At 64.0% G+C, this 55726-nt stretch carries 57 protein-coding genes and 1 pseudogene (1 of these 58 cut by a window edge); 34 read left to right on the top strand and 24 right to left on the bottom strand.

All coding sequences use genetic code 11. The features are described from left to right. The 4 genes and pseudogenes from ACODSR_RS16070 to ACODSR_RS16055 form a co-directional block, all read left to right on the top strand. Positions 1-220, top strand: the 3' portion of a protein-coding gene (locus ACODSR_RS16070; protein WP_489077645.1) for a regulatory protein RecX. The gene continues 305 nt to the left of window position 1, outside the view; 220 of the gene's 525 nt are visible here — the last part of the coding sequence; its start codon lies off the left edge, out of view; it ends in the stop codon at positions 218-220. A gap of 47 nt (positions 221-267) precedes the next feature. Beyond that, positions 268-804 carry a DUF192 domain-containing protein gene (locus tag ACODSR_RS16065; RefSeq protein WP_489077644.1) on the top strand — a complete coding sequence of 179 codons (537 nt, stop codon included), beginning with the start codon at positions 268-270 and terminating at the stop codon, positions 802-804. 197 nt (positions 805-1001) lie between these two features. Continuing rightward, complete coding sequence (locus ACODSR_RS16060; protein WP_489077643.1) at positions 1002-1400, top strand: NADH:ubiquinone oxidoreductase subunit NDUFA12; 399 nt, start codon at positions 1002-1004, stop codon at positions 1398-1400. Continuing rightward, positions 1379-1804: pseudogene (locus ACODSR_RS16055) on the top strand (DUF2155 domain-containing protein); the annotation flags it as partial. The gene ACODSR_RS16060 and the pseudogene ACODSR_RS16055, both read left to right, overlap by 22 nt. 35 nt (positions 1805-1839) lie before the next feature. Here the strand turns inward: ACODSR_RS16055 and aat are convergent. Further along, positions 1840-2589 carry a leucyl/phenylalanyl-tRNA--protein transferase gene (gene aat, locus ACODSR_RS16050; protein WP_489077680.1) on the bottom strand — a complete coding sequence of 250 codons (750 nt, stop codon included), beginning with the start codon at positions 2587-2589 and terminating at the stop codon, positions 1840-1842. Between the two features lie 103 nt (positions 2590-2692). Between aat and ACODSR_RS16045 the strand changes: the two genes are divergently transcribed. Next, entirely contained in the window at positions 2693-3790 is a 1098-nt protein-coding gene (locus tag ACODSR_RS16045) for a potassium channel family protein (RefSeq protein WP_489077642.1), read from the top strand. A gap of 47 nt (positions 3791-3837) precedes the next feature. Then, positions 3838-5067 (top strand): dipeptidase, encoded by a 1230-nt coding sequence (locus tag ACODSR_RS16040; protein WP_489077641.1) that lies wholly within the window; start codon positions 3838-3840, stop codon positions 5065-5067. Positions 5068-5234: 167 nt separating this feature from the next. On the opposite strand, the gene ACODSR_RS16035 is transcribed toward ACODSR_RS16040, so the two are convergent. The 3 genes from ACODSR_RS16035 to cysD are packed head-to-tail and all read right to left on the bottom strand — an operon-like array spanning position 5235 to position 8814. Continuing rightward, positions 5235-5990: a 3'(2'),5'-bisphosphate nucleotidase CysQ gene (locus tag ACODSR_RS16035; protein WP_489077640.1), complete on the bottom strand. Its 756-nt coding sequence runs from the start codon at positions 5988-5990 to the stop codon at positions 5235-5237. Next, complete coding sequence (cysN, locus tag ACODSR_RS16030) at positions 5987-7903, bottom strand: sulfate adenylyltransferase subunit CysN (RefSeq protein ID WP_489077639.1); 1917 nt, start codon at positions 7901-7903, stop codon at positions 5987-5989. The genes ACODSR_RS16035 and cysN overlap by 4 nt, the downstream gene beginning before the upstream one ends. Beyond that, entirely contained in the window at positions 7903-8814 is a 912-nt protein-coding gene (gene cysD / locus ACODSR_RS16025; protein ID WP_489077638.1) for a sulfate adenylyltransferase subunit CysD, read from the bottom strand. Before cysD ends, cysN begins: the two co-directional genes overlap by 1 nt. Positions 8815-8901: 87 nt before the next feature. On the opposite strand from cysD, the gene ACODSR_RS16020 reads away from it, so the two are divergent. Continuing rightward, the gene (locus tag ACODSR_RS16020) at positions 8902-9990 is read left to right on the top strand and encodes a helix-turn-helix transcriptional regulator (RefSeq protein ID WP_489077637.1); all 1089 of its coding nucleotides are present in this window, start codon (positions 8902-8904) and stop codon (positions 9988-9990) included. A 130-nt stretch (positions 9991-10120) separates the two neighbouring features. Here ACODSR_RS16020 and ACODSR_RS16015 read toward each other — a convergent pair whose 3' ends face one another. Then, complete coding sequence (locus ACODSR_RS16015) at positions 10121-11128, bottom strand: S66 peptidase family protein (protein ID WP_489077679.1); 1008 nt, start codon at positions 11126-11128, stop codon at positions 10121-10123. Between the two features lie 26 nt (positions 11129-11154). Further along, complete coding sequence (locus tag ACODSR_RS16010; RefSeq protein ID WP_489077636.1) at positions 11155-11598, bottom strand: cupin domain-containing protein; 444 nt, start codon at positions 11596-11598, stop codon at positions 11155-11157. 53 nt (positions 11599-11651) lie between these two features. Here ACODSR_RS16010 and dapE point away from each other — a divergent pair, with 53 nt between their 5' ends. After that, on the top strand, positions 11652-12791 hold the full coding sequence (gene dapE, locus ACODSR_RS16005) for a succinyl-diaminopimelate desuccinylase (RefSeq protein WP_489077635.1): 1140 nt from the start codon (positions 11652-11654) through the stop codon (positions 12789-12791). Positions 12792-12798: 7 nt separating this feature from the next. Here the strand turns inward: dapE and ACODSR_RS16000 are convergent, their stop codons facing one another. The 4 genes from ACODSR_RS16000 to ACODSR_RS15985 all read right to left on the bottom strand — a co-directional run bounded on the left by ACODSR_RS16000 (position 12799) and on the right by ACODSR_RS15985 (position 17044). Then, positions 12799-14484: a putative bifunctional diguanylate cyclase/phosphodiesterase gene (locus ACODSR_RS16000; RefSeq protein WP_489077634.1), complete on the bottom strand. Its 1686-nt coding sequence runs from the start codon at positions 14482-14484 to the stop codon at positions 12799-12801. A 100-nt stretch (positions 14485-14584) separates the two neighbouring features. After that, positions 14585-15118, bottom strand: coding sequence for a Smr/MutS family protein (locus ACODSR_RS15995; RefSeq protein WP_489077633.1), 534 nt, complete (start codon positions 15116-15118; stop codon positions 14585-14587). A gap of 11 nt (positions 15119-15129) precedes the next feature. After that, entirely contained in the window at positions 15130-16383 is a 1254-nt protein-coding gene (mltA, locus tag ACODSR_RS15990; protein ID WP_489077632.1) for a murein transglycosylase A, read from the bottom strand. A 7-nt stretch (positions 16384-16390) separates the two neighbouring features. Continuing rightward, positions 16391-17044 carry a Tim44/TimA family putative adaptor protein gene (locus tag ACODSR_RS15985; RefSeq protein ID WP_489077631.1) on the bottom strand — a complete coding sequence of 218 codons (654 nt, stop codon included), beginning with the start codon at positions 17042-17044 and terminating at the stop codon, positions 16391-16393. Between the two features lie 182 nt (positions 17045-17226). On the opposite strand from ACODSR_RS15985, the gene secB reads away from it, so the two are divergent. The 5 genes from secB (at position 17227) to ACODSR_RS15960 (ending at position 22878) form a co-directional block, all read left to right on the top strand. Continuing rightward, positions 17227-17733, top strand: a complete 507-nt coding sequence (gene secB, locus ACODSR_RS15980) for a protein-export chaperone SecB (RefSeq protein ID WP_489077630.1) — start codon at positions 17227-17229, stop codon at positions 17731-17733. 130 nt (positions 17734-17863) lie between these two features. Next, positions 17864-19450, top strand: a complete 1587-nt coding sequence (gene murJ, locus ACODSR_RS15975) for a murein biosynthesis integral membrane protein MurJ (RefSeq protein WP_489077629.1) — start codon at positions 17864-17866, stop codon at positions 19448-19450. A gap of 7 nt (positions 19451-19457) precedes the next feature. After that, positions 19458-20462: a tryptophan--tRNA ligase gene (gene trpS / locus ACODSR_RS15970; RefSeq protein ID WP_489077628.1), complete on the top strand. Its 1005-nt coding sequence runs from the start codon at positions 19458-19460 to the stop codon at positions 20460-20462. A 154-nt stretch (positions 20463-20616) separates the two neighbouring features. Beyond that, the gene (locus ACODSR_RS15965) at positions 20617-21276 is read left to right on the top strand and encodes a DUF4136 domain-containing protein (RefSeq protein ID WP_489077627.1); all 660 of its coding nucleotides are present in this window, start codon (positions 20617-20619) and stop codon (positions 21274-21276) included. Between the two features lie 369 nt (positions 21277-21645). Beyond that, complete coding sequence (locus ACODSR_RS15960) at positions 21646-22878, top strand: dicarboxylate/amino acid:cation symporter (protein WP_489077626.1); 1233 nt, start codon at positions 21646-21648, stop codon at positions 22876-22878. An 85-nt stretch (positions 22879-22963) separates the two neighbouring features. On the opposite strand, the gene ACODSR_RS15955 is transcribed toward ACODSR_RS15960, so the two are convergent. The 4 genes from ACODSR_RS15955 to mutM form a co-directional block, all read right to left on the bottom strand. Beyond that, entirely contained in the window at positions 22964-23545 is a 582-nt protein-coding gene (locus tag ACODSR_RS15955; RefSeq protein WP_489077625.1) for a peptidylprolyl isomerase, read from the bottom strand. Positions 23546-23589: 44 nt separating this feature from the next. Further along, positions 23590-24972 carry a chromosomal replication initiator protein DnaA gene (dnaA, locus tag ACODSR_RS15950; RefSeq protein WP_489077624.1) on the bottom strand — a complete coding sequence of 461 codons (1383 nt, stop codon included), beginning with the start codon at positions 24970-24972 and terminating at the stop codon, positions 23590-23592. A 449-nt stretch (positions 24973-25421) separates the two neighbouring features. Further along, positions 25422-25685, bottom strand: coding sequence for a 30S ribosomal protein S20 (gene rpsT / locus ACODSR_RS15945; RefSeq protein WP_006955720.1), 264 nt, complete (start codon positions 25683-25685; stop codon positions 25422-25424). A 118-nt stretch (positions 25686-25803) separates the two neighbouring features. Further along, on the bottom strand, positions 25804-26616 hold the full coding sequence (mutM, locus tag ACODSR_RS15940; protein ID WP_489077623.1) for a bifunctional DNA-formamidopyrimidine glycosylase/DNA-(apurinic or apyrimidinic site) lyase: 813 nt from the start codon (positions 26614-26616) through the stop codon (positions 25804-25806). A gap of 82 nt (positions 26617-26698) precedes the next feature. Here mutM and ACODSR_RS15935 point away from each other — a divergent pair, with 82 nt between their 5' ends. From ACODSR_RS15935 to ACODSR_RS15870, 14 genes are all read left to right on the top strand, one after another. Continuing rightward, the gene (locus ACODSR_RS15935) at positions 26699-27430 is read left to right on the top strand and encodes a class I SAM-dependent methyltransferase (RefSeq protein WP_489077622.1); all 732 of its coding nucleotides are present in this window, start codon (positions 26699-26701) and stop codon (positions 27428-27430) included. A gap of 132 nt (positions 27431-27562) precedes the next feature. Beyond that, the gene (gene ubiB, locus ACODSR_RS15930; protein WP_489077621.1) at positions 27563-29104 is read left to right on the top strand and encodes a 2-polyprenylphenol 6-hydroxylase; all 1542 of its coding nucleotides are present in this window, start codon (positions 27563-27565) and stop codon (positions 29102-29104) included. Next, complete coding sequence (locus ACODSR_RS15925) at positions 29101-29397, top strand: nucleotidyltransferase family protein (RefSeq protein WP_489077620.1); 297 nt, start codon at positions 29101-29103, stop codon at positions 29395-29397. The genes ubiB and ACODSR_RS15925 overlap by 4 nt, the downstream gene beginning before the upstream one ends. A 5-nt stretch (positions 29398-29402) precedes the next feature. Beyond that, the gene (locus ACODSR_RS15920; RefSeq protein WP_489077619.1) at positions 29403-29744 is read left to right on the top strand and encodes a HepT-like ribonuclease domain-containing protein; all 342 of its coding nucleotides are present in this window, start codon (positions 29403-29405) and stop codon (positions 29742-29744) included. Then, positions 29741-31018, top strand: a complete 1278-nt coding sequence (locus tag ACODSR_RS15915) for a bifunctional phosphopantothenoylcysteine decarboxylase/phosphopantothenate synthase (RefSeq protein WP_489077618.1) — start codon at positions 29741-29743, stop codon at positions 31016-31018. Before ACODSR_RS15920 ends, ACODSR_RS15915 begins: the two co-directional genes overlap by 4 nt. After that, positions 30993-31448: a dUTP diphosphatase gene (gene dut, locus ACODSR_RS15910; protein ID WP_489077617.1), complete on the top strand. Its 456-nt coding sequence runs from the start codon at positions 30993-30995 to the stop codon at positions 31446-31448. Before ACODSR_RS15915 ends, dut begins: the two co-directional genes overlap by 26 nt. Before the next feature lie 5 nt (positions 31449-31453). Continuing rightward, positions 31454-31858 carry a hypothetical protein gene (locus ACODSR_RS15905; protein WP_489077616.1) on the top strand — a complete coding sequence of 135 codons (405 nt, stop codon included), beginning with the start codon at positions 31454-31456 and terminating at the stop codon, positions 31856-31858. After that, positions 31855-32622 (top strand): HesA/MoeB/ThiF family protein, encoded by a 768-nt coding sequence (locus ACODSR_RS15900; protein ID WP_489077615.1) that lies wholly within the window; start codon positions 31855-31857, stop codon positions 32620-32622. Before ACODSR_RS15905 ends, ACODSR_RS15900 begins: the two co-directional genes overlap by 4 nt. Then, positions 32610-32975 carry a peroxiredoxin gene (locus ACODSR_RS15895; RefSeq protein WP_489077614.1) on the top strand — a complete coding sequence of 122 codons (366 nt, stop codon included), beginning with the start codon at positions 32610-32612 and terminating at the stop codon, positions 32973-32975. The genes ACODSR_RS15900 and ACODSR_RS15895 overlap by 13 nt, the downstream gene beginning before the upstream one ends. Before the next feature lie 113 nt (positions 32976-33088). Beyond that, complete coding sequence (gene thrS, locus ACODSR_RS15890; protein ID WP_489077678.1) at positions 33089-35077, top strand: threonine--tRNA ligase; 1989 nt, start codon at positions 33089-33091, stop codon at positions 35075-35077. A 129-nt stretch (positions 35078-35206) separates the two neighbouring features. Then, positions 35207-35740: a translation initiation factor IF-3 gene (gene infC / locus ACODSR_RS15885; RefSeq protein ID WP_006955743.1), complete on the top strand. Its 534-nt coding sequence runs from the start codon at positions 35207-35209 to the stop codon at positions 35738-35740. A gap of 478 nt (positions 35741-36218) precedes the next feature. Next, complete coding sequence (locus ACODSR_RS15880; RefSeq protein ID WP_489077613.1) at positions 36219-37019, top strand: TIGR04255 family protein; 801 nt, start codon at positions 36219-36221, stop codon at positions 37017-37019. Continuing rightward, positions 37020-37622, top strand: a complete 603-nt coding sequence (locus ACODSR_RS15875) for a hypothetical protein (RefSeq protein ID WP_489077612.1) — start codon at positions 37020-37022, stop codon at positions 37620-37622. An 88-nt stretch (positions 37623-37710) separates the two neighbouring features. After that, positions 37711-38070 carry a hypothetical protein gene (locus ACODSR_RS15870; RefSeq protein ID WP_489077611.1) on the top strand — a complete coding sequence of 120 codons (360 nt, stop codon included), beginning with the start codon at positions 37711-37713 and terminating at the stop codon, positions 38068-38070. A 70-nt stretch (positions 38071-38140) separates the two neighbouring features. Here ACODSR_RS15870 and msrA read toward each other — a convergent pair whose 3' ends face one another. The 5 genes from msrA to pabB form a co-directional block, all read right to left on the bottom strand. Further along, positions 38141-38812 carry a peptide-methionine (S)-S-oxide reductase MsrA gene (gene msrA, locus ACODSR_RS15865; protein WP_489077610.1) on the bottom strand — a complete coding sequence of 224 codons (672 nt, stop codon included), beginning with the start codon at positions 38810-38812 and terminating at the stop codon, positions 38141-38143. Further along, a complete protein-coding gene (locus ACODSR_RS15860; protein WP_489077609.1) occupies positions 38799-38951 on the bottom strand; it encodes a hypothetical protein in 153 nt (50 codons plus the stop codon). Before ACODSR_RS15860 ends, msrA begins: the two co-directional genes overlap by 14 nt. Before the next feature lie 320 nt (positions 38952-39271). Further along, positions 39272-40474: a pyridoxal phosphate-dependent aminotransferase gene (locus ACODSR_RS15855; RefSeq protein ID WP_489077608.1), complete on the bottom strand. Its 1203-nt coding sequence runs from the start codon at positions 40472-40474 to the stop codon at positions 39272-39274. A 185-nt stretch (positions 40475-40659) separates the two neighbouring features. Next, on the bottom strand, positions 40660-41283 hold the full coding sequence (locus ACODSR_RS15850) for an aminotransferase class IV (RefSeq protein ID WP_489077607.1): 624 nt from the start codon (positions 41281-41283) through the stop codon (positions 40660-40662). 33 nt (positions 41284-41316) lie between these two features. Next, a complete protein-coding gene (gene pabB / locus ACODSR_RS15845; protein WP_489077606.1) occupies positions 41317-42492 on the bottom strand; it encodes an aminodeoxychorismate synthase component I in 1176 nt (391 codons plus the stop codon). Positions 42493-42751: 259 nt separating this feature from the next. On the opposite strand from pabB, the gene ACODSR_RS15840 reads away from it, so the two are divergent. Continuing rightward, entirely contained in the window at positions 42752-43135 is a 384-nt protein-coding gene (locus ACODSR_RS15840; protein WP_489077677.1) for a DUF983 domain-containing protein, read from the top strand. Positions 43136-43360: 225 nt separating this feature from the next. Here ACODSR_RS15840 and ACODSR_RS15835 read toward each other — a convergent pair whose 3' ends face one another. Next, entirely contained in the window at positions 43361-43798 is a 438-nt protein-coding gene (locus tag ACODSR_RS15835; protein ID WP_489077605.1) for an acyl-CoA thioesterase, read from the bottom strand. A gap of 242 nt (positions 43799-44040) precedes the next feature. Here ACODSR_RS15835 and ACODSR_RS15830 point away from each other — a divergent pair, with 242 nt between their 5' ends. From ACODSR_RS15830 to ACODSR_RS15810, 5 genes are all read left to right on the top strand, one after another. Next, a complete protein-coding gene (locus ACODSR_RS15830) occupies positions 44041-46347 on the top strand; it encodes a TonB-dependent receptor (RefSeq protein WP_489077604.1) in 2307 nt (768 codons plus the stop codon). 134 nt (positions 46348-46481) lie between these two features. Then, positions 46482-47828, top strand: coding sequence for an alkaline phosphatase family protein (locus ACODSR_RS15825; RefSeq protein WP_489077603.1), 1347 nt, complete (start codon positions 46482-46484; stop codon positions 47826-47828). 86 nt (positions 47829-47914) lie between these two features. Then, positions 47915-49141: a YceI family protein gene (locus tag ACODSR_RS15820; RefSeq protein WP_489077602.1), complete on the top strand. Its 1227-nt coding sequence runs from the start codon at positions 47915-47917 to the stop codon at positions 49139-49141. Positions 49142-49204: 63 nt separating this feature from the next. Then, positions 49205-49558 carry a Rap1a/Tai family immunity protein gene (locus ACODSR_RS15815; protein WP_489077601.1) on the top strand — a complete coding sequence of 118 codons (354 nt, stop codon included), beginning with the start codon at positions 49205-49207 and terminating at the stop codon, positions 49556-49558. Positions 49559-49686: 128 nt separating this feature from the next. Then, positions 49687-51057 carry a class II 3-deoxy-7-phosphoheptulonate synthase gene (locus ACODSR_RS15810; RefSeq protein ID WP_489077600.1) on the top strand — a complete coding sequence of 457 codons (1371 nt, stop codon included), beginning with the start codon at positions 49687-49689 and terminating at the stop codon, positions 51055-51057. 763 nt (positions 51058-51820) lie between these two features. On the opposite strand, the gene ACODSR_RS15805 is transcribed toward ACODSR_RS15810, so the two are convergent. From ACODSR_RS15805 to ACODSR_RS15790, 4 genes are all read right to left on the bottom strand, one after another. Continuing rightward, positions 51821-52363: an rRNA large subunit pseudouridine synthase E gene (locus ACODSR_RS15805; RefSeq protein WP_489077599.1), complete on the bottom strand. Its 543-nt coding sequence runs from the start codon at positions 52361-52363 to the stop codon at positions 51821-51823. A gap of 3 nt (positions 52364-52366) precedes the next feature. Continuing rightward, positions 52367-53503 carry a JmjC domain-containing protein gene (locus tag ACODSR_RS15800; RefSeq protein ID WP_489077598.1) on the bottom strand — a complete coding sequence of 379 codons (1137 nt, stop codon included), beginning with the start codon at positions 53501-53503 and terminating at the stop codon, positions 52367-52369. Positions 53504-53697: 194 nt separating this feature from the next. Further along, a complete protein-coding gene (locus ACODSR_RS15795) occupies positions 53698-54381 on the bottom strand; it encodes a hypothetical protein (protein WP_489077676.1) in 684 nt (227 codons plus the stop codon). 163 nt (positions 54382-54544) lie between these two features. After that, positions 54545-54931 (bottom strand): PH domain-containing protein, encoded by a 387-nt coding sequence (locus tag ACODSR_RS15790; protein WP_119745064.1) that lies wholly within the window; start codon positions 54929-54931, stop codon positions 54545-54547. A 145-nt stretch (positions 54932-55076) separates the two neighbouring features. On the opposite strand from ACODSR_RS15790, the gene ACODSR_RS15785 reads away from it, so the two are divergent. Beyond that, positions 55077-55631: a nuclease gene (locus ACODSR_RS15785; RefSeq protein ID WP_489077597.1), complete on the top strand. Its 555-nt coding sequence runs from the start codon at positions 55077-55079 to the stop codon at positions 55629-55631. Positions 55632-55726 lie beyond the last annotated feature (95 nt).

The following is a 55726-nucleotide window of genomic DNA, read 5'->3' as shown; positions in this document are numbered from 1 at the left end:
CGACCGGACGGATGCGGACGCGCAGGTGGACGCCGAAACCTGGATCGCGGCGGAACGCTATGCCCGGCGCAAACGGGTCGGCCCCTATGCCAGCACGGTGCCGGACCCAAAGCAGCGGGAAAAAGCCATCGCCGCCTTCCTGCGCGCAGGCCATAGCTATGCGATCGCGCGGCGCTGGGTCGATGCCGCGCCCGGCGAAGTACCGGAGGCAGAGGAATGAGGGTTAATCCACTCCCCATGAGCCTCGAATCGCATTAGGCAGGCGGGATGACGCGCTTTCCTGCCCTGATCGCCCTCGCCCTTCTGGTCGCCTGTTCCACCCAGCCCCAGCCGGTCGAAAACAATGCCGCCAGCGCAGCGGCCCCCACTGCGCCGCTGCCTTTGGTGATCCAGACCGAAAAGGGCGCGCAGCGCTTCACTGTGGAGGTTGCCGCGACCCCGCAGCAGCAGGAAGCGGGCCTCATGTTCCGCAAGTCACTGGCCGACAATGGCGGGATGCTCTTCCCGATGGACCCGCCGCGCACGGCGAGTTTCTGGATGAAGAATACGCTGATCCCGCTCGACATGCTCTTCATCCGCACCGACGGGACCATCGCCTTTATCGGTGCCAACACCGTCCCTTATTCGCGCGAACCGGTGTCGGCAGGGGTGCCGGTCGCCGCCGTGCTGGAGCTGCGCGGTGGGCGCGCGGCGGAACTGGGGATCAGGGAGGGCGACCGTGTGCAGTGGGGTCCATGCACGCAGGCCGCACCGCGCAAGCAGGGCACGGTAGGCGGCTCCGATTTCTGCCCGCCAGTCCTTTAGGAGAGCATCCAATAACATCCGTTCGGGCTGAGCCTGTCGAAGCCTTGTCCTTCTTCTCATGAAGTGCGGCCCTTCGACAGGCTCAGGGCGAACGGAGATGTGGTGAATTGGTCCGGTTCGTTGCATCCCAATCCGACGTGCAATTCTCGCATATCCGCCTTGCCAATCCCCCGTTGCAGCGGCTAAGCGCGTGGGTCATGGGAATTCTCGGCAAGATCTTCACCTGGTGGGATGGCGCGACCATCGGCACCTCGCTGTTCACCGCTCGCAAGGGCCAGAAGATCGGCGAGGATATCCAGGGCAATGTCTATTATGAAGGCGGCAGCGACGTCCATGGCGTGCCGCGCCGCTGGGTGATCTATAACGGCGCGAATGACGCGAGCCGGGTGCCGGCCGAATGGCATGGCTGGCTGCATCACACGATCGAGGGGACGCCCGAAAGCTTCCTGCCGCCGCCGCGCATCTGGGAACGGGAATTCACCCCCAACGCCACCGGCACCGCGCTAGCCTATCGCCCGTCCGGCGCGATGGAAAAGGGCGGCCTGCGCCAGAAGGCGACTGGCGATTATGAGGCATGGAGCCCCGACGCATCATGATCCGCCGTCCGGCGGGGGCTTGGCTGTCGATCCTGCTTGGCGCGCCGCTACTGGCTCTGACCGCCTGTGGCGACAATGACGTGCCTGCCGCCAACCAGACTGGCCCAGTCCGGGTGCAGGGCACGCCGATCCGGTCAGGCGATGCCGCCACCCTGCCCGGCACGCCGATGGCCGAGCGCACGGCAGTGATCGGCCTGCTCAACAAGCGCAACGGCCTGACCCGCGACCTGACGATGAAGCCGGGCGAAGCGATGCGCGTGGGCGACGCGATCGTGCGCTTGCAAGCCTGCGAAACCAGCGCGCCATGGGAAAATGTGCAGGAAACCGGCGCCTTCGTGCAACTCGACGTACGCAGCAGCGCCGACGGCAAATGGCGGCGCAATTTTTCCGGCTGGCTATTCCGCGAACGGCCCGACCGCAATGTCGTGCAGCATCCGGTCTATGACGTGTGGGTCAGAAGCTGCGCGATGGCATGGCCCGAAAGCGGCCCCGATTCAGTGAAGATCGGCGGCAAGGGCGAACCGGTCGCCGCCTCCCCTGCCAGTGGCGCGAACGCCAGTTCCGCTGCGACGCCAGCGCCTGCCGACAGCACGCCCGCCCCTGCCCCCAGCGACACACCCTCGACCGCTGCGCCCAGCAACTGAAGATAGTCGCGCTGGGCGATCTCCACTGCGCCGAGCGAGTGGAGGTGGTCGGTCATGAACTGGCAGTCGAGCAAGGTGAAGCCGCCAAAGCGCAGCCGCGCCACCAGCCAGGCCAGCGCGACTTTCGACGCATCGGTGCGCCGTGACACCATCGATTCGCCAAAGAAGGCGCGGCCAAGCGACACGCCATAGAGGCCGCCGACCAGTTCCTCCCCTTCCCAGACTTCCATCGAATGGGCAAAGCCATGGGCGTGGAGTTGGCGGTAGGATTGTTCGATCGGGCCGTTGATCCAGGTCGATGGCCGATCCGGTGCGGCCTCTGCACAGAGCGCCACGATCCCGGCGAAATCGCGGTTGGCGGTCACCCGAAAACGGTCGCGACGCAGCGTTCTCGACAGTGAGTGCGACATATGGAAGCCGTTGAGCGGCAGGATCGCCCGGCGCTTGGGTTCGACCCAATAGACCTCCTCCGCCTCCCGATCGTCGGACATGGGGAACACGCCGATGGCATAGGCTTGCAGCAGGAGCAGCGGGTCGATCGTCATCACGCTACGCTCTAGCGCGAAGCATCCCGCCGGTCATCACCGGACTCGACAGGATCGCGCAAAAGCGCCACCACTATGCGGGCTTCGGGGGGAAGCAGGGACCATGGCACAGGACCGGACGGGCAGCGACGCCGCCAGCCTCTTTGCCTCGCCAGCACGGCTGCTGGTGGGGACGCTGATCTTTGTCGGCATCGTCTTTGTCGCGGCGGTATCGGCCTATGTCGCGGCGGGCTGGCCGGTCGCGGACGCCGCCTATATGGTAACTTTAACAATATTTTCAGTGGGTTATGGCGAAGTCCGGCCGATCACCACGCCCTATTTGCGCGCCGTCACAATCGCCACGATGGTGCTGGGCTGCACCGGGATGATCGTGCTGACCGGCGCGCTGGTGCAGATGTTCGCGGCCATTCAACTACGCCGATTGCTGGGACTGGATCGTATGCAGACTTTGATCGAACGGCTGAACGGCCATGTGGTGATTTGCGGCTTTGGCCGGATCGGCGTGCAACTGGCCAAGGAACTGCACGCGGCGGGCACACCCTTTGTCATATTGGAGCGTGACGGCGGCAAGATCGCCGAGGCGCAGGCGCTGGGCTATCTGTGCCATCGCGGCGAGGCGACCGAGGAAAGCGCGTTGCGCACCGCCCGCATCGACCGGGCGAAAATATTGGCGACAGTCCTGCCCGACGATGCTGCCAATGTGTTCATCACCCTGTCGGCCCGCAGCATGAATCCGGGCCTGGAGATTATCGCGCGCGGCGAGGCACCGACCACCGAAAGCAAGCTGCTGCACGCAGGCGCGGACAAGGTGGTGCTGCCCACCCATATCGGCGCGGAGCGGATTGCCGAAATGATCCTCTATCCCTCGACCGCCGGGTTCGTCGCCAATTCCGCCGAGATGGGCCAGATGAAGCGCGGCCTGCACGAATTCGGGCTGGAACTGGAAATGGTGGTCGTGCCGGACAAGGGCGCGATGACCGGCGTGACCGTGGGAGAGGCCGAACGGCGCGGTCGGGGCGCCTTCTTCGTCGTTCAAATCGACCATGCCAATGGCAAGAGCATCCAGCATCCCGGCGAGGAAGTGCGGCTGGAGGCGCAGGATCAGGTGCTGCTGGTGATGCGCGGCAGCCGCGTGTCGGCAGGCGCGATCTTCACCGCCCCGGCGCAGCGTCAGCGCACCGGGAGGACCTTCTTCGGTTGACGCGCCGGCGATTGACTTGGGGGATCGCGCGCCTACCCTCTCGCCCCATGAAAAGCCTTCGTCTCGCGGCGCTGCCGCTGCTGCTCGCTGCCCTGCCCGTACAGGCCGCGCCCGACCCCTATGCGGCGCGGATCGCCAAGGTGCTGAACGCCACGCCACTGATCGACGGGCATAATGACTGGCCCGAAGCGCTGGCGGAGAAGGCGAAGGATACGCGCTGGACGATGGACCTGACGCAGCTGGACCCGGCACAATATCATACCGACATCAAGCGGTTGAAGGCGGGCGGCGTCGGCGGGCAATTCTGGTCGGTCTGGGTGTCGGCGGACCTGCCGCAGGTGCAACAGGTGAAGGACACGCTGGACCAGATCGGCATGGTCCATGCGCTGGCTGAGCGCTATCCCCGCGATTTTACGCTGGTGACGACGGCGGCGCAGTTGCGCGCAGCGCACAAAGCAGGGCGAATCGGGTCGCTGATCGGGGTCGAGGGGGGCGGACAGATTGACGGCAGCCTGGCGGTGCTGCGCGCCTATCGCGGGCTGGGCGCGGCCTATCTGACCCTGACCCACAGCCGCACGATCGACTGGGCCGACAGCGCGACCGACAACCCGAAGCATGACGGGCTGACGCCCTTTGGCGAGGATGTGGTGCGCGAACTTAATCGCCTCGGAATGCTGGTGGATCTGAGCCATGTCAGCGAGGCGACGATGCTGGACGCGCTGCGGACGACGAAGGCGCCGGCGATCTTCTCCCACTCCAACGCCCGCGCGCTGTGCGACACGCCGCGCAATGTGTCGGACGCGGTGCTGAAGCAGGTGGCGGGCAATGGCGGCGTGGTGATGGTCAATTTCGCGGCGCAATATGTGTCCGAAGCCCGCCGCGTCTGGGGCGCGGATCGCAGCGCGGAGATCGCCCGCTATAATGCGCCGCCCTTTGGTGGGTTGTATATCGGCAATCCCGACGGTGCGGCAAAGGCGCTGGCGGCGTGGGAGGCGGCGCACCCGGAGCCAGTGGCGACGATCGGACAGGTGGCCGACCATATCGAGCATATCGCCAAGGTCGCGGGCCATGACCATGTCGGCATCGGCAGCGATTTCGACGGGGTGGGCGATCTGCCTGAAGGATTGAGCGGGGTGGAAACTTACCCGGCGTTGTTGGCGGAGCTGATGCGGCGCGGGTGGAGCGACGCGGATGTCGCCAAGCTGGTCGGCGGCAATGTGCTGCGGGTGATGGCTGCGGCGGAGAAGGTGAGTAGCTCCCTTACCCCTCTCCCTTGAGGGAGAGGGTTGCGGAGACTTGGCTGCTTGCAGCCCTAGTCGCAGCTGGGTGAGGGTGTAGCGGCGTCAGAGGGGCGCGCACGATCCGCGGCGAACCCCCTCTTCCAACTTCGCCTAACCCGCTACGCGGGTAAGGTTTCGTATCCTTCTCCCCCAAGGGAGAAGGGTTATGCCGCCTGCACCTGCGCCACCAGCGCCAGTACCTGTTCTGCATGCTCCTTCCGGCAGATCAGCAGGTCAGGCATGTAGACGTCGCGCTGGTTGTAGATCAACGGGCTGCCGTCGATACGGCTGGCGTGCAGGCCGTGGGCAAGCGCGACGGCGGCCGGGGCCATGCTGTCCCATTCATATTGCCCGCCTGAATGCAGGTAGATGTCCGCCTGCCCCAGGATGATCGCCATGGCCTTCGCCCCGGCGCTGCCCATCGGCACCAGTTCTGCGCCCAGCTTCTCCGCCACTGCCACCGCTTCGGCGGCGGGGCGGGTGCGGCTGACGACCATGCGGAGTTGATCGGGGGCGGGCGGCACCACGCGCGGCTGGTCGGTGCGGATGACGACGCCGCCATCCAGCCCCGGCAGCGCCACCGCGCCAATCGCCGCCTGCCCGTCGATCGCCAGGCCGACATGCACCGCCCAGTCGGCGCGGGCCTCGCCATATTCGCGGGTGCCATCGACCGGATCGACGATCCAGACCCGCGACTGGCTCAGCCGGTCCTCATTATCCTTTTCCTCTTCGGACAAGAGGCCGTCCTCCGGCCGCACCTCCCGCAGGGCGTGGCACAGGAACTGGTTGGCGGTCTGGTCGCCCGCCTTGCCCAGCGCCTTGGGACTGAACAGCCCCGATTCTCGCACGTCGAGCAGGATTTTTCCCGCAACCTCCGCCAGATGGACCGCGAGTTCCGCGTCGGTCATACCGCCGCTCATGGGATCAGCCTCGCGACGATGGCGTCGGCGGCTTCCTCGGCGCTCATCGCCACAGTGTCGACGCGGATTTCCGGGTCGAGCGGGGCCTCATAGGGGCTGTCGATGCCGGTGAAGTTTTTGAGCTGCCCCGTCCGTGCCTTCTTATAGAGACCCTTGACGTCGCGCGCCTCGGCATCGGCCAGCGGCGTGTCGATATGCACCTCGATAAACTCGCCCGGCTGCATCATCTGCCGCACCATGTCGCGTTCCGAACGGAAGGGCGAGATGAAGGCGGTGATGACGATCAGCCCCGCATCGGTCATCAGCTTGGCGACTTCGCCCACCCGGCGGATATTTTCCACCCGGTCGGCATCGGTGAAGCCCAGATCCTTGTTCAGCCCATGGCGAACATTGTCGCCGTCGAGTAGGAAGGTGTGACGGTTCATGCGCGCCAGCTTCTTTTCGACCAGATTGGCGATGGTCGATTTGCCCGCACCCGAAAGCCCGGTGAACCACAGCACGGCTGGCTTCTGGTTCTTCAGGCCCGCATGGAAATCGCGGCTGACGTCGGTGGCCTGCCAATGGACATTCTGCGCCCGGCGGAGCGAGAAGTGCAGCATCCCTGCAGCGACCGTGGCGTTGCTGATCTTGTCGATCAGGATGAAGCCGCCCAGCGTCCGGTTCTGGGCATAGGCCTCGAACACGATCTGCTTGTCGGTGGACAGGTTGGCGACGCCGATGGCGTTCAGATCCAGCGTCTTGGCCGCCAGATGCTCCATCGTGTTGACGTTGACCTGATATTTGGGCTGCTGGATGGTCGCGGTGACCATCTGCGTGCCGATCTTGAGCCAGTAGGAGCGGCTCGGCAGCATCTCCTCATCCGCCATCCACACGATGGTCGCCTCGAACTGGTCGGCGGCCTGGGGCGGATTGTCGGCGAGTGCGATGACATCGCCACGCGAACAGTCGATTTCATCGGCGAAGCAGAGCGTCACGGACTGGCCAGCGACCGCCTGATCCAGGTCGCCGTCCATCGTGACGATCCGCGACACGGTGCTGGTCTTGCCCGATGGCAGGACGCGGATGGCGTCGCCGGGCTTGACTGTGCCGGTCGCGATCAGGCCGGAAAATCCACGGAAATCCAGGTTCGGGCGGTTGACCCATTGCACTGGCATGCGGAAAGGCTTGTCGGCGTCGATCGCGCTGTTGACCTCGACCGTTTCGAGATGCTCGATCAGCGCCGGGCCGGTGTACCAGGGCGTATTTTCCGACGGGCCGGTGATATTGTCGCCCTTGAAGCCGGAAATCGGCATCGGCGTGAAGGCGGTGATGCCGATGCTGGCGGCGAACTCGGTATAGTCCGCAACAATCTTGTCGAAGATCGCCTGATCATAGCCGACCAGATCCATCTTGTTGACGGCCAGCACGATGTTGCGGATGCCGATCAGGTGGGCAAGATAGGAGTGGCGACGGGTTTGCGTCAGGATGCCCTTGCGCGCGTCGATCAGGATGACGGCGAGGTCTGCGGTCGATGCGCCGGTCACCATGTTGCGGGTATATTGTTCATGGCCGGGCGTGTCGGCGACGATGAACTTGCGCTTTTCGGTAGCGAAGAAGCGATAGGCGACGTCGATGGTTATGCCCTGTTCCCGCTCGGCGGCGAGGCCGTCGACGAGCAGTGCGAAGTCAATCTCCTGCCCCTGCGTGCCGACGCGCTTGGAGTCGGCCTGCAAGGCTTCGAGCTGATCCTCGAAGATCATCTTGCTGTCATAGAGCAGGCGGCCGATCAGCGTCGACTTGCCGTCGTCCACCGACCCGCAGGTGATGAAGCGCAGCATCGTCTTGTGCTGATGCACGTCCAGATAAGCGTCGATATCCTCGGCAATGAGGGAATCGGTCTGATAGACTGAATCGTTGGTGATGATGTCCGACATCAGAAATACCCCTCCTGCTTCTTCTTCTCCATGCCCGCGCCGCCGGCATCCTTGTCGATCGCGCGGCCCTGCCGTTCCGACGTGGTCGTCAGCAGCATTTCCTGGATCACTTCCGGCAGGGTGGCAGCCTCGCTCTCCACCGCACCGGTGAGCGGATAACAGCCCAAAGTGCGGAAGCGGATCGAGCGTTCGACCGGCACTTCGCCCGTTTCGAGCGGGAAGCGGTCGTCATCGACCATCAACAACATGCCGTCACGCTCCACCGTCGGGCGCTTGGCCGAGAAATAGAGCGGGACGATCGGGATGTCGTTCAGATGGATATATTGCCAGATGTCCAGCTCGGTCCAATTGGAAATGGGGAAGATGCGGATGCTCTCGCCCTTGGCTTTGCGGGCGTTGTAGAGGTTCCACAGTTCCGGGCGCTGGTTCTTGGGGTCCCAGCCGTGGGAGGCGGTGCGGAAGGAGAAGATGCGCTCCTTGGCGCGGCTCTTTTCCTCGTCGCGGCGCGCGCCGCCAAAGGCTGCGTCGAAGCCGTAGAGGTTGAGCGCCTGCTTCAGCCCTTCGGTTTTCCACATGTCGGTGTGCAGCGCGCCATGGTCGAACGGGTTGATGCCCCGGTCCTTGGCTTCCTGATTCTGATAGACCAGCAATTCCATGCCGCTTTCCTGCGCCATCCGGTCGCGCAGCTTGTACATTTCCTGGAATTTCCAGGTCGTGTCGACATGCAGCAGCGGGAAGGGCGGCGGCGAAGGATAGAAGGCCTTGCGCGCCAGATGCAGCATCACGGCTGAATCCTTGCCAACGGAATAGAGCATCACTGGCTTTTCTGCCTCCGACACCACTTCCCGCAGGATGTGGATGCTCTCGGCTTCGAGTCGCTCCAGATGGGTCAGGGTTTTTGCGTCTACCATGCGGTCCTCAGCTTGTTTGTAGGCATCTTATGGCATCAAGACCGAATCGCTGTACCTCCCATATGGGAGGATGTATGAACTTCTCTCATGCGACTGGATGATGGCGGACTTTTGGCGGCACTGCATGAGGGGATGTTCCAGCAACCGCTGTGGCATGATTTCCTGGAAAAGTTGCGGCTGCGCACCGGCGCTGTCTATACCATGCTGGTGTTTCGCCCGGTCGACAAGGATGCGATCGTCGAGCTGCATGCCGGGCCACCGCCGCCGACCGATCTCTACGCTCTGTTCGTGGGGAAATATGGGCGTGACCCTTTCCCCTATCGCCATATGCGCGAAGCGCGGGTCTATACGCTGGCCGAACTGCTGGAACAGAACGATCCGGTCCAAAGCGGTTTCCACCGCGAGGTCATGCTGCCCCAAGGCATAACCGACATGCGCTCTATCCGCGTCACCGAACCCAGCGGCGTGGACGGTCGGCTGACCTGCGCGGGCGGGCGGTCCATCGGGCCGGCGGTCAGCGCACTCCTGACCGCGCTGGCACCCCATTTGCGCATCGCTCTCCGCGCCTTCGTCGCGCTGGAGCGGGAGAAGTTGCGATCGACCTTGACGTCTGAAGCGTTTGGGCGACTCAATTTCGGCTGGCTAACGCTCGATGCGCGCTGCCGCATCATCGACATGACCGCCCATGTCGAACAAACATTCCAGCGCACCAACGTGCTGCGGCGCGGGCGCTATGACCGGCTGACCCCGGCGTCGCCACTGATAGACCGCGAACTGACCGCGCTGGTCAAACAGATGGCGGTTGATCCCGACAGCCGCCCGCGCGCCATCAACCTGAGCCGTGATCCATGGATGGACATATTGGTGGCGCCGATCCGGGGACGGTCGGTGTCGGCGGGATCGACCCCGGTGGCAATTGCGTATCTAAGCGGCGATCGCTGGTCGCAGGCGGACCGGTGCGAACAGTTGGTCGAACTGTTCAGCCTGTTGCCGAGCGAAGCGCGACTCGCCTGGGCGATCGCGCAGGGTATCCCCATCAGCGAGGCCGCCGCGAACCTGGGCATCACGGTGGAAACCGCGCGCAATTACAGCAAGAAAATCTATGCCAAAACGGGTGCGCGGGGTCAGGCGGAACTGGTGCGGATCGTGCTGACCAGTGTGCTGGCGATTGCGTGAGATGGGGAAGGCCCGATGACTACACCATGATCCGTTCGTTTCGAGCGAAGTCGAGAAACCTGCGCGCGACGTTTCTCGACTTCGCTCGAAACGAACGGTGACGCGGCTTCTACCCTCTAACGACCATGACTCACACCACCCCCGCCTCCAGCAACCGGATCGTTCCCGCCCCCGCATCAATCTCCGCCTGCACGCCGACGGGCAGGCTAAACTGATTGGCCACATGGCCGAACAGCGCGCCCTGAAAGGCCGGGACGCCTAGCGGCGCCAGATGCTGTTGCAGCACTTGGGACAAAGTGAAGCCGCCATAGGAGGGACCAGCGGCGGTGCAGCCGCTGCACTGGCCGAACACCACGCCCGCCAGTTTCCCCAGCACGCCGCCCAGCGCCAGCTGGGTCAGCATCCGGTCGATGCGATAGGGGGCTTCGTCAATATCCTCGATAAACAGGATCGCGCCGGTGAAGTCAGGCAGCCAGCCAGTCCCCATCAGCGCCGCCAGCACGGTGAGGTTGCCGCCCAACAGCCGCCCGCGCGCCACGCCGGGGCGGAAGGTGCGGATGCGGCCCGTGCGCTGGACCAGCCGTTCCTCCATGCCCGGCGGATTGGCGAAGGTCGGGGTAGCCCCGTCGAACGCCACGGCGCGGAATGCATCCCAGGACAGTTTGCCCCAGCTGCTCGCGGCATTGGGTCCATGGATGGTGGTGAAGCCCGCCTTCGCCGCGAAGGCGAGATGCAGCGCGGTAACATCGGAAAAGCCGACCAGCAGCTTTGGATGGGCGCGGATCGTCGCGAAATCGAGATAGGGCAGCAGACGCGCGCACCCCCAGCCGCCGCGCACCGCGAATACGGCCTTGACCGACGGGTCGGCATACATGGCATTGATGTCCGCCGCCCGGTCCGCATCCTTGCCCGCCAGATAGCCATGGCGCTGCGCCAGATGCGGGGCGTCCTTGGGTTTCAGCCCCATGGCGAGGATCGTTTCGCGCACCAGATCGAGATCGAACCCGTCATCGGTAAAGCCCGCCGGTTCGATCAGCCCGACCGTGTCGCCGGGACGCAGACGCGGCGGCTTGACCAGCGCTGGCGGCGCAACCGGGGGTGCCTTGGCGGCGACCAGCAATGCGCCCATCCCGGCCATCAATGCGCGGCGATCCATGGCAATCGTCAAAAGCTGCTCCTGTCCTTGCGCCGATAGCCGCCACCCGTCCACAACAGATCTATGTCGGGATAATGGCAATCCCCCGTTGGCGGACGACCAAAGGCCAGAAACACGCAATCGCCATCGCTTTCGTTCAGCAGATGATGGCCGTTCGCTTCACCCTTGGGAAAGGCCGCCATATCGCCTGCGCGCATGAGCGTGCGGGCCTCATCCTCGACCAGCACCGCCTCCCCCGCCAGCATGACGACAAATTCATCCTCATCCTCGTGCCAGTGACGTTGGGCGGAGGCGCCGCCGGGTTTCAGCACGACATGGCTGACGCCAAAGTCGGTCAGGCCATGGGCCGGTCCCAGTCGCCGCACCCATCGCTCTGCCACGGCCGCGTCATGGGGGGCGGGATAGCCGGTGCTGTTGGTCGGCACGATATGCTCTAGCGCGATCCGGGGCATGACCTGTCCTCCTGCTGCTGGCCAAGCGGTCCTCCATTCGCTAACGCCGGGGCATGACCATGACCAGAGCCAATGATGATGTGGTGGCGCTTGCCCAGCGCCTGCTCGCCTGCCCGTCCGTAACCCCCGCGACCGGCGCGGTGTTCGCCGCGCTGGAGGATATGCTGGTGCCCCTGGGCTTTACCGTGGACCGTTTCATCGCGGGAGAAGCACCTGACGGGCCGGTCGAAAATCTGCTGGCGTGGCGCACTACCGGCGCGGGGCCGCATTTCGCCTTTGCCGGGCATCTGGACGTAGTGCCGCCCGGTCCCGGCTGGACCAGCGATCCGTTCGTGCCGCAGGTACGCGGCGACCTGCTCTACGGACGCGGCGCGGTGGACATGAAGGGATCGATCGCCGCCTTCGTCGCGGCGCTGGCCACCCTGCCCGACGATCTGCCCGGCACGATCAGCCTGATCATCACCGGGGACGAGGAAGGCCCGGCAGTCTATGGCACGCTGGCGCTGATGGAACGGATGGCGGCGCGCGAATTGCGCCCGGACCTTTGCGTCGTCGGCGAACCGACATCGTCCGCGCGGCTGGGCGATGTGGTGAAGATCGGACGGCGTGGGTCGGTCAATATGTGGATCAACGTCGCAGGCACGCAGGGCCATGTCGCCTATCCGCATCTGGCCGACAATCCCGTGCCTCGCCTGGTCCGTATCCTCGCCGCGATCGACGCACTGGTGCTGGACGAAGGGACCGACTGGTTCCAGCCCAGCAATATCGAGATAACCGACATGGAGGTCGGCAACCCGACCACCAATGTCATACCGGGTGCCGCAAATGCGCGCATCTCCATCCGCTTCAACGACCAGCATAGCGGCGCGTCGCTGGTCGACCGCATCAGCGCGATCGCGGCGACCGAAGGCGGCACGGTGATGGCCAAGATCAGTGGAGAACCCTTCCTGACTGCGCCCGGTACATTGTCCAGCTTGGTGTCGGGTGCGATTCGACAGGTGACGGGCGTGGACGCGGAACTGTCCACTACGGGCGGCACGTCCGACGCCCGCTTCCTCTCGCGCCTGTGTCCGGTCGTGGAGTTTGGCCTGAACAATGCGACCATGCACAAGCTGGACGAGGCCGTCGCGGTGCAGGATCTGCGCGATCTGAAGGAGATTTACCGGCTGGTCGTGGAACGGGCGTTGGGCTGAGGAGAAGCTATCCCGCCCCACGCTCCAGCGCGGCGGGCTGCGCCGTATAACGGCTCAGATAATCCTCTTCACCCGTCGGCATCGCCAGATGATAGCCCTGAAACAGGGTGCAGCCGATGACGCGCAGCATGTCCATCTGCGCCTGGTTCTCAATGCCTTCGACGACCACTTCCATCCCCAGCCCCTGGATGAGGCCCACGACAGCGGAGCAGATGGTTCGCGCTTCGGCCGATGTCGCGATGTCGCGCACCAGGCTGCGGTCGATCTTGACCCGATCGACCGGCAATTCCTTCAGCCGCGACAGGTTGGAATAGCCAGTGCCGAAATCGTCGATGGCGATGCGCACGCCGTCGCGGCGCAGCGCGGCAAGCTGGTCCAGCACGCGCGGCTCCATCTCCATCGCCAGCGATTCGGTGATTTCCAGCTCCAGCATCCCTACCGGCACCTGATGCGTGGCGATGGCGTGGCGCAGGCGCAGGAAAAAATCGGCCTGCCCCAGTTCGCGGGTCGAGATATTGACGGCGATCCGTTGATGGATGCCGGCGCGGGACCAGCGGGCAGCGGTTTCGCACACCCGGTTCATCACCCAGTCGCCCAGCGCGACGATCGCGCCGCTTTCCTCCGCCACCGGCACAAACGCGCCGGGCATGACGATATTGCGTTCGGGATGCGCCCAGCGCACCAAGGCTTCGGCAGTGACCGCGCGGCCGGTCAGGACGTCGATCTGCGGCTGGAACTCCAGCAAAAATTCGTCGCGTTCCAGCGCCAGCAGCAGGTCGCGCTCCAGATCGGCCCGGTCGGACGCCTCCAGCGCCAGCGCGTCGCTATACATTTCCGCACGGCCGCGCCCCTCATGCTTGGCATGATACATGGCGATGTCGGCGGCGCGCAGCAGGGTGGAAAGCGTGTCGCCATGGTCGGGATAGCAGGCGATGCCGATCGACGCACCCAGATCGACATGCTGGCTGCCAAGGTCGAACCGTTCGCTCAGCGCAAACTGGATGGCGCGGGCGATCCGAGCGGCGGCATTGTGGCCGGACAAAGTGGGGAAGAACATCGTGAATTCGTCACCGGCGAGGCGACCGATGACCGCATCGCCCATCCCCGCGCCGATCTGCGCCATCACCACTTCGCGCAGGCGGCCCGCGACGCGCGCGAGCAACTGGTCGCCTGCGGCATGGCCCAGCGTGTCGTTGACGCTTTTGAACCCGTCAAGATCGATGAAGAACAGGGCGGCCATGCCCCCATCCTCGCGCTCGGCAAGCAGGCGTTCGACCTGACGGCAGAAGCTGGTGCGGTTGGCAAGGCCCGTCACCTGATCGAACAGGGCAAGCGCCTGGACATGGTCTAGATTGGTGCGGACCTGACTGAACAGGCTTTCGAGCGCGACCGACAGATCGGGCAGTTCCAGCCCGATTTCGCGCGGCACGCGCGACTGGAGATCGCCATGGGCGGCGGCGAGCAGGCGTTCGGTGGCGGCGTCGATCGCGGTGGCAGTCGTCGCAATGGTGCGGCTCGCGGAAGCCCAGCTCATCGTGCCGCAAAGAATGGCGATGATCAGCGCGCGGCCAATCTGGACGATGTCGTCCTGCGCGCCCGGCGTGTAACCCAGCACCAGCGACAGAATGAACACCAGCGCCCCTGCGGCGCAGGCAAAGGCAGCAGCGCGGCTTTTCAACGTAACGCCGTGCATCTGCCTCCTTACCCCCGCAAGTGATCCCGAAAGAGGATCATGATCCGCTGGATATGAAGGACGGTGGTTAAGAAAAGATCAGCGAAAGCCGCGAAAGCCGTTATTTTTTCCGGCGTAAAACTAGGTAAAGCGCGCCATCGCCGCCATGGCGCGGATGGGCGACGCGGACGCTGGCGATGCGGTCGGCGTAGGGGCTTGTTTCCAGCCAATGGCCGATTTCCGCGCGGATCGCGCCGCGCCGTGATGCCCCGTCCGCCGCGTTTTTGGGCGGCTTGCCCGTCACGATAAGGAGCACGCGGGCGTCCCGCGCCAGCCCCGACGCAATCGCCTGATTGAGCCGCACATGCGCCGCCGACAGGCTGTGGCCGTGCAGGTCGATGCTCATGTCCGGGTTGATCGTGCCGCCGCGAATCCGCTTTTCCCAGCCGCTATCCAGCACCGATGCGGGGGTGCGACTTGGTGTCGGGGCCGGGGTCAAGCGTGGGGGCGGCGTTAACCCTGTTTTGATCGCGATCGCGACCGGCTGGCTCGGCAGCGCAGGCATGACCCGGCCATGGGGGCGGATCGGCCGCACCGATCGGGTCAGCGCGGTCCAGAGCGCGGCTTCATCGGGGGACAGGTGCCGCCGCGCCATCGAACGACCGGTCAGGGCCGGACGAGGCGCGCCGCCGAGCCGATCGGCAGCAGCACAAGCGCGCTGCCGCGTGCCGACATGCCGCCGGCAATGCCCCGCGCCCGCGCGCCCGCGCCCCAGAAACTGTCGAAGCGGTTGGCCCCCTTGATCGCGCCGCCCGTATCCTGTGCGATCCACACGCCATTGGGTTCGGCGCGGTCGAGCGAGAGCAGCACTGGCGCGCCCAGCGGCACGAATTTGGGGTCGGCGGCAACCGTTCCCTCCGCCGTCACCGGCACGCCCAGCGCGCCGATCGGCCCTGCGCCGGTCAGTTCGCGAAAAAAGACAAAGCTCTTATTTTCGTTCATGATTCCCGCGCCCTCGACCGGGTTGGCGCGCAGATATTGCATGATGTCCTGCATCGACCCGGCCTGGATCAGGCCGCGATCCTTCATCAGCTTGCCGATGCCGCTATAGTCGCGGCCATTCTGCCCGTCATAGCCGATCCGCATGACGCTGCCGTCGGGCAGGTTGAGCCGCCCGCTGCCCTGCACCTGGAGGAAGAAAAACTCCACCGGGTCAGCCGCATAAGCCAGCTCCAGCCCGCGACCGGCCAATGCGCCCGCCACGATCTGGGCGCGTTCGTTATAGGGGATGAATTTGGTGCCGGACACCTTGCCACGGATCGTGCGACCTTTCAGGCTGTCGCTGAACTGGCCGAGATCGACGTCGATCAGGTCGGTGGGGCGGCGATAGATCGGCACCTCATAGCCGGGCTGGCGGGTGCGCGATCCGGCGATTTCCGGCTCATAATAGCCGGTGACGAAAGCCGCGCCGGGGCCGACCTGCACTGCTTCAAAATAGCGCGAGAAAAATTCGCTTGCACTGGCGTCGGGCCAGCTCGACGCCGCCGCGCAGGCATTGTTCCAGTCGGACCCCTTGGTCAGGCCGCTCTGGTCGGTGCGGCGCATCAGCGTGGGGCAGGATATGCGGAAGGCTTCGAGCGCCAGCCGCGACCTTTCGCCAGACGGTATCAGGCTGGCAATGTCGGGACCGCGCGTCACGCCAAGGCCCGCCGCAGTGCTGCTATCCAGCGCCGGATCGGCAGGCATTTCGACCGGCAGGGTCGGGCGCGGCGTAGCAGGGGTCGGGCGCGTCGCTTCGCCGGACGGCACAGGACGCGACGGCGTAGCGGGTCCGCTTGCCGAGGGCGGGATCATCCCGCCTGCGCACGCGGACAGCGCCAGCGCTGCGATCAGCGCGCCCGCCGAATGCCGGAAACTCATGCCGCGATCACGCTTCGTCGGTTTCGCTAAGCTTCCAGTTGGGATCGGCGCTGCGAATGTCGCGGGTAAAGGTCCAGATGTCGTTGGTGCCGACCGCGTCGGTCATCGACCCGGCGACGACATTGCCTTCCTTGTCACGGGTGACGGCGGCGATGTCGGCCTCAAACCGCAGCGCGACCTGGGCGATGCGGCCATCGACCGACGCCTCGACAATCTGCGCCTTTTCGATGCGAACCAGCCGGTTGTCGAGGACATGCCCCTCCGCCTCACGGGCAGCGATCGCCTCGTCAAACGAGGCGCGCACATCTTCGTCACACAGCCAGGCCAGCTCATCGCGGTCGCCGCGCCAGAAGGCTTCCAGCACCATGCGATAGGCGCTCTTTGCGCCATCGACGAATTGCGGCACGTCGAAACTGCGGTCGGCGGCGATCAACGCCCGAACACCCATTTCAGCGCCCGGTGCGATCAGTCCATCAGCCAGCCGCACCGAATCGCCCGCCATTTCAGTGGCGGGGCGCGGTTGCAGGACCGTCACCTTGGCGCGGTCCTCCGCCGGGCGCAGCGCAGGCTCCTGTTCGTGCCCGGTCCGCTTGCCGAGAACGGAATAGAGCCGCAGCGCCAGAAAACCGGCGATCATGGCGAGGATGACAATCACATACACGGAAGGCTATACCCTTTGTGTGGGGACAATGTTCCCACCAACATAGGCATGTTTGCACGCAACTTCAAATAAAGGGTTACGCGGCGTGGCATTGCCCTGCCCTTCTGCCCCTGCTAAGCGCGCGGGTCATCGCAAAGGGGGGCTTGCCGCCCGCCGGACAACAGGGAAAGCCAGGACAGACGATGGCCGACGAAGTCGACACCAACTACACCGTGAACACCCAGGTCAATGGCGCCGACACCGCGCCGCAGATCGCGCTGATCAGCCAATATGTGAAGGACCTGTCGTTCGAGAATCCGAACGCACCGGCCTGCTACCAGTGGCCCGACCAGCCGCAGATCGACGTCCAGTTCAACATCGGCGCCGACAAGGTTGGCGAAGAAGTGCTGGAAGTCTCGCTCAAGATCGAAGTGAAGGCCGTCGCGCCACAGGGCACCGCCTTTGCCGTCGAACTGCTCTATGCCGCTTTGTTCGGGATGCGCAACGTGCCGGAGGATCAGGTCCAGCCCTTCATGCTGGCCGAAGCCCCGCGCCTCATCTTCCCCTTCGCCCGCCGGGTGCTGGCCGACGCGATCCGCGACGGTGGCTTCCCGCCGCTGCTGCTCGACCCGATCGATTTTGGCGCGCTCTATTTGCAGCAGGCGCAGGCGATGGAACAGACCGTCGGCGAGCCTGCCGGTCACGCCTGAACGTCATGATACCTCATCCGTTCGCCCTGAGCCTGTCGAAGGGTCCGGCTGAACGAAGTCGAAGCCCCTTCTCTACGTTCAGGGGAGGGCTTCGACTTCGCTCAGCCCGAACGGGATGCGGGATTTTTCCATGGGCCTGCTAAGAGCCACCTCCACCATCGGCGGACTGACGCTGGTCAGCCGGATATTGGGGATGGTGCGCGACATGGCTGTAGCGCGCTTTCTGGGCGCGGGGCTGGCGTCGGACGCCTTTCTGATCGCCTGGCGCCTACCCAACCTGTTCCGCGCCCTCTTTGCCGAGGGTGCCTTTGCCGCCGTGTTCGTGCCGATGTTCAACCGGACGATGGCGGAAGGGGACAAGGACATACCGGGCAGTGGCAAGGCGGTCGCGGTCGCCTTTGCCGGGCAGATTTTGTCGATATTGTTCCCGGTGCTGGTCCTTTTTTCCCTGCTCATGATGCTGCTGGCCGCGCCGGTGGTCTGGGCGATGACCGGGGGCTTCCCCGATGGCGGCCCAGCCAAGTTCGACCTGGCCGTCACGCTGACCCGCATCACCTTTCCCTATCTGGCGCTGATCAGCCTTGTCTCGCTGCTCGGCGGTATATTGAATTCGCTCGACCGTTTCTGGGTCAATGCCGCCGCCCCGGTGCTGCTGAACCTCTGCATGATCGGCGCGGTGGTGTTTTTTCGCGGCGCGACCCCGATCGAGACCGCGCATACGCAGGCGATTGCGGTCACCGTCTCCGGGCTGTTGCAACTATTGTGGCTGATCTGGGCCTGCCGCCGCGCGGGCGTGGTGCTGCGGCTCCAGCGCCCGCGCCTGTCGCCCCAGGTGCGCCGGTTGCTGGCGCTGATCGGCCCGGCGGCGCTGGGCGCGGGCGCGATCCAGTTCAACCTCTTGATCTCCACCAGCCTTGCCGCCCGCTTCCTGCCACAGGGGGCGGTCAGCTATCTTTATTATGCCGACCGGCTGAACCAGTTGCCGCTGGGCCTGATAGGCATTGGCGTTGGCACCGCCATCCTGCCCGCCCTGTCGCGCCAGATCGGGTCGGGCAATGAACAGGCTGCCAGCCATACCCAGAACCGGGCGATGGAGTTGGCGCTGTTCCTGGCCCTCCCCGCCGCCGTCGCGCTATGCCTGTCGGCAACGCCGCTGATCCGCGGGCTGCTCCAGCATGGTGCCTTCACGCCCACCGACACGATCGGCGCGGCTGGCGCACTTGCCGCCTTCGCCTTGGGTGTCCCCGCCTATGTGCTGATCAAGGTGCTGACGCCCGGCTTCTATGCGCGGCAGGACACCAAGACGCCGGTGCGGGTCGCGGTATTCTCCATGCTGTTCAATCTGGTCGGCAACCTCACCCTGATCTGGCCCTTCGGCCATGTCGGCGTGGCGATCTCCACCGCGATTGCCGCCTGGGTCAATGTGCTGATCCTCTACTGGCTGCTCCACCGCCGCGACCAGTTGCGGATGGACGCGCGGTTCCGGGGCAAGGCGCTGCGCATCATCGCCGCCAGCGCGATCATGGGCGGCGCGCTGCTGCTGCTCAATCCGCTGGTCGATCCCTATATGGCGGGCAGCCTGACCCAGCGCGTCATCGCGCTTGGCCTGTTGTGCGGCATTGGCGGTCTGGTCTATGGGGCGGCGGCCCTGATCGTCCGGGCCTATAGTATCAGCGAATTGCGTGGCGCCCTGCGCCGTGCGCCCAAAGCGAGTTAATCGACCCATGCGCGTCCTTTCCGGCATCCAGCCCACCGGCAATCTGCACCTTGGCAATTATCTGGGCGCGATCCGCAACTGGGTGAAGATGCAGGACGAAATGGATGCGGAGAGCGAATGCTTCTTCTTCCTCGCCGACATGCACTCGATCACCGTGCATGAAGGGCGCGAACAGCGAATCCGCAACGTGCGCGACATGGCCGCCGCGCTGGTCGCCGCCGGGATCGACCCCGACCGGTCCGTCCTGTTCAACCAGGCGCGCGTCCCCGCCCATGCGGAACTCTGCTGGTTATTGAACGGCACCGCGCGGATCGGCTGGCTCAACCGCATGACCCAGTTCAAGGACAAGGCGGGCAAGGACCGCGAAGGCGCGTCGGTCGGCCTGTTCGTCTATCCCGTGCTGCAAGCCGCCGACATATTGCTCTATCAGGCGACCCATGTGCCGGTGGGCGAGGACCAGAAACAGCATCTGGAACTGTGCCGCGACATCGCGACCAAGTTCAACACGGATTTCGGCGCAGACGTCTTTACCCTGCCCGCGCCGATCATCCCCAAGGAAAGCGCGCGCATCATGTCGCTGCGCGACGGCACGGCGAAAATGTCCAAGTCCGATCCGTCCGACCTAAGCCGCATCAACCTGACCGACGATGATGATGCGATCATGGCCAAGGTGAAAAAGGCCAAGAGCGATCAGGACATGCTGCCTGAGACAGCCGAAGGGCTGGCGGGACGTCCCGAAGCCGCCAATCTGGTCGGCATATTGGCGACGATGACCGGTCGCACCACCGACGCGGTCTGCGCCGAATTTGCCGGCAAGGGCTTTGGCGCGTTCAAGCCCGTGCTGGGCGAGGTGCTGGTCGAAACGCTGCGCCCGATTCGCGATCGTTTCATGGAGCTGCGCACCGAGGATGCAGCGCTCGACGCGATCCTGGACAAGGGCGCGGCCAAGGCGGCGACGGCGGCAGAACCCACTCTGCGTGCGGCCTATGATGCGATGGGGTTGATGCGCTGACGGGTCTGACCGGTCGGCAACGTCCCTGACCTGACAGAACATGCTTTGCGCCCGTTCGGTTACTTCGTGCGTTCAAATGATGTTCAGTTGCGTTTTGCTATCGCACGGCGCACATAGTTCATTAGGCTCCATGCCTGGTACAGGACGCAGAAAAATGACCCGTTTCAAGAAGTTCGGCATGTTCGCGGCCCCCGCTCTGGCGCTGGCGGCGCTTTCTGGCTGCGCCACCCCGTTCAAGGCAGACGTCGCCCGTTTCCAGCAGCTCCCGGCTCCTGCGGGCCAGAGCTTCACGATCGTCGCGGATAATCCGCAACTGGCTGGCGGCCTTGAATTTTCCCATTATGCCGCACTGGTCGGCCAGCGGCTGAGCCAGACCGGCTATGTCGCGGCCAGCGATCCGGCCAGCGCTGACTTGATCGTCCGTGTCGCCTATGATGTCGACAATGGCCGTGAGAAGATTCGTTCGACCGGCTTTGGCGGTCCCTATGGCGGCTGGGGCGGCGGCTTCGGCCCTGGTGGCTGGGGTGGCCGTTGGGGTCGCCCATGGGGCTATGGCTTTTATGACCCCTGGCTGTTTGGCGGTAGCGGCTTCAATGACGTGTCGAGCTACACCGTCTATACCAGCGACCTCAGCATGAAGATTGATCGCGCCGCCGACAATCGCCGCCTGTTCGAGGGCAAGGCGAGCGCACGGTCGCTGTCCAACAAGCTGACCTATCTGGTCCCCAATCTGATCGACGCGATGTTCACCAACTTCCCCGGCCAGAATGGCGAGGATGTGAAGATCACCCTGCCGCCCGAAAAAAAGGGCTGAGGCAGGCGCAAGTTACGGGGCGGCTCCCAGCCTGACCCGATTGGCCCGGCGATCCAGCGCGATTGTCGGGCCTTCTTTTTTGGCGGGGAGCGTGCCCCTGCCCCCTCTCCCTTGAGGGAGAGGGATGCGCAGACTTGGCAGCTTGCTGCCTAGTCGTAGCTGGGTGAGGGTGTACCAGCCTCCCGGTCGCGCGCGCCTCTAGCGTCGAACCCTCTCATCCAACTGCGCCTAACCTCACTGCGTTCGGTAAGGCTTCATATCCTTCTCCCCATGGGGAGAAGGGACAGAGGCGCATTTTTTCCTGTCCTCTTGGCCACAACAGCCGTTAGCCTGTCCTAGCGCGCCGCCCGCGTGGAGGAAGCAGTGCCTATGTCCTTGACCGTCCGCATCCTGATCGCGCTGCTGCTGGGCTTGGGCTGCGGCATTGCGCTGACCGAATGGGGCGGGGCTTGGGAGGGGGATGCCGTGGCGCTGGCGCAGCCGCTAGGATCGGCCTGGCTCAATGGCCTTCAGATGCCGCTCATCCCGCTGATCTTCGCGCTGCTGGTGACGGGCATCGCGCAGGCCGCCACGACCGCCCGGACCAGCGGTATGGCGGGACGGGCGATCCTTTTGTTCGCCATATTGCTCACCGCGTCGGCCACCGTCGCCGCGCTGGTCGGGCCGCTGATGCTCCATCTGTGGCCGGTGCCGCCCGGCGCGGTCGGCGCGCTGACCGGGGCGGATGGCATATCGGAGGTGCCCGACGTGCGCCCGTCGGCGCAATGGCTGCTGGGCTTCATCCCGACCAATCCGATCCGGTCAGCGGCCGAGGGGCAGGTCGTCGCGGTGGTGCTGTTCGCGCTGATCTTCGGCTTTGCCGTCACCCGGATCGCAGACGCGCGCCGCGTGCAACTGACCGGCCTGTTCGAGGCGCTGGCCGATGCGCTGCTGGTCGTCGTCGGCTGGGTGTTGTGGCTCGCCCCCTTGGGCGTGTTCGCGCTGGCGCTGGTCGCGGGCGCGCGATCGGGGTCGGCGACGGCGGGAGCACTGCTCCATTATATCGGCTTCATCGTGCTGATCTGCGTCATCGTGACGCTGCTGGTCTATCCGCTGGCGGTGCTGCTGGGCCGGATCGCGCCGGGCCGCTTTGCCCGCGCCGTCCTGCCCGCGCAAGCGATCGCCTTCTCGACCCAAAGCTCGATCGCCTCGCTCCCCGCGATGATCCAGGCGAGCGACGGGCCGCTGGAGATACGCGAAACCAGCCGCTCGATCGTCCTGCCGCTTGCCATCTCGCTGTTTCGCATCACCAGCCCGCCCGCCAATCTCGGCGTCGCCCTCTATGTGGCGGCGATGAACGGGGTGGCGCTGGGGCCAACGCAGCTGATCATGGGTGTGCTGGTCGCCGCGATCGTCAGCCTGGCGGCGGTCGGCCTGCCCAGCCAGATCACCTTCTTCACCACCACCGGTCCCATTTGCCTCGCCATGGGCGTACCGGTCGAGGCACTGCCGCTGCTGCTGGCGGTGGAAACGGTGCCGGACATTTTCCGCACCGTCGGCAATGTGACGGCGGATATGGCGGTGGCGCGGATCGTGGATCAACAGGGTGAGGCCAAGGCATAGTTGCGCTGCGCTCCCGCGCAGGCGGGAGCCCAGCTCCGACGCCTGAACTGGGTTCCCGCCTGCGCGGGAACACCGCAGCCCTGAGTTAAGACGCTCGCTGCGCCGTGAGGATCTTCACCGGCGCTTCGAGCATCTGGCCCTTCATCACCCCCTCGCCCGCCGTCGCGGATTTGGGCGCGGCGAGGATGGCTTTCACCACGTCCAGCCCCTCGACCACATGGGCGAACACGGCAAAGCCCTGATTGTCGCCCGCCGCATCCGGGTGCGCATCCATGGCGGGCATCTTGCCCAGCACGATGAAGAAGTCGGCGGTGGCGCTGCCCGGCGCATAGCGGGCCATCGACAGCGCACCGTCGTCATGGGTGAGACCAGTCTGGGTCGTGGGTTCATGCTTGATCGGCGGCAACAGCCGCTTGGGATCATTTTGCGCGCCGCCCTGGACAAAGCCATAGTCCGCCGCGCCGACGCCGCGATAGAAGCTGGTGCCATCGAGGCGCTTGCCATCGACATAGGCCAGGAAATTGGCTGCGGTCACCGGTGCCTTGTCGGCATGGACCGCCACGATGATTCGCCCGGCGCTGGTGTCGATCGCAACGCGCACGTCGCCCTGCGCCATGGCTGGCAAGGGCAGGAGGAGGGTGAGGAGGAGAAGCAGGGCGCGAATCATGCGCCTAGCCTAGCTCCTCCAATGCCGGACGCCAGAGCGTTTGATCACCCCTCCAGCTGGCGCAGCAGCGCGCGCACGTCGGCGTCGATGTCCGGGTTGCTCTCGCGCAGCCCCTCGATCGTGCGGACGGCGTGGATGACGGTGCTGTGGTCGCGCCCGCCGAATATGCGGCCGATTTCGGGCAGGGAACGCGGTGTCATCTTCTTGGCCAGATACATGGCGACCTGCCGCGGGCGGGCGACGGCGCGGGCGCGACGCTTCGAGCGCATTTCCGAGGCGTCAATCTTGTAATGAGCGGCGCAGACCTTCTGGATTTCATCGACGGTGATGCGCCGGGCATTGGCGCGCACCGCGTCGGCCAGCATCCCCTGCGCAAAATCCAGGTCGATCGCACGCCCGGTCAGCTGGCCATAGGCGACCAGCTTGTTGAACGCGCCTTCCAACTCGCGGACGTTCGATCGAATCGAGCGGGCGAGGAAATCGATCACCGCGTCTGGCACCGGCGGATCGCCCGCAACGGCCCGCTTGGCTTCCAATATGGCAAGGCGCAGGTCGAGATCGGCGGGCAATATGTCGGCGACCAGCCCGCCCGCGAGGCGCGAGAGGATGCGCGCGTCGATCGATTCCAATCGCTGGGGCGGACGATCGGCGGTGACGACGATGCGCGCGCCCGAATCGATCAGGTCATTGATCGTGTGGAGAAATTCCTCCTGCGTCGATCCCTTGCCCGCGATGAACTGAATATCGTCGATCAGCAGCAGCCGGGCGGCGCGCAGCCGCGCCTTGAACGCCATCGTCTCATTGGCGCGCATCGCGTTCACAAATTCCATCATGAAACGCTCTGCCGACATGTAGAGAACCGGCGCTGCGGGCGCATGGTCGGAAAAGGCGCGGGCAATGGCATGGAGCAGATGGGTCTTGCCCTGCCCCGTGCCGCCATGGATGAAGAGAGGGCTGAACCGGGGTTCGGCCTCCCCCGCCATCGCCAGCGCTGCCGAGCAGGCGAGCCGGTTGCTGTCACCGGTGACAAAATCGGCAAAGCCATGGCGCGGCTGGAAATTGGAGGCAACCGGCTGCGGCGCAGGAGCAGCGACCGGTTCGACATGGACGACTTCGAGCAGGCGTGGTCCGGTCGCATCGGCCGCGCGATGCAGGCGGACGTCGCGCACGCCGACATTGGCCGCGCGCCACGCCATGCGCAGCCGGTCGCCAAATTGGCCGGACACGAAATTGGCGCTGAAATCCGTGGCGACGAGCAGGTCAAGTGTCTGCGATTCGGGGCAATAGTCGCCCAGCCGCACGGGCTTTAACCATTGGTCGAACATGCGCGCGCCAATGTCGCGGCGCAGCCCGGCGCGGATAGCGGCCCAGGCGGCCTCAAGGCTGGAATCAGCCTGGCTCCCCTCTCCATCCTGCCAAGCTGTCACAACGCATGATCCTTCATAGACTTCGCCGACCCTACCCGCTGCCCCCCGGTTATGGGCAGGAAAAAATACGCACGACACCCGATCGGAAAAGCCCCCGCTTTACCGAGTATGATGCGTCAACCAGTCACATGACGACCGCCCACAGGTGATTCGATGGCGGCCGGATTTCAAAAATAGACAGGGGTGCAGGGTGGGATCAAGGGCGCGGGCATTCAAAAAAATGAAATAAAGCCGTTGACTCGGCAAACCCACGGAAAATGAAGGACAATGAAATTATCATTATTTTTGAATGACTTACTCAATCGTTACGATGCTGCACTGCGTCGAATCGCGGGAAATGCGCGTGTCTGCATTATGACTGGCCTGTGACCGACGCTGACGGAACGACAAAAAGCCCGCCCCGACGATCGGGGCGGGCCTTGTCTGTGCCGAAACTGACCCGGAAGGGTTCAGGCGAGTGCGCTGACAGCCTTGGTCAGGCGGCCGAACTTACGCGCAGCAGTATTCTTGTGCAGCACGCCACGGGCGACACCGCGCGCCAGCTCAGGCTGCACGGTCTGCAGCGCGGTAGCGGCGGCTTCCTTGTCACCGGTGGCAAGCGCGGCTTCCACCTTCTTCACCAGCGTGCGGATCCGGCTGATGCGGGCGCCATTGATGGCAGCGCGACGTTCGTTGCGGCGGATGCGCTTCTTGGCTTGCGGCGTATTGGCCATTTAGAGTCCTCGGTTCTCGTCAATATATGAAAAGAGACCAGTCGGACTCGCCAACCCGCCTCGTGAAGGTGCGCGCCTTACAGCGGTTCATTCCGGTCGTCAACCGGTCGGCAGCATCCTACTTCTGGCATTTCGGGCAGAAAAAGGTCGATCGACCGCCATCCACCCGGCGCTGCACCGTGCCGCCGCACGGGCATATCTCCCCTTCGCGGCCATAGACACGCCATTGTTTGGAAAAATAGCCCAGTTCCCCGTCCGGCCGCGCATAATCGCGCAGCGTCGATCCCCCCGCGACGATGGCAGCGGCCAGCACTTCCCGAATCGCATCGACCAGCAGGGTCAGGCGCGGGCGGCTGATCTTGCCCGCCGCGCGAGTGGGGGCGATGCCCGCCATGTTGAGCGCTTCACACACATAGATATTGCCCAGCCCCGCGACGATTCGCTGGTCGAGCAGCGCCGCCTTGATCGACGTCGCCTTGCCCGCCAGCGCGCGCGCCAATGCCGCGGCGTCGAAATCCGGGCCGAGCGGCTCCGGTCCCATCCGGGTGAAGGGGCTATAAGCTTCCCAAGCATCGCTGCGCACCAGATCGACCGAACCGAAGCGGCGCGGATCGTTGAGCGCCAGCAACCGCCCGGCCCCGGTCTCCAGGATCAGATGGTCGTGGGTACCAATCTCGGTCGGGTCGACCCGCCAGCGCCCCGACATGCCGAGGTGAAATATCATCATGTCGCCCCGGTCGGTAGCGATCAGCCCATATTTTGCGCGACGGGTCAGCGCCGTCACGGTCGCCCCCGTCAGCCGCTGGCGCAGATCGACGGGAATGGGAAAGCGCAGGTCCGCGCGGCGCGGCTCGACACGGGCAAGGACCGCGCCCTCCAGCACGGATCGCAGCCCCGCCACGGTGGTTTCGACTTCGGGAAGCTCTGGCATAAGGACCATCTAGGCAAAGCCGTTGCCAATTCCCAGCTTCTTGGCTGGAACGACGCGCAATCTCTGTCTAGAGGATCATCCCATGAGCGAAACAGCATCCTTTGGCTATCGGGACGTCGATGCCGCTGAAAAACAGGGCATGGTCCGTGAGGTCTTTTCCAACGTCGCGGCCAAATATGACCTGATGAACGACGCCATGTCGATGGGCGCGCACCGGCTGTGGAAGGACCAGTTCGTCAGCCGGGTCAAACCCCGGTCGGGCGAGGCGATCCTGGACATGGCCGGCGGCACCGGCGACATCGCCTTTCGGATGCACAAGCAGGGCGCCAACGTCACCGTGTCGGACATCAACCCGCAAATGCTCGGCGTGGGCATGGAGCGGGCGAAGAAAAAGGGTCTGGACGGCCTGCTCTGGTCGGAACAAAATGCCGAGGAACTGACCTTTTCCGACCGCAGCTTCGACGCCTATACGATCGCCTTTGGCATCCGCAACGTCACCCATATCGACAAGGCGCTGGCGCAGGCGCACCGGGTGCTGAAGTTCGGCGGGCGCTTCTTCTGCCTGGAATTTTCAACGACGACATGGCCGGGCTTTTCGGACGTCTATGACGTCTATTCGCACAAATTGGTCCCGCAATTGGGCAAGCTGTTCGCCAATGATGCCGACAGCTACCGCTATCTGATCGAATCGATCCGCCGCTTCCCGCCCATGCCCCAGTTTGAAGGCATGATCCGCGACGCCGGATTCGTGAATACGAAGGTCGAGCCGATATTGGGCGGGCTGGTGGCGATCCATTCAGGCTGGAAGATTTGATGGGCGTTCCAAAAAAGCCCCTCCCCTTCAGGGGAGGGGTTGGGGTGGGGCGTCGCGTCCCAAATCAACATCTCCATTTGCGGCACGGCCCCACCCCCGGCCCCTCCCCTAAAGAGGAGGGGAGCAAATAATATGACCTCTCACCTTGTCCACAGCCTCCGTTTACTAAAGTGGGGACGCACGCTCGCGCGTCATGGCGCTTTGATGGGGATAGAACGAGATCCACTTACTCCTGCATTGATCCGTCGCATTGCGCGCATCCTTCGCTTCGGCGCGCGCGTGCCCAAACAGCCCCGCTATGCCGATGCCTTCCAGTCGATCGGCCCGGCCGCGATCAAGCTGGGCCAGACGCTGGCGACCCGGCCTGATCTTGTGGGCGATGCTGCCGCGCTCGACCTGTTGCGCTTGCAGGACGCCCTGCCGCCTGTTCCCTTCGCCACGATCCGGGCGGAGATAGAGGCGAGTTTCGGCAAGCCGCTGGAACAGATTTACGCCCGGTTCGACGAGGTGCCGGTCGGCGCGGCGTCGATCGCGCAGGTCCATCGCGCGCGCACCAGCGACGGGCGCGATGTTGCGGTCAAGGTGATCCGCCCCGGCGTGACCGAACAGTTCAATCGCGATATCGCGACCTATGAATGGGCCGCCGCCCATGTCGAGCAATTGGGCGGCGAAATCGCCCGGCTGCGCCCGCGCATGGTCATCGCCAATATGAAGCGCTGGACCGCGCGCGAACTGGATCTGCGGCGGGAAGCCGCGTCCGCGTCCGAACTGGCCGAAGCGATGGTCGCAGAACCCGGCTATCGCGTCCCCGCCATCGACTGGGACCGCACGACCGGCAAGGTCATGACGATGGCCTGGATCGACGGCATCAAGATCAGCGACCGGGACGCGCTGATCGCGGCGGGGCATGACCTGCCCGCCATCGCCGCCCGCCTTGTCAACGCCTTCCTGCGCCAGGCGATTGCGGAGGGTTTCTTCCACGCCGACATGCACCAGGGCAATTTGTTCGTCTGCCCCGACGGTGACATTGTCGCGATCGATTTCGGCATCATGGGGCGGATCGACCGGCGCGCGCGCATGTGGCTGGCGGAGATTCTTTACGGCCTGATCACCGGCAACTACAAGCGCGTCGCCGAGATTCACTTCGAGGCGCAATATGTACCCGCCCATCATAATGTCGCCGAATTCGCGACCGCCCTGCGCGCGGTGGGCGAACCGATGCGCGGCAAGCCAGTGCGCGAATTGTCGGTCGGCGGGATGTTGGACGGCCTGTTCGCCATCACCCGCGATTTCGACATGCAGACCCAGCCGCACCTGCTGCTGCTGCAAAAGACGATGGTGATGGTCGAGGGGGTCGCGACCTCGCTCGACCCCGACATCAACCTGTGGGAAACCAGCGGCCCCTATGTGAAGGGCTGGCTACGCGACGAACTGGGACCCGAAGCCAAGGCCGCCGACACGCTGATCGAAAATTGGCGGACGTTGCAGCGACTGCCCGCGCTGGTCCGCCGGATCGAAGACGCTTTCCCGGAAAAAGGCGGTGCCCCACCCCCGCCGCCGCTCAGCGAAGTAAAGCTGATCCGCGTGGGCGGCGGCTGGCGCTACGCGCTGGTAGCGGCGTTGGCTGCGGCGGCTGGCGTTGGGGCGACATTGCTATTATCTTCATCGCTATGACCCGCGAAGAAGCCATTGCCCGGATCAAACCACATGAGGCGGAACTGCGTGCGGCGGGGATCACTTCGCTCGCCCTGTTCGGATCGGTCGCGCGCGGGGATGCGCGTGCGGATTCGGACGTGGATCTTATGTGCGAGATCGACAAGGCGCGCGTTCACGACTTGCTTGATTTTATTGGTATTCAGTTGCGGCTGAAAGATATTGTCGGTCAGCAGGTGGATCTGGTCCAGCAAGCGTTCATGCGCCCCCGGATAGCGCAAGATGCGGCAAAAGATCAGATTCGCGTATTCTGATGCGGATGACTGATCGTAATGCCAACCGGCTGGAACTCATCCTGCAATTGATCGCCGATATTGAGCGGCGGCTGGCGACGATGACGATCGAAATGTTCCTGGCCGACCGAGACGAACGTGACCTGACAGCCTATCGCCTCGCGACGATCGGTGAGGAAACAAGGCAGCTTTCCGACGCGCTGAAGAATCGTCACGATCTGCCCTGGATTCAAATCTATGGAATGCGCAATGTCGTTTTCCATGACTATGTAAGCGTTGACCCTGATCTCATTTGGGGCGTTGCCAAAAACCGCCTAGCAGCTCTTAAAGCCATGTGCCGCGCCGAACTGGACCTACACCCCCAATGACCCCTCGCATCCTCCTCATCATCTCCGGCGGCATCGCGGCGTATAAATCGCTCGAACTCGTCCGCCTGCTGCGCAAGCGCGGGATGAGCGTGCGGGCGGTGCTGACGCAATCCGCGCAGGAATTCGTGACGCCGCTGAGCCTTGGTGTTCTCACCGAAAATCCGGTCTTTACCGACCTGTTCAACCTGAAGGACGAACAGGAAATCGGCCATATCCAGCTCAGCCGTCAGGCCGATCTGGTCGTGGTCGCGCCCGCCACCGCCAACATATTGGCGAAGATGGCGAACGGCATCGCCGATGATCTGGCCACCACATTGCTGCTGGCGACCGACAAGCCGGTGCTGGCGGTCCCCGCGATGAACGTGCGCATGTGGCACCATCGCGCGACCCAGCGCAATCTGGAGCGGCTCCATGCCGATGGCGTCCACATCATGACGCCCGACGATGGCGAGATGGCGTGCGGCGAATATGGCACCGGACGGCTGCCCGAACCCGCTGCGATATTGGCGGAGGTGGAGCGGTTGCTCGCCCTGCCCAAGGGGAGTGATCCGCTGGCGGGGCAGCCGGATTTTGCGGAGGGTGCGCAGCGTTTCTCGACTTCGCTCGAAACGAACGGAGTTAGTTTGGCCGGGCGGCATATCCTCATCACCGCCGGTCCGACGCATGAGCCGATCGACCCGGTGCGCTACATCGCCAATCGCTCGTCGGGCAAGCAGGGCTTCGCCATCGCCGCCGCCGCCGCGCGGGCGGGGGCGCGCGTAACGCTGGTCGCCGGGCCGGTGCATCTGCCCACACCCGACGGCGTCACCCGCATCGACGTGCAAACCGCGCGCGATATGCTGGCCGCCGTCGAAAGCGCGCTGCCCGCCGACGCCGCGATCATGGTCGCCGCCGTCGCCGACTGGCGCACCGCCGATGCCGCCGACCAGAAGCTCAAGAAGGACGGTTCCGGCCAGCCCGCCCCGCTCACGCTGGTCGAAAACCCGGACATTCTCGCAACGCTCGGCCACCACACCCAGCGCCCCGCCCTGCTCATCGGCTTTGCCGCCGAAACCCAGAATATCGCTGGTCATGCGCAGGCCAAGCTGGCGCGCAAGGGGGCCGACTGGATCGTCGCCAATGACGTATCGGGCGACGTGATGGGCGGCGACAGCAACGCCGTGCAGATCGTCACCGCGTCCGGCATCGAAACCTGGCCTGCCCTGCCCAAGGGTCAGGTCGCTGACAAACTTATCGCAAAGGTCGCCGATGCCCTCTCCGCTCACTCCGATTGATATCCAGCTCAAGCGCCTGCCCCATGGCGCAGGCCTGCCCGTCCCCGCCTATGCCACCGCCCATGCGGCGGGCATGGATGTGGTGGCGGCGGAGGAACTGGTGCTGCAACCGGGTGGCCGTCATGCCGTCGCCACCGGCTTTGCGATGGCGATACCGGAAGGCTATGAGGTGCAGGTGCGGCCCCGCTCCGGCCTGGCGCTCAAACATGGCATCAGCCTGCCCAACACCCCCGGCACGATCGACGCCGATTATCGCGGCGAATTGAAAATCATCCTCATCAATCTGGGCGACGCCCCCTTCCCGATCCAGCGCGGCGACCGCATCGCCCAGCTGGTCGTCGCCCCGGTGCAGCTTGCCAGCTTCATAGAGGTCGATATGCTGGACGATACCGCGCGGGGACAGGGCGGCTTTGGTTCGACAGGAGTGTAACGGCAATGACGATCCTGCTTTCGCTGATGCTCGCCGCAGCCCCGGTGACAGGCACCACGCCACCCATGCCGCAGGATTTATCCACCGTACCCGTCATCAACGGCTGGCTGGGCCGCAAGATTTCGCCGCGCTGGTCGGAGGATGTGGCCAAACTCTATCGTCGTGGTGAGTGTAGCGGCGCGGTCCCCTATGAAGGCTCGCGCCTGCTGGAAATCGACATGCTGTTCCTGCTGGCGGGCGATGGCACGGTCCTGAAAGTTGCCCCGGTCAATGCACGCTGCCCCGGCGTGGAGAAATTCGTGAGCGGTCGCATATTGGGCACGTTGCGCAAAAGCTTCCCCAAGAGCGGCAGCGCCGAACCGCGCTGGATGCGCTCGCAGGTACGCTTCCTCTGGTCCGACGCGCCATGACGCTGAGCGATGATCAGCTGGAGCGCTATGCCCGCCATATCGTGCTGAAGGAAATCGGCGGCGCGGGGCAGGCGCGGCTCTTGTCCGCCGATGTCGCGGTGATCGGCGCGGGCGGCATTGGCAGCCCGGCAATCCTCTATCTCGCCGCCGCAGGGGTCGGCACCATCCGCGTGATCGACGATGATGCGGTCGCGCTGTCCAACCTGCAACGGCAGGTCATGTTCGGCACGGCGGACGTCGGCGCGCCCAAGGCAGAAGTCGCGATGGCGGCGGTCGCGCGGCTGAACCCGGACGTCAAGCTGATCCCGATCAACGCGCGGATCGACGCGGACAATGCCGCGCTGATGCTGCGCGATGCCGACGCGGTGCTGGACGGCAGCGACAGTTTCACCACCCGGCTGGCGGTCGCCGACGCGGCGCAGCGGCTGCGCATCCCGCTCGTGTCGGCAGCGGTCGGGCCATTTGAAGGGCAGATCGCCACCTATCGCGGCTGGGAAGCGGACAAGCCCTGCTATCGCTGCCTGGTCGGTGCGCCCCAGGATGCGCCCGAACGCAATTGCGCCGAAACCGGCGTCATCGGCGCACTCACCGGCGCGATGGGCAGCCTCGCCGCGCTGGAAGTGATCCGTGCACTGGTGCCGTTCGGCGCGGACATGGCGGGGCGGCTGCTGATCGCCGATCTTCTGTCCATGCGTTTCCGCACGTTGGACGTCCCCAAAGACCCCGCCTGCCCGGCCTGCGCCGTGGAACTATGCGTCCCTTAAGGATTATCATCACCACCGCTGACGCCGAACGCCTGCGCGGCGCGCTGGTGCTGGCCGGTGCGCAGGCGGCGCTGGGCGGAGCCGCAGCGCTGTTCCTGCAACTCGATGCCGTCGCCCTGCTCCGCGCACCCATCACCGCGCCACAGGACGCAGCACACTGCGCGGCTGGACTGCCGGACCTTGCCACATTGCTGACCGAAGCACAGGCGCTAGGCGTCACGATCAACGCCTGCCAGAGCGGGCTTACGCTGTGTGGCATGACGGCGGATGCCCTGCCGCCGGGCGTCGATGTCGGCGGGCCTGTGGGCTTCATGCAGGCGACCGGCGATGAGGCGCGGTTGCTGATCGTCTGACGGCTTCCGGCAACGCCCCTTCCCTTGACAGGCCAGACCGCCCATTTATGGGGAAGGCGCGGCAATTCTGACCGCGCTACGCTTCGCCTTTCAAGGGAAATCCTGTGTCCGCCATGCTCAAAATCACTCTGCCCGACGGTAACGTGCGCGAAGTCGCGCCCGGCACTACCCCGGCGGATATTGCAGCGGCGATCGGGCCGGGGCTGGCCAAGGCGGCGATTGCGGCGCGGGTCGATGGCGAGTTGCGCGATATCAACCGCCCGCTGGAGCGGGACGCGACGCTGGCGCTGGTGACGGCGAAGGATGAGGCCGACGCGCTCGAACTGGCGCGGCACGATTTCGCGCATGTCTTGGCCGAAGCGGTGCAGGCGCTGTTCCCCGGCACGCAGATCACCTTTGGCCCGTCCACCGACGACGGCTTCTATTACGACTTCGCGCCCAACCCCGAACGCGGCCCCTTCACCGATGAGGACCTGCCCGCGATCGAGGCGAAAATGCGCGAGATCATCGCCGCCAACAAGCCGCTGCGCCGCGAAGTCATCGCCCGCGACACGCTGATCGCGCAGTGGCAGGCGGCGGGCGAGACGTTCAAGGCGCAGTGGGCCGCTGAACTGCCGCAGGGCGAGGAACTGACCGTCTATCATAGCGGTGACGGCTGGTATGATATGTGCCGTGGCCCGCATCTCGCCTCGACCGGACGGCTCGATCCGGCGGCGTTCAAGCTGACGCGCGTGTCGGGTGCCTATTGGCGCGGCGACCAGAATAACGCGATGCTATCCCGCATCTACGGCACTGGCTGGCTCAATAAGAAACAGCTGGCCGAACATCTGACGCGCCTCGAAGAAGCCGCCAAGCGCGACCATCGCAAGCTGGGCGCGGAGATGGACCTGTTCCACCTTCAGGCCGAAGCCCATGGCAGCGTATTCTGGCACCCCAAGGGTTACCTGATCTGGCGTCAGCTGGAGGCCTATATGCGCCGCGCGATCGACGATGCGGGCTATCGTGAGGTCAAGACGCCGCAGGTGATGGACGCCCGCCAGTGGGAAACGTCCGGCCATTGGGGCAAATATCGCGAAAATATGTTCGTGATCCCCGACGAAGTGCCAAACGTGGACGATGAAGGCCCGCTGGTGTCGGACGATGCCGACTGGATGGCCTTGAAGCCCATGAACTGCCCGGCGCATGTGCTGATTTTCCGTCAGGGGATCAAAAGCTATCGCGACCTGCCGCTGCGCCTCTACGAAAATGGCTGCTGCCACCGCAACGAGCCGCATGGCGCGCTGCACGGGCTGATGCGGGTGCGGCAATTCACGCAGGATGATGCGCATATCTTCTGCCGTGAGGACCAGATTGTCGAGGAAGTCCGCGCCTTCTGCGCGCTGGCCGACCGCATCTACAAGGATTTCGGCTTCACCTACTCGATCAAGCTGGCCCTGCGCCCCGAAAAGCGCTTCGGCAGCGAAGAGATGTGGGACAAGGCGGAAAATGAACTGCGCGCCGCCGTCGCCGCTGCGGGCCTCAACACGCCGGAATTTGGCTGGGAGGAACTGCCGGGCGAAGGCGCTTTCTACGCGCCCAAGCTGGAATGGCACCTGACCGACGCGATCGGCCGCACCTGGCAGGTCGGCACGATCCAGTCGGACCGCGTCCTGCCCGAACGACTCGACGCCAGCTATGTGGGCGAAGATGGCGAGCGCCACCGCCCCGTCATGCTCCACCGCGCCATCTTTGGCAGCTATGAACGCTTCATCGGCATATTGATCGAACATTATGCCGGGCGCTTCCCGGCCTGGCTCGCCCCGGTGCAGGCCGTCGTCGCGACCATCGTGTCGGACGCGGATGAGTATGCGGGCGAGGTGCTGGCGAAGCTGCGCGCGGCGGGCATCCGCGCCGAAGCGGACCTGCGCAACGAGAAGATCAATTACAAGGTGCGCGAACATAGCCTGGCCAAAGTCCCCAATCTGCTGGTCGTGGGCCGGCGGGAGGCGGAGGAAGGCAAGGTCGCGCTGCGCGTGCTGGGCAGCGACGGGCAGAGCTTCCTTTCGCTCGATGAAGCGATTTCCCGGCTTGCAAATGAAGCCCGCGCACCCGATATGCTGTAGCGGCAGCAATGCCACAGGGTTCGTGATTCCTTGACTGAGGATCACGGACCCCTTTGCGCTTTGCCAAAAAGCCGCTAAGAGCCACTCGTTTTTGCAACGACCATAGGAGATACTGCTATACGTCCCCCAATGATGCGCCGCCCGCTGGCGCCGCCGCCGAAATCCGGCCCTCGCTACAATGAATTCATCACGGTCCCCAAAGTCCGCGTGATTGACGGGGAAGGCGAGAATCTGGGTGTGATGTTTACGCAGGAAGCGATCGAACAGGCAGCCGATGTCGGCCTCGACCTGGTCGAAGTGTCGCCGACCGCGGACCCGCCGGTCTGCAAATTTCTGGACATCGGCAAATATAAGTACGAAGCCCAGAAAAAGGCGAACATCGCCCGCAAGACGCAAAAGACGCAGGAACTCAAAGAGATCAAGATGCGTCCGAACATCGACGATCATGACTATGATACGAAGATGAAGAAGGTGCATGACTTCATCGGCGACGGCGACAAGGTGAAGATCACCCTGCGCTTCCGTGGCCGCGAACTCAGCCACCAGCAACTCGGCATGGCCCTGCTCCAGCGCGTCGCGGAAAATGTCGCCGAAGTCGCCAAGGTCGAAGCCTATCCCCGCATGGAAGGCCGCCAGATGCTGATGGTGCTGGCACCGAAATAAGCGCGGCGTTGCCGGGTTTAGAGATATAAGAGGGCGGTGCCGGGAGGTGCCGCCCTTTTTCGTTGTGGGTGGCGCTGATCCGGGTGGCTGGAAATAGGAAATGCAGGGCTTAACTTCGCGTATTTCCCGGTGAGTCGGACATATGATTTCCTGTACTGGTAATTTTATTGCGTGCCGAGATGGGCGCGGCGATTAACGGTGGAAAGAGCCAAGGCGACCTTAGCAAAGGGGTGGGGTTGTAGGACAGTCGTTGGGTGGCGGGTGTTTCAATCGGCCGCGCATTGCCGCTTTGCGCCAAAATCGGTCATTGACGTTTGGGCATCGGTTTTCCTAAAGTCGAGTCTCGGTAGGCTCCTTCCTGATGGCAGCAAGTCCATCGCGTAGGCACTTCACGCGCATTCTTTCAATCGTCATCGCGCAGTGATAGGGCGTAGTAAAATGTGGGGGGCGATTTCAGTCCGTATGCAGAGTGCACGCAATGCCATTTAAGCCAATCGGTGAGCGGCACGCTATCCAAGAAGTCGTGTTCATTGTCGGGTTCGTCCGCAATTTTACACCTGACGAGCTTGAACGCGTCGTTGCGCATCATTTACTTTGGAAGTCGGACCTCCCGAAACTGGAACGCATGAACGTGATCCAGATCGCGTTTGGCGATGAACTGCCCGATCAACCACCACAGCTTGCAGGACCGGCGGTATTCAAGTCCTTCAAGCGTGATGGCTCCGTGGATTGGCAACTGCAAGTTCGTGATAGTTGGCTTGCGGTTAACTGCCTAAGCTACTCTCGATGGGATGCGGTGTCTCGCCAAGCGAAGTCACTGCTGGAGAAGGTGCTGGGACTCGTAATTGACGAAAGCAATCTGCTATCCCACATTAGCCTCCAATATATCGACACTTTCGTCTGGGATGGCGACGCGCAGGAATATGATATCGATCTTTTGGTCAATCGCAGTTCGGGTTTTTACGCAGACGGGTTTCGGCCAGCTTCAAAGTCTTGGCACTATCATCAAGGCGAGTTTGAATTTCCCGAAACCGAGCCAACTCACCGAATCTTAAAGCGCATCCACTTGGATGCGACCGAAGACGAGGCAGGTGCGAAGGTTAAGATCGACACAGTTTTGCGAACAGACTTTAAGAACAGCGTTTCGCCAACAATAGACGGTGTCAGAGGTTTGGTGGATCGAACGCTCAATGATCTCCATGCCAAGAACAAGACCATACTTGCGACGTTGATCAATCAGAGCGTGCAGGATAAGATTTCGCTCAATAAGGAGGCATAAGTGGAAGTGAGTGTCACAACTGCATATGCTGACGATATCGACAACTGGTCGATTTCGTCTTTGCCAAGCTTAGAACATTCAATTCACAAGCCCGCCCGACCGAGAGTGTCATACTTCGCCGGAGCAGCAATTCTTGCGGCCACTTCTACGCTGTCTCCCGCTGTCCATGCCGCCGACAAAGAGCCGCCAATCTATGCGATCAGCAATGGCGGCTACTTTCAGGATGAGCGGGCTTTGCTCATTGACGAATTGCGCCAATACGAACAGCTAGAAAGTGGCTGGGACGGCGCAGACGATGATATTGCGCCTTCGCGTGTGGCAATCGATGAAGCCATTCATTTCGTTGAAAACCTTCCGCCGTTCGTTGACCTGCCTGAACCAATGGTTTCAAGTGACGGCCAGGTAGGATTCTTCTGGCACGACGCGAATATATATCTCGATATTGGATTCAGGGGGCAGGGCGAGTGCACTTTCTTCGGCAAGTTTGGCGACTTGAAGATCAAAGGCAAAGAGGCTGTCAACGGGTCCGAGCCCGTTCCTGCAAGCGTTTTGCGGTTTCTCGCACAGGTGGATCATCTCGATGAGGTGCTCATGCGAAGCTGAGGCGCGCGGTCCACATGGGCCGGTTGCCGATAGCGAACCGCTTTACCGAGCCGCGTTCTCACCCAATCACCTTGATAAGAAGGGCCGGTTGAAACCGTCGGTGTTTCCGCCGTCGCACATCGCCAACAAAGGCCTGTCTTTAGTACGAACGCAGAAAGTCGATGAATCGGCTTTGGCAGATTTCTGCCACTCTTTGTCCGCCATGCAAGAGGGGCGGCAGTGGTGCGGTGGGTTTCAGTTCTCATGCTCGATCCTCCGCAATATCCAAGACGAGGATGGTCGTCTCATCTGTGTCTTCGATGATCCGACAAAAGCTGAGAATGGTGTGCCTGCAAATGACGCCCATGCGATAGCAGTCTCATACGATGGGGCGATGAGCGACGAGGACGCTATGGAGGTTCGAGCCACGATTATTGAAAATGCGGAACAGATTCTACTGGCGAAGTAGGTTCGGACTGAATGTCCGGTTAGGCGTCCCAATGAACAGAGCTGGACAGTCATCCGCTCCCCCCACCACCTCAGGCCGACGGCTTGTCCCGATACAGCGCCGGGAACATCGCCTTGAACGCCGCCAGCTTGGGTGCGTCCCAGCGCAATATGTAGGGATGGCGCGGGTTCTTCATCATGAAGTCCTGATGGTCGGTCCCGGCGTCCTGGAAGCCGGTGAAGCGCTCCACCTTCGTCACCACCGGGTCGCGCCACAGGCCTGCCTTGTTCAGTTGCGCCAGATAGGCCGTGGCCGCCTTGCCCTGCTCGGCGTTCAGCGGGAAGAGCGCGCTGCGATATTGGGTGCCATGGTCTGGTCCCTGATAGTTGAGCGTCGTGGGATCGGCGATCACCGAGAAGAAGATGCGCAGCAGCGTGGCGTAGCTGACCTGTTTGGGGTCGTAGGTGACGCGGACGGCTTCGGCGAAACCGGTGTCGCCGCCGCTCACCATCTCATAATCGACGCGGCGGTTGCTGGGGCCACCGGCAAAGCCGGACTTGACCAGATGGACGCCCTTCACATGGGAAAAAACGCCCTCCACGCCCCAATAGCAGCCACCGGCAAAGACGGCGGTTTCCAGCTTGCGGGTGGGTGCGGCGTCGATGGTGGCGACAGGGGCGAGGACCGGGCGCTCGGCGCGCGCCGGGGACGCGACGGCAAGCGCCGCGAAAATGGCAAGGCTGATGCCGTCAGAGCGCCGCATGATCGATGCCGGTCGCGGCAATCGCGGGGGAACTGAGGATCGGCTGTTCATCGGGCTGGAGCATGACCATGCCGACGGCGCCGATCGCAAACCCGCCCAGAAAGCGCAGGAACAATTCGGATTTCAAAAACGCCATCATGGCCTGTGCCTTTCTTATTCTTTGGTTTCGGCGGTTCGGGCCGATCGGTTACACCCCGCTGTCTTGCCCCTTGCTGAATATCGCGCCGCATGGGTGCGGCATTCGACAAAGCCAAGGAACAGAACGACGAACGGGGTGCTGCCTTAAATCAGTTTCACTATGCAACGTGCATATAGAGCCTCCCGCGCTGTCTGCAAGACGGCGCGGGTGGAAAAGGACCGTTTCTGTTTTGGGAATTGGGGGAAGCGTGTGGACACCCCGCCCCTCCACCACTGGCTTCGCCAGCGGTCCCCCTCCCCAAGCAAGCTTGGGGAGGAATGTTATTTCAGCGCGGCGCAGGCTTCCTGGATGCGGGTGCAGGCCTTTTTCAGCACCTCTTCCGACGTCGCATAGCTGATGCGGAAGGCGGGAGAGAGACCGAAGGCGGCGCCATGGACCGCGGCAACCTTGGCCTCGTCCAGGAAATAGCCGATCAGCGTTTCGTCGCTGTCGATTCTCACCCCCTTGGGCGTCACCTTGCCGATCACGCCGCTGGCGTCGGGATAGACGTAGAAAGCGCCTTCGGGCGTCGGGCAATCCAGCCCCGGCGCATCGTTCAGCATCGCGACGACCATGTCGCGGCGCTTCTTGAAGGCGGCGTTGCGATCCTCCAGAAAATCCTGCGGGCCAGTGAGCGCGGCGACGGCCGCCGCCTGGCTGATCGAGCAGGGGTTGCTGGTCGACTGCGATTGCAGCTTGCCCATCGCCTTGATGATCCATTCGGGACCACCGGCAAAACCGATGCGCCAGCCGGTCATGGAGAAGGCCTTGGAACAGCCATTGACCGTCAGGGTGCGGTCATACAGCTCCGGGCAGACCTGCGCGATGGTCGCGAACGGCGTCGTCGCGTACCAGACATGCTCATACATATCGTCGGTCATGATGAGGACATGGGGATGGCGTAGCAGCACATCCGCCAGTTCCTTCAGTTCCGCCGCCGAATAGGCCGCGCCACTGGGGTTGGACGGCGAATTGAGCATCACCCATTTGGTGCGCGGGGTGATCGCGGCCTCCAACTGGGCGGCGGTGATCTTGTAGCCCTGGCTTGCCGGCCCTTCGATAAACACCGGGGTGCCGCCCGCAAAGTTCACGATGTCGGGATAGCTGACCCAGTAAGGCGCGGGGATGATGACTTCATCGCCCACATCCACCGTCGCGACCAGTGCGTTGAACAAGGTGTGCTTGCCGCCGGAGTTCACCGTGATCTGGCTGCGCTTATAGGCCAGGCCATTGTCGCGCTGGAATTTGAACATCACCGCTTCCTTGACGTCGGCAGTGCCGTCCACGTCGGTATAGCGGGTCAGGTTGTTGCGAATGGCGGCGATGCCCGCTTCCTTGACGAAATCGGGCGTGTCGAAGTCCGGCTCCCCCGCCGACAGGCCAATCACGTCCACGCCCTGCGCCTTGAGCGCATTCACCCGCGCGCTCATGGCGAGCGTGGCGGAAGGCTGGATACGACCAAGGGCGGCGGAAGTCTGGCTCATGGTAATTATCTTTCTCCAAAGCGATTTCAAAGCGGGCGGCACCGCCCACTGGCTCGGAAATCGCGACAGCAAATGACTCAATCCCCTTGTCCGCCTGTAAAGCGGACGCGGCGGTCCTTAGTGCGCAACGGACGCAGGGGCAACCGCCAGTTGGCGCGTCGTGGATTTACGGCAGAATGATGTGGCTAATGCGCCCGTGTCGCCGCGACCATGCCGCGCGCGGCGTTGCCGATGAAAAAGCCATTGTCCAGATCATGCGGGCGCAGATCGGCCTCAACCGCCTCCCCCATGTCGATCAGGCTCTGACGCAATATGCCGGGCAACAGGCCGCGCGAGCGCGGCGGGGTGAGCAATTTGTCGCCGCGCTCGACGAAGATCGAGGAATAGCAGCCCTCGGTCAGATAGCCCTGCGCGTCGATCAGCGCGACTTCATAAGTGCCACCGCGCGCCAGCGCGTCGCGGTAGAGCGACCGGTCGGTGGTCTTGTGCAGCAGCCGCAGGTCGTCGGCAGGCGCATGGCGCGGCACCACCTTGACCGGGACGATCGCGGCGGGCCAGGCGATCCGATCGCGCACCTCGATCGCCACCGCCCCGCCGCGCGACACCATCAGCCGCACCCGGCTATGGTCGCGCAGGCGGAAGGTCGCGGCCTGCAATTCGTTGCGCACGCCATGGCGATCGAAGGCGAAGCCGAGCGCATCGGCGCTCGCCTTCAACCTTGTGAGGTGCAGCTCCAGCAACCTGATGCCTTCGAGCGGATCGAAGGCCATGGTTTCGAGCAGATCATAGCGTCCATCGGCCAGTGACATTCCCACTATTCCAAGCCGTTGGCGGCAAATATGTCAAGCGCCAGCAAGAAACCGCCCCTTGGCCAGACATTCCGCCCACTCCGAACCGGCTTCTGAATCCACCACCAGACCAGAGCCAAGCCCCAGACGTCCGACGCCCGCGCCTTCATCGATGGTCAGCGTGCGGATCGCGACGTTGAAGGCGGCGTCGCCATCCGGGTCGATCCAGCCCATGGAGCCTGTATAGACGCCGCGCGCATGGGGTTCGAGCGCATCGAGTATCTCCATCGCCCGCACCTTGGGCGCGCCGGTGATCGATCCGCAGGGGAACAGCACGCGCAGCACATCGACCGGCGACAGGCCAGGCAGGATGCGTGCGCGCACGGTGGACACCAGTTGGTGGACGGTCGGATAGGTCTCCACCTTGAACAGGTCCGGCACGATGACGCTGCCCGCCCGCGACACGCGCGACAGGTCGTTGCGCAACAGGTCGACGATCATCAGATTTTCCGCGCGCTGCTTGGCGTCGCTTTGCAGCCATTGGGCCAGCGCCGCATCCTGTTGCGGGTCAGCATGGCGGGTCGCGGTGCCCTTCATCGGCCGCGCAGTCAGCTGGCCGCGCACCAGCGTGAAGAAAAGTTCGGGCGAAAAGGACAGCAACGCATGCCCGCCGGTGCGGATCACCCCGCCATAGCCCGCCGCCGCGCGGGGGCGGATCGCGGCATAGAGCGCCATCGGATCGCCGCTGACCGTCGTTTCGCAGGGGAAGGTCAGGTTCGCCTGATAAATGTCGCCCGCGCGGATATAGTCCTGCACCGCGTTGAACGCCGCGCGATACTCGGCCTCCTCGATCAGCGGACGGGGTGGCGTCACGCTGGCCCCGGCCGGATCGGGCAGCAGGTCGGGCAGCGTCCCCGGCGCGATCAGCCGCACCCCTTCGAACAGGCCGAACCACAGCAGCGGCCCGGCGCTACTGTCCGCCTGCCGACGGCGGGCGATCGGCGCAAGCCGCTCCTCCAGCGCAAGGCCGGCCTCATAGGCCATATAGCCAGCGACATGCAGCCCGCTCTCGCGCGCGTCGGCCAGCCGATCGAGCGCGGGCTGGACCTCGCCCATGCTGTGCGCGGCGATAATGCCGACCGGATCGCGATAGAGCCGCGCCGGGGCTGCGCCACGCACGCGCGCATCGTCGAACAGGGCAAAGACTTCGGACGGACCGGGGAGACGCATGGCGGCTTATTAACAGGCTTTTGCGCGCGCGAAAGGGTAACTAGTGGCCCGATTCTGACATTCGGCACCTTTTGATGCTAAGTCACACTCGAATGTCAGAATCTTCCAGGGCCACTAGAAATTATCGATTCTGGTGCATTTTACGATTTTGCCATTTGCAGACCCATCCCAGCGTCCAGGGGATGCAAATGGCAAAATCAATCCACCAGGGGAATATGCTCTGTTGCGCCGCATGATCGCAGCCCCTACCTCAGCGTCTATGCCCGACCAGACCCCCAAAGCCGCACCCGATCGTCCGCTTGGCGCCGCCATCGGCCTGGCGCTGCGCGGACGCTGTCCGGCCTGTGGCGAAGGGCGCATGTTCGCCCGCTTCCTCAAGCCGACGTCCGCCTGCGCCCATTGCGGCCAGCGCTGGGACGCGCATCAGGCCGACGATTTCCCGTCTTACATCGTCATCCTGTTGCTCGGCCACATACTCGTGCCGCTGATGATCGAAGTGAACAGCGCGCTCGACATTCCGCTGGGCTGGCAGGCGGCAATCTGGCCGAGCCTGGCGCTGCTGCTGGCGGTCGCGATGATCCAGCCGGTCAAGGGCGCGGTCATCGCCTTCCAATGGTCCCGGCGGATGCACGGGTTTGGGTGATACCAACATGGTCATGGTCGTGATTTAACACGCTCGCCCCTTGAAGGCGGGGTCATCGCTTAAAGGTGCTGGCTCCACCTCAATCGTCACCCTGAACTTTTTTCAGGGTCCATTTCGCCGGATCAAGCGGTGGTTCGTGACGAGAAATGGATGCTGAGCCGAAGGCAAGCGCAGCTAAATAAATTCAGCATGACGAAGTGAAATGATCTTCCGCTGTGTCCCCAATCACCCCGGCTGGCGGATGAAATTCATCTCCATCGCCTCGCGGAGCGTCTCGTCAATTTCGCGGCGACCCTCGGCCCCATGCGTCACGACGGTAGTGTCGCAGGTGGCGACGCAGACGCCCTTCTGGAACCCCGCCGAACTGATCGTCCAGCTGGTGCGACCGATATGGCCGATCGCGCAATGGACGTCGAACGGATAGGGGAAGTGCGATTCCTCGATGAAATTGAGGTTCACATTCGCCACCATCCAGCGCACGCCCTGTTCCTGCGGATGACGGCCCATATGATGGTGAAACCGGATACGCGCGGTCTCGAAGATACCGGAAATCGCCACATTGTTGACGTGGCCCATCGTATCGAGATCCTGAAAGCGGGTGTCGATGCTGGTGACGAAGCGATAGGCTTCGGGGTTGAAACGCCAGGATTCGGGTTTGGCCATGTCCTGCTTTCCAATAAGATAAGGATGGCAATGCCATAGCCATGCTGGCCGGTGATGCAATCGGGCCAGCGAAAATGGCGCGACTGCGACCTTTATGACACAATGCAGCGCAACCCGCACATGCCCATCACAAGAGTGTCACGCGCAAGACGCCATTTCGTCAAGCTCCTCACATTGCAGTGCAACATCACGCGCCTACGGCCCCGGACCAAGCCGATCACGGTTATCCAAGGGGAAATATCATGCGTCCTGCCACTGCCCTGCTGCTCGCCTCCACCATGTTGGCGGCGACGCCCGCCTTCGCCCAAACCCCTGCGCCCGCGACGCCCGCCGCAGAGGCCGCACCCGACGATGCGACGATCATCGTCTTTGGCCGTGGCGAAACCCGTCAGGTGCAGGAAATCGCCGCGCGCGACATCATCGTGCTGACGCCCGGCACCAATCCGCTCAAAGCCATCGAAAAGCTGCCCAGCGTCAATTTCCAGTCGGCCGACCCGTTCGGCAATTATGAATGGTCGCAGCGCGTCACCATCCGCAGCTTCGACCAGACCCGCCTCGGCTTCACCTTCGACGGCATACCGCTGGGCGATATGAGCTATGGCAACCATAACGGCCTGCACATCACCCGCGCCATCAGCAGCGAGAATATCGGCAGCGTGCGCGTGTCGCAGGGCGCCGGTTCGCTCGGTACGCAGGCGACCGGCAATCTGGGCGGCACGGTCGAGACATTCTCGGCTGAACCGACCGGCGAACTGGGCGCGCAGGGCAATCTGACCTATGGCAGCGACGACACGATCCGCGCCTTCGCCCGCCTCAATCTGGGCAGCAAGGATGGCGTGCGCGGCTATGTCTCCTACGGCTATGGATCGACCGACAAATATAAGGGTCAGGGTACGCAGGACCAGCATATGGGCAATGCCAAGGTCATCATCCCCATCGGCGAGGCAAAGATTGACGGCTGGCTGAGCTATTCCGACCGCCGCGAACAGGATTATCAGGACATGTCGATGGGCATGATCCGCCGCCTCGGCTGGGATTGGGACAACACCTATCCCGACTATGCCCGCGCGATCGACTATGCCGCCCGCCTGAATGACGCGGACCGGGTCAGCAATAGCGGCGGATCGCCCTTCCCGGACGGTCTGCTCGACTATAGCGGCGCGAACGTCGCCACCGGCCAGACCTATCCCGGCAATGTCACCAGCGCCGACGACGCCTATTATGACGCGGCCGGCCTGCGCAAGGACTGGCTGGGCGCGATCGGCTTCACCACCCCGCTGGGCGAGATGGCCAAGCTGAACCTCAAGGGCTATTATCACAACAACAGCGGCATGGGCCTGTGGGCGACCCCCTATGTGCAAAGCCCCAATGGCGTTCCCATGTCGGTGCGCACCACCGAATATGAAATGGACCGGATCGGCGGCTTCGGCAGCGTCGATTTCACGATCGGCCGCCAGACTCTGAACGTCGGCGCATGGTATGAAAATAACAAGTTCAATCAGGCCCGCCGCTTCTACGCCTTTGCCAGCCGCACCGAACCGGGCCTGTCGTTCCGCGACTATCCCAAAAATCCCTTCGCGACCCAGTGGGAATTCGATTTCACCACCGACACGTTCCAATATCATGTCCAGGACAAGATCGACCTTGGCATGGTGACGATCAATCTGGGGTGGAAGGGTTTTTCGGTCACCAACAAGGCTGAGGCCGTCGTGCAGGCCAGCTTCCCGCAGGGCAAGATCAAGGCGCAGGACTGGTTCCAGCCCACCGCCGGTTTCGTCGTGAAGGTCACGCCTGAAGCAGAAGTCTTTGGCGGTTTCAGCCAGTCGACCCGCGCCTTTGCCAGCGCCACCACGACTGGCCCCTTCTCGACCAATCAGGCCGGTTTCGACGCGATCCGGGATGATCTGAAACCCGAACAGTCCGACACCTACGAACTGGGCCTGCGTTACAATACGCCCATCTTCAACGGCACGCTGGGCGCCTATCTCGTCAACTTCCGCAACCGCCTGCTGGCGGTGCAGGTCGGATCGGCGATCCAGGGCAACCCGTCGGCGCTCCAGAATGTCGGCGGCGTCCGCTCCATCGGCGTCGAAGCGGCGGGCGACCTGAAGCTGGGCGGCGGCTTTGGCCTCTATGCCAGCTACAGCTACACCGACGCGACCTATCGCGACGATGTCGTGAACGGCAATGGCGTGCTGGTCGCGGCGATCAAGGACAAGACCGTGGTGGACAGCCCCAAACATATGGCGCGCGGCGAGTTCAACTATGACGATGGCCAGCGCTTCTTCCGCGTCGGCCTCAACTATATGTCGCGCCGCTTCTACAGCTACACCAACGACGCCTCGGTCCCAGGCCGCCTGATCGTCGACGCCTCGCTCGGCTATCGCTTCACCGACAAGGTGGAGGTGCAGCTCAACGCCACCAACCTGTTCGACAAGCGCTATGTCGGCACGATCGGGTCGGGCGGCTTTGGCAATAGCGGCGACGCCCAGACCCTGCTGGTCGGCGCCCCCCAGCAATTCTTCGCCACGCTGAAGGCTGGGTTCTAAACACTGAATCTCCCCTCCCCTTCAGGGGAGGGGCCGGGGGTGGGGGCTATCGATCAGGCGCAGCCAGTAAAGGCACGCCCCCACCCCAACCCCTCCCCTAAAGGAGAGGGGCTTAAGAAGGACGACACATTCCCATGACCAAAGCCGCGCTTTTCCTCGCCACCGCCATCGCCGCCTGCATCCCGCACGCGGCACTGGCGGACCCCGTCCTCCTCATCTCGATCGACGGGCTGCGCCCCGGTGACGTGATCGAGGCGCAAAAGCGCGGCCTTACCCTCCCCAACCTGCGCCGTTTCGTGACGGAGGGCGCGCACGCTTCGGGCGTCACCGGCGTGTTGCCGACGCTGACCTATCCCAGCCACACGACGCTGATGACCGGCACAACCCCGGCAAAGCACGGCATCGTCGCCAATAACAGTTTCGACCCGACCGGCATCAATCAGGGCGGCTGGACTTGGTATGCGCAGGATATCAAGGTGCCGACCCTGTGGGAGGCCGCGACCAGGGCGGGCCTGTCCACCGGCAATATCCACTGGCCGGTCAGCGTCGCGGCGAAGGGCGTGACGTGGAACCTGCCGCAAATCTGGCGCACCGGCCACGCCGATGACGCAAAATTGCTCGACGCGCTGGCAACGCCCGGCCTGAAAGCGGAACTGGAGGCGCGGGTCGGCGCACCCTACGCCATGGGCATCGATGAAAGCCTGCCCGGCGACCAGCTGCGCGGTCGCTTCGCCACCGCGCTGATCGCCGCGCACAAGCCGCAATTCCTGACCGTTTACCTCACCGCGCTCGACCATGAGCAACATGCCATGGGACCGGACACGCCCGCCGCCAAGGGCGTGCTGGAAAAGATCGACGCGATCGTCGGCGATCTCGTGGCCGCGGAAATGCAGGCCCATCCCGACGCTGTCATCGCGCTGGTCAGCGACCATGGTTTTGAAGCGACCCAAACAGCGATCAACCTCTACCGCCCCTTCATCGACGCGGGCCTGATCACGCTGGACAAGGATGGCAAGGTTGCCTCCTGGCTGGCCATGCCCTGGATATCGGGCGGTTCCGCCGCGATCATGCTGGCCCGGCCCGAAGATGCCGCGTTGGCGGTTCGCGTAAAAACATTACTCGACAAGCTCGCCGCCAACCCGGCCAACGGCATTGCGCAGGTCGCGGACAAGACGCAGATCGCGGCGATGGGCGGCAATCCGCAGGCGACCTATTACATCAACCTCGCCCCCGGCTATGTCACCGACATCTATCGCGGGCCCACCGCGCCGGTGGTGGCGCGCAGCCCGGTCAAGGGGATGCACGGCTATTTCCCCGGTCCTGCCAATCTGCGCGCGACCTTCATGGTCATGGGCAAGGGCGTGGCACGGGACAAGGATCTGGGCCTGATCGACATGCGCGCGATCGCGCCCACGCTGGCCAAGGTCATGGGCGCATCCCTGCCCGACGCGGATGCCGAAGCGCTCCCCCTCAAGCCATAGGCAACGCTGCGTTTCCCGGCAGGGCGATGGACTTCGCCCCGCGCGCGGCATAGCTTCCGCGCCAAGTCCATCCTGCCGGGGTTTTCATGCAACGCTACAGCCTTGTCGCCATCATCCTGCACTGGGCCATCGCCGCCCTGCTCGCTTTCCAGATCAGCGTCGGCTGGGCGCTGGAGGATCTGGGCGCGCGGGGCTTTGCCCTCTATCAATGGCACAAGTCGGTCGGCATCACGATTCTTGTACTGACCCTGCTGCGGATCGTTGTGCGCTACTGGAAACCGCGCCCGGCGAAACTGGAGGGCGGCTGGCAGGGCGCGCTGGCGTCGGGCGTGCATGTCGGACTCTACGCCTTCATGCTGGGCGCGCCGCTGACCGGCTGGGCCTTGGTGTCGACCGCCAAGGTCAAGGTGCCGACCCTGCTGTTCGGCGTCCTCCCCCTGCCCCATCTGCCGCTGCCCGCATCAGCGCATGAACTGGCGGAGGGTGGCCATGGCCTGATCGCCTGGCTCGGCATCGCCCTCTTCCTGCTCCATGTCGCGGGCGCGCTGCGCCATCATTTTCTGATGCGCGACGGGCTGATCTGGCGGATGATACCGGGCCGCTCGACCGCGCTGTTGATCGCCCTGCCCGCGCTGATCCTGCTGGGTCTGGTCGTCGGCAAGGCTATCCTGCCCGCCCCCGCCCCCGCGCCAAAGGCCGCCGCTGCGGTCGAAGCCCCCGAAGCGCCAGAAAATATCGCCGAACCCGCAAATGTCGTGGCGGCTGCACCGGACAACGCCGCCGCCAACACGACCGAAGCCGCCCCGGAAGAACCCGTCGGTCCGCCCCCCGCCTGGACCGTGCAACCCGGCGGCACAATCGGCTTTTCTGTCGGCAATGATGGCCAGACGATCAGTGGCAGCTTCGCCAAATGGACCGCCGCGATCGTCATGGACCCGGACCATCCCGAAACCGCCGACATCAAGGTGACGATCGACATGGCCAGCGCCAGCGTCGGCGATGCCTATCAGGACGGGATGCTGCCGGGCGACGAATTTTTCGCCGTCGCCGCCCACCCCACCGCGACCTTCACCGCAAAGGGCGCGGAGAAAAGGGGCGCGAACGCCTATCGCGCCACCGGCACGCTCAGCCTCAAAGGCGTCGCCAAGCCCCAGACGATCCGCTTCACCCTGTCGGGCGACGGCGCAACCCGCAAGGTCAGCGGCACCGCAACCATCGCCCGCTCGGCCTTTGGCGTCGGCAATGGCGAGAGCAGCGGCGGGCTGACACCGCAGGTGGCGCTGACCTTCGCCTTCACGGCGAAGCGACAGTAAAAATCCGCCATGCTCCCGCGCAGTAATTTATAGTGTTCATGACCCGTTGCTTGGAAACCCCCTATGCGCGCACTCCCCATCCTTATCGCGACCGCCTTGCTCGCCGCCTCCCCCACGCCGGTCGCGGCCCAGGCCTTCATGTTCGAAAGCGGCACCTCGCTGCTTGCCAAATGCCGCAACAAGGCACCCGAATATGCGCTGGCCTGCACCGCCTATATCGTCGGCGTGGTCGATGGCATCCGCAAGGACAGCTTCATCGGTCGGGGTCGCCCGATCTGCTGGCCGGACAAGATGAGCGCCAACGACGCCCGCCGCACGGTCGTCGCCTATCTCGAACGCTGGCCCGACCAGCGGCACGGCCCCGCATCCGTGCTGGTCAGCGTGGCGCTCAACGACCGCTATCCATGCCAGAAATAGCCGCTCGATCAGTCTGATCGAAAGGATCATTGCGCCTGAACGCCGCGCGGCTGCTATAAACTTGCCTTGAACGGCGCACCGGCGTAGGTGCGGCCCCTGTTTTTTTGGTTCATTTTAGGAGACTCGTCGTGGCGGCGAAATGGACGCCGGATAGCTGGCGCGCGCATAAGGGCATTCAGATGCCCGCTTACCGGGACACGCAGGCGCTGGCCGCCGTGGAAGCCCAGCTCGGCCAGTTTCCGCCGCTCGTCTTTGCAGGCGAGGCCCGCAACCTGAAAACGGACCTGGCCAAGGTCGCGGCCGGCGAAGCCTTCCTGTTGCAGGGCGGCGATTGCGCGGAAAGTTTCGCGGAATTTCACCCGAACAATATCCGCGACACGTTCCGCGTACTGCTCCAGATGGCGGTGGTCCTGACCTTTGCCTCGAAGCTGCCGGTGGTGAAGGTCGGTCGCATGGCGGGCCAGTTCGCCAAGCCGCGTTCGGCCGATACCGAAGTCATCGGCGGGGTCGAGCTGCCCAGCTATCGCGGCGACAATGTCAACGACATCGCCTTCACGGCGGAAGGGCGCGAGCCGGACCCGCAGCGGATGGTGCAGGCCTATAACCAGTCGGCGGCCACGCTCAACCTGCTGCGCGCCTTCTCGACCGGCGGCTATGCCAGCCTGGACCGCGTCCATGGCTGGATGCTCGATTTCATGGGGCGCAGCCCTTGGGCAGCGAAGTTCGAGCAGATGGCCGACCAGATCGGCCAGGCGCTCGACTTCATGCGCGCCTGCGGCCTGTCGGCGGAAACCGTGCCGCAGCTTGGCGGGACCAGCTTCTACACCAGCCATGAAGCGCTGCTGCTGCCGTTCGAGCAGGCACTGACGCGGCAGGACAGCCTGACCGGCGACTGGTATGACACGTCCGCCCACATGCTGTGGATCGGCGACCGCACCCGCTTTGAAGGGTCGGCCCATGTCGAATATCTGCGCGGCATCGGCAATCCGATCGGCATGAAGTGCGGCCCCAGCCTGGAGCCGGACGCGCTCATCCGCCTGCTCGATGTGGTGAACCCAGGGCGCGAAGCCGGGCGGATCACGCTCATCACCCGCTATGGCCATGACAAGATCGAGGCGGGCCTGCCCAAGCTGGTCCGCGCGGTGATGCGCGAAGGCCATCCGGTGGTCTGGTCCTGCGACCCGATGCACGGCAATGTCGTCAAGGCCGCCAACGGCTACAAGACACGGCCGTTCGAGCGCATCCTGGCCGAAGTGCGCGGCTTCTTCGCCGTCCACCGCGCCGAGGGCAGCTTTGGCGGTGGCATCCATGCGGAGATGACCGGCCAGAACGTCACCGAATGCACCGGCGGCGCCATCGCCATCACCGACGAAGGCCTCGCCGACCGCTACCACACCCATTGCGACCCGCGCCTGAACGCGGCGCAGAGCCTGGAACTGGCCTTCCTGCTGGCCGAAATGCTGAACGAAGAACTGAAAGAACGCCGCGCCGCGGCGTGAGGGAATGGGGTCGGATCATGTGATCCGGCCCCGATCACCCATCTATCCCTCTCCCTCCAGGGAGAGGGATGCGCAGACTTGGCAGCTTGCTGCCCTAGTCGAAGCTGGGTGAGGGTGTGCGGCGTTCACATATGCGCACCAAATCAGCGTCCAACTTCGCCTAGGGGCCAACTTGGGTGGATTTCAGTCAGTCAGCTTTTGGGTAGATGACCGGCGATAGCTGACGTTGCACGAAGAAAAATCGTCCGGCAACAATCGCGCACTTGCGGACGTTTTGGCTTGCTGCATATTGCACGCATGTATCCCACAACATTCACCGAGCTTTCAGGGCTGATTGGCATTCTCGTGCCACTTGTAATCGCAACATTCGCTGGTCTGCGGAGCGTCCGCACGAAGGCTTTAGAGAATGATCTTGTGCGGTGGCGAAGGATTAACGAGCTAGCCGCAACGCTTTACAATAAGGACCATCAATTCGGTCTTTGGGCGCAGTTGGCGGCAGCACACGAGCTAGGGGAGGTATCTTCGCCACATAAGGGGGCTGCAAAAGCCATCCTAGCGCAATCAAGGATTACTTTTGTAGGCAACATTGCGCTTACCGAAGCGCTAAATATAGCAACGCAACGTATAAACCGGCGTTGGTGGAAAGGCAGCTAACCACCAGATTTCGTCATTCGGCGTCCGACGGCCCGTCTGAATGAATGGCTGGTTTCGAAGAGGAGGATAATCTCGCGGAACAGCAAAAAATGGTCGGTTAGCTCACCCCTCACCCAACCTCGCGCCATTCCCCCGGATGCACGCCCTCCAGCGTCCATTCGCCGATCGCCCAGCGCACCAGCCGCAGCGTCGGATGCCCCACCGCTGCCGTCATGCGGCGCACCTGCCGGTTCTTGCCCTCCCTTATCGTTAGGCTGATCCAGCAATCGGCCACGGTCTTGCGGAAACGCACTGGCGGGTCGCGGGGCCACAGCGCCGGGTCGTCGATCCGCTCGACCTCGGCTGGCAAAGTCCGTCCGTCCTTCAACGTCACCCCGCGCCGCAGCGCGTCGAGCGCCGCCTCGTCCGGTTCGCCCTCCACTTGCGCCAGATAGGTTTTGGGCATTTTGAACCGGGGGTCGGCGATCCGCGCCTGCAAGCGGCCATCATCGGTCAGCAGCAGCAGCCCCTCACTGTCCGTGTCCAGCCGCCCCGCGGGATAGACGCCCGGCACATCGACAAAATCCTTGAGCGTCTGCCGCTCCGGGCCATTGGCTTCGGGGGTGAACTGGCACAGGACGTTGAAGGGTTTATTGAACAATATCAGCGTCATGGCCTAAATCTCTTCCTCAAATGCCAGGCTGCCCTGATTGACGAGCGCGGTGAGCAGGGCAAGTCCGGCATCGGACGGATCGACCGTCACATGATCCTGCGCGCAGATCATCTCGGCCAGCGCTACCGTGTCGCCCGCACAATCGAAACATTCGCCATCGACGAACAGCAGCAGACCCGCCCCCTGCCGCACAAAGGAAAAGCGGCTGGCGGGATTGCGGCACAGCGCCGCCCCCTGCGCCAGCATCGCCGCGACATTGCCCGCTTCCATCGGCTCTTCGGGGCGCCAGTCGGTGTCGGGATATTTGGGGCTGCTGCTATATTGGCCGAACCAGCGGGCAAAGGCGTTGCGATCGGCCAGCGCGGCGGTCACCAGCCCGTGCAGCCGGTCGATCGCGGCAGGCGCGATCTCGCCCGGATTGGCCTGCTGCGCCAGATCGGGATCGGCAAAGCGATCCTCGTCCGGCATCGCGTCCACCAGCGTCTCGGACCAATGTTCGACCAGTTCGGCGCGGGACGGTGCGCGAAAACCGACCGAATAGGTCATGCAATCATCGCCCACCGCCACGCCATGATGCGCCACCCGCGGCGGCACATAGAGAATGTCGCCCGGCTCCAATATCCATTCCTGTTCCGGTACGAAGTCCGCGAGCAGGCGCAGATCGTCATGCGGCAAAAGCGGCGTTGTGGAATCGCACAGGCCGCCCACCTGCCAGCGGCGGCGGCCCAGCCCCTGCACCAGAAACACATCATATTGGTCGAAATGCGCGCCCACCCCGCCGCCATCGGTGGCATAGCTGACCATGACATCGTCGATCCGCCAGTTGGGGACGAAGCGGAACGGGTCGATCAGCGCCGCGACCTGCGGCACATGATGGTCCACCGCCTGCACCAGCAATGTCCAGGGGCGACCACCCAGCTGGCCAAAGCGGGTTTCGGGCAGCGGCCCGCTCTCCATCGCCAGCCGATCATCCCCCAGCGTGATCAGCCGCGATTCCACGCCCTCCTCGCACGCCAGCCCCGCCAGCTCGTCCGGCTCCAGCGGATTGCGCCACTCCCCCCACGGGTTGCGGATCAAAAGCGGCTTCTTCTGCCAATAGTCGCGCAGGAACAGGGCGGGATCGAAATGGGAAAGCTGCATGGCACAGCCCTGCCCGCTGGGCGCTGGCCTGTCAAAGCGCCTTTCCTGATCCTCCCCTTTAAGGGGAGGTGTCGGGCCGCAGGCCAGACGGAGGGGTGTCACCCTATCGAGAGGGCGACACCCCTCCGTCAGCACTGCGTGCTGCCACCTCCTCTGCAAGGGGAGGATCCGATAGAATGATCACCATGCCCCCCCTACATCTCCAGCCCGATCAGCGTCCCGCTGCCGATACGGTCGACATAGCGTTTGCCGTCAATCTCCAGCCAGTCGGGCGTCACTTCCAGCCGTCGCCCCCGGATGGTCGTGCGCAGATGTTCCACCGCGATCCGGTTGCGCGCGACGATGCGCAGCACCGCAAGGCCATCGCCGCGCGACGCCATCATCGAATAGCGGTCGCCGCGCAGCAGGAAGTGCCAGCTGCCATTGGTGGGCAACCATTCATTGCCGTCGATCACCTGCACCGGTTCGCCATCGGGCGCGCCCAGCCGCACGCTGATCCGCGTCGCGCCATTGGTGCGGCGGGGCGGCGCGAAGATCAGGATCGGCTCGCCGTCCAGCGTGATCGGGATCGGCGTGTCGCGCAGCAAGCGCGATCCGCCGACGATCAGTTGTGGCAGCTCGGCGGAAAAGGGCAGCCGGTCGCGCGCGAAATGGCGCTGGCGCACCACCGGATTGGCATGGAAACTCTGCACCTGCGTCGCGGTCAGCCGCCCTTCCTCGACCAGCCCGTGGCAGGTCGGGCACAGCAAAGTCGCGCCATTGCTGTCGGGCAGGGCCAGATAGCGATAGATGGTCACCCCGCACCGCACACAGGCAAAGCCGCAGGCCTGCCTTATGTCCGCGCGCTGCTCGGCTGTCAGTTCCGTCAATGACGGCATCACTCGCAAGCCCATGCAGACGACCCCTTGTCCGCGCCGCGCCACATCATGCGGCCCGGCGTTGCTGTTTCTGGCGTCCTCTGCGGCTGGGAACTCTGCCGGTCCCCCCAAACTGCTATCGTTGAAATATATGCGTCAAAGTCAAGGGGTAGCGTGAGACAACCTATCGCTGCGGCAACAGATCCAGGTTGCGCGCGGCAGCAATGGCGCGGATGCGGCCGGGTCGCGGCATATTCTTGATCGCGATTTCGGCGACATCGCCCGCGCTGAACAGCTCGACGTGGCCGACGTCGAAGATGCGCTGGCCCAGGCTTTGCGTGATCCGCACGCTGCGAATGCTCGACAGCGCGACCTGCGTGCGCTGCTTGGCCAGCAACCCCCGCTCCATCAGCACCTCGCGCTCGCTCAGCGCCAGCCGCTCCCCCTTATGCATCACCCACCACACAGCAATGGCGAGAATACCGACCACCGACACCAACAACAGCGTGAACAGCACCGGGTGCGCCCGGAACATCGCGGGATGCTCATCATATAACCAGCCCTCGCTCATGCCGCCTCCTGCGTCGGGAACGCGCCGGTTTGACCATGCCCCTGCGCCATCGTCAAGCCGCCGATCCCCTGATCCGCGCCGGGTTGGTTAACGAAATATTTGCGAAAGATCGGCTAACATTACACAGAATAGTGGAAAACCGATCATGGCACGTAATCTCTACGACCTGGGCGATCGCACACCCGACCCGTCGGGTGCCTGGCTGCATGACACGCAGGAAAGCCGCACCCGCATCGTGCCGGTGGGCATCATCCTGGTCGCGCTGCTGATCGCGGGCGGTGCGATATTGCTGTTCAAGGATATGTTGCCCGCCCCCGGTGGCGCCAAGGTCGCTGGTCCCACGACCATTTCCGAACGCTTTGCCACCTGCGACGACCTGACCGGCGACGCCTGCATCCTTTCGGCGGACAGCTATGCCTATAAGGGCCAACGCTATCATGTGGCCGACATCAGCGTCCCCAGCCAGACCAATGCCCAATGCCCGGCCGAAGCGGAACTGGCGCAACAGGGCCGCACCGCGCTGGCCGCAATGATGAACGGCGGCGCGTTCGACGCCCGGCCCGATCCGATAGATCCCGACCCGTCGGCCAGATTGCTGGTACGCGACGGCGTGTCGCTCGGCCAGTTGATGGTCCTCAAGGGCCATGCCCAACCCTGGTCGCCCAAGCCGATCAACTGGTGCGCGGGCGAGGCGCGCTGAGCATCTGTCTCGAAATGCGCGAAAGAGCGCATTTCGGTTGCCGCACCGGCCCACACCCCCACCCGACCTCCCACAGAGTGTATCCTGAATGGGAG

The organism is Sphingobium sp. FG125, assembly GCF_057809795.1.
The sequence above is the reverse complement of the archived record's forward strand: the minus strand, read 5'-3'. Positions and strand labels throughout refer to the sequence as shown.

Excerpts from the sequence above, each read along its gene's own strand:
- ACODSR_RS16035 (WP_489077640.1), bottom strand. The coding sequence starts at position 5,990 with ATGAGCGGCGGTATGACCGACGCGGAACTCGCGGTCCATCTGGCGGAG.
- ACODSR_RS15860 (WP_489077609.1), bottom strand. The coding sequence starts at position 38,951 with ATGATGGCGTTTTTGAAATCCGAATTGTTCCTGCGCTTTCTGGGCGGG.
- ACODSR_RS15895 (WP_489077614.1), top strand. The coding sequence starts at position 32,610 with ATGCGTCCCTTAAGGATTATCATCACCACCGCTGACGCCGAACGCCTG.
- murJ (WP_489077629.1), top strand. The coding sequence starts at position 17,864 with ATGGGCCTGCTAAGAGCCACCTCCACCATCGGCGGACTGACGCTGGTC.
- ACODSR_RS15815 (WP_489077601.1), top strand. The coding sequence starts at position 49,205 with ATGCGCGCACTCCCCATCCTTATCGCGACCGCCTTGCTCGCCGCCTCC.
- ACODSR_RS15795 (WP_489077676.1), bottom strand. The coding sequence starts at position 54,381 with ATGCCGTCATTGACGGAACTGACAGCCGAGCAGCGCGCGGACATAAGG.
- ACODSR_RS15850 (WP_489077607.1), bottom strand. The coding sequence starts at position 41,283 with ATGTCACTGGCCGATGGACGCTATGATCTGCTCGAAACCATGGCCTTC.
- trpS (WP_489077628.1), top strand. The coding sequence starts at position 19,458 with ATGCGCGTCCTTTCCGGCATCCAGCCCACCGGCAATCTGCACCTTGGC.
- rpsT (WP_006955720.1), bottom strand. The coding sequence starts at position 25,685 with ATGGCCAATACGCCGCAAGCCAAGAAGCGCATCCGCCGCAACGAACGT.
- ACODSR_RS16040 (WP_489077641.1), top strand. The coding sequence starts at position 3,838 with ATGAAAAGCCTTCGTCTCGCGGCGCTGCCGCTGCTGCTCGCTGCCCTG.
- ubiB (WP_489077621.1), top strand. The coding sequence starts at position 27,563 with ATGACCTCTCACCTTGTCCACAGCCTCCGTTTACTAAAGTGGGGACGC.
- cysN (WP_489077639.1), bottom strand. The coding sequence starts at position 7,903 with ATGTCGGACATCATCACCAACGATTCAGTCTATCAGACCGATTCCCTC.
- ACODSR_RS16060 (WP_489077643.1), top strand. The coding sequence starts at position 1,002 with ATGGGAATTCTCGGCAAGATCTTCACCTGGTGGGATGGCGCGACCATC.
- ACODSR_RS15820 (WP_489077602.1), top strand. The coding sequence starts at position 47,915 with ATGCAACGCTACAGCCTTGTCGCCATCATCCTGCACTGGGCCATCGCC.
- ACODSR_RS15840 (WP_489077677.1), top strand. The coding sequence starts at position 42,752 with ATGCCCGACCAGACCCCCAAAGCCGCACCCGATCGTCCGCTTGGCGCC.
- ACODSR_RS15965 (WP_489077627.1), top strand. The coding sequence starts at position 20,617 with ATGACCCGTTTCAAGAAGTTCGGCATGTTCGCGGCCCCCGCTCTGGCG.
- ACODSR_RS15915 (WP_489077618.1), top strand. The coding sequence starts at position 29,741 with ATGACCCCTCGCATCCTCCTCATCATCTCCGGCGGCATCGCGGCGTAT.
- ACODSR_RS16020 (WP_489077637.1), top strand. The coding sequence starts at position 8,902 with ATGCGACTGGATGATGGCGGACTTTTGGCGGCACTGCATGAGGGGATG.
- pabB (WP_489077606.1), bottom strand. The coding sequence starts at position 42,492 with ATGCGTCTCCCCGGTCCGTCCGAAGTCTTTGCCCTGTTCGACGATGCG.
- ACODSR_RS15855 (WP_489077608.1), bottom strand. The coding sequence starts at position 40,474 with ATGAGCCAGACTTCCGCCGCCCTTGGTCGTATCCAGCCTTCCGCCACG.
- ACODSR_RS16000 (WP_489077634.1), bottom strand. The coding sequence starts at position 14,484 with ATGCACGGCGTTACGTTGAAAAGCCGCGCTGCTGCCTTTGCCTGCGCC.
- ACODSR_RS15880 (WP_489077613.1), top strand. The coding sequence starts at position 36,219 with ATGCCATTTAAGCCAATCGGTGAGCGGCACGCTATCCAAGAAGTCGTG.
- thrS (WP_489077678.1), top strand. The coding sequence starts at position 33,089 with ATGCTCAAAATCACTCTGCCCGACGGTAACGTGCGCGAAGTCGCGCCC.
- cysD (WP_489077638.1), bottom strand. The coding sequence starts at position 8,814 with ATGGTAGACGCAAAAACCCTGACCCATCTGGAGCGACTCGAAGCCGAG.
- dapE (WP_489077635.1), top strand. The coding sequence starts at position 11,652 with ATGACCATGACCAGAGCCAATGATGATGTGGTGGCGCTTGCCCAGCGC.
- ACODSR_RS15830 (WP_489077604.1), top strand. The coding sequence starts at position 44,041 with ATGCGTCCTGCCACTGCCCTGCTGCTCGCCTCCACCATGTTGGCGGCG.
- ACODSR_RS15920 (WP_489077619.1), top strand. The coding sequence starts at position 29,403 with ATGACTGATCGTAATGCCAACCGGCTGGAACTCATCCTGCAATTGATC.
- ACODSR_RS16065 (WP_489077644.1), top strand. The coding sequence starts at position 268 with ATGACGCGCTTTCCTGCCCTGATCGCCCTCGCCCTTCTGGTCGCCTGT.
- ACODSR_RS15800 (WP_489077598.1), bottom strand. The coding sequence starts at position 53,503 with ATGCAGCTTTCCCATTTCGATCCCGCCCTGTTCCTGCGCGACTATTGG.
- ACODSR_RS16045 (WP_489077642.1), top strand. The coding sequence starts at position 2,693 with ATGGCACAGGACCGGACGGGCAGCGACGCCGCCAGCCTCTTTGCCTCG.
- ACODSR_RS15960 (WP_489077626.1), top strand. The coding sequence starts at position 21,646 with ATGTCCTTGACCGTCCGCATCCTGATCGCGCTGCTGCTGGGCTTGGGC.
- mutM (WP_489077623.1), bottom strand. The coding sequence starts at position 26,616 with ATGCCAGAGCTTCCCGAAGTCGAAACCACCGTGGCGGGGCTGCGATCC.
- ACODSR_RS15790 (WP_119745064.1), bottom strand. The coding sequence starts at position 54,931 with ATGAGCGAGGGCTGGTTATATGATGAGCATCCCGCGATGTTCCGGGCG.
- aat (WP_489077680.1), bottom strand. The coding sequence starts at position 2,589 with ATGACGATCGACCCGCTGCTCCTGCTGCAAGCCTATGCCATCGGCGTG.
- ACODSR_RS15900 (WP_489077615.1), top strand. The coding sequence starts at position 31,855 with ATGACGCTGAGCGATGATCAGCTGGAGCGCTATGCCCGCCATATCGTG.
- ACODSR_RS15835 (WP_489077605.1), bottom strand. The coding sequence starts at position 43,798 with ATGGCCAAACCCGAATCCTGGCGTTTCAACCCCGAAGCCTATCGCTTC.
- msrA (WP_489077610.1), bottom strand. The coding sequence starts at position 38,812 with ATGCGGCGCTCTGACGGCATCAGCCTTGCCATTTTCGCGGCGCTTGCC.
- ACODSR_RS15825 (WP_489077603.1), top strand. The coding sequence starts at position 46,482 with ATGACCAAAGCCGCGCTTTTCCTCGCCACCGCCATCGCCGCCTGCATC.
- ACODSR_RS15925 (WP_489077620.1), top strand. The coding sequence starts at position 29,101 with ATGACCCGCGAAGAAGCCATTGCCCGGATCAAACCACATGAGGCGGAA.
- dut (WP_489077617.1), top strand. The coding sequence starts at position 30,993 with ATGCCCTCTCCGCTCACTCCGATTGATATCCAGCTCAAGCGCCTGCCC.
- ACODSR_RS15955 (WP_489077625.1), bottom strand. The coding sequence starts at position 23,545 with ATGATTCGCGCCCTGCTTCTCCTCCTCACCCTCCTCCTGCCCTTGCCA.
- ACODSR_RS15935 (WP_489077622.1), top strand. The coding sequence starts at position 26,699 with ATGAGCGAAACAGCATCCTTTGGCTATCGGGACGTCGATGCCGCTGAA.
- ACODSR_RS15905 (WP_489077616.1), top strand. The coding sequence starts at position 31,454 with ATGACGATCCTGCTTTCGCTGATGCTCGCCGCAGCCCCGGTGACAGGC.
- ACODSR_RS15785 (WP_489077597.1), top strand. The coding sequence starts at position 55,077 with ATGGCACGTAATCTCTACGACCTGGGCGATCGCACACCCGACCCGTCG.
- mltA (WP_489077632.1), bottom strand. The coding sequence starts at position 16,383 with ATGAGTTTCCGGCATTCGGCGGGCGCGCTGATCGCAGCGCTGGCGCTG.
- infC (WP_006955743.1), top strand. The coding sequence starts at position 35,207 with ATGATGCGCCGCCCGCTGGCGCCGCCGCCGAAATCCGGCCCTCGCTAC.
- ACODSR_RS15805 (WP_489077599.1), bottom strand. The coding sequence starts at position 52,363 with ATGACGCTGATATTGTTCAATAAACCCTTCAACGTCCTGTGCCAGTTC.
- ACODSR_RS15995 (WP_489077633.1), bottom strand. The coding sequence starts at position 15,118 with ATGGCGCGGCGGCACCTGTCCCCCGATGAAGCCGCGCTCTGGACCGCG.
- ACODSR_RS16015 (WP_489077679.1), bottom strand. The coding sequence starts at position 11,128 with ATGGCCGGGATGGGCGCATTGCTGGTCGCCGCCAAGGCACCCCCGGTT.
- secB (WP_489077630.1), top strand. The coding sequence starts at position 17,227 with ATGGCCGACGAAGTCGACACCAACTACACCGTGAACACCCAGGTCAAT.
- ACODSR_RS16010 (WP_489077636.1), bottom strand. The coding sequence starts at position 11,598 with ATGCCCCGGATCGCGCTAGAGCATATCGTGCCGACCAACAGCACCGGC.